The sequence below is a fragment of the Phaeocystidibacter luteus genome (assembly GCF_008933115.1).
Classification (GTDB): Bacteria; Bacteroidota; Bacteroidia; order Flavobacteriales; family Schleiferiaceae; genus Phaeocystidibacter; species Phaeocystidibacter luteus.
Genome location: NZ_WBVO01000011.1, coordinates 1 through 57671, shown reverse-complemented (window position 1 = coordinate 57671; position 57671 = coordinate 1). Strand labels below are relative to the sequence as shown.

Below are 57671 nucleotides of genomic sequence, written 5' to 3'. Positions count from 1 at the left end.
CATCTGTACATAGCGCTAGCGTGTATTCTTCTTGGGCCATGACGGCTTCTGCCGCTAGGCGTGTCCGCGTCTCCACCGACATATTCTTGCAATGCAAGTCCACAAACTGGTTCATTGCGACTAGCAATTCAGCTTGAGAAATGGTAAATACCGTATCAGGCGGATAGCACGGCTGCTCTAATCCGGCGAAGGTGGAATAGACTCGACCTCTTTCATCCGTATTCATTTGAAAGGTATCCAGCGCATCTAGGGCTAGTTGCTGTCCTGAAGAAAGCTCTTCTATGGGATCCGTGGGAATCGCCAGCAGGGAATCATTTTGGCTTGAAGCAGCCTCTACATTATTCGAACGGTCACTTCCAGATGAGCAACTCACTAGAAGAAAACCGAAGAATACGAGTAGCGCAGAGAATTTCATGAGAGCACGATTGAAGTTTCAATGAGACAGGAAGGTACGAATCGAATGGATTCTCAGAGGTATCCCAGATAGATTAACGTCATAATGATGGTATTGTACGCACCATGACAAACAATCGCGTACCACAGGTTTCGCTTGAAAAACAAAAACAAACCGAGATACCCCATGCCGATGACCAATGCATTGATCACTCCAAATGACCCCAGCTGAGCGTGGTACAATCCAAAAAGCAGCGAGGTAATCACAAAGCTAATCTGAGTGGCGTACTTCCCTCCTATCATTTTTTCCAAACGCGTAAAGATGAACCCGTGAAACACGATTTCTTCGTACACTCCACCAATGAGCCAGCCCATGGCAACCATCAACAAAAACTGGAGTTTCCCTCCACGAATGGTCTCGTTCAAACCCGAATCGTCGTATTCCAAATCCACAATAGAATCCAAAAGCGGATTAAAGGCCAACTGCATGAAAGCGACGATAGCTCCAGCGCAAAGCACACCTACCAAAAGGGCTTTAGGTTCAAAACGCACAAAACTGAAACCGATGTCTGAAAAGGTCTCATTTGACCGTTTTAAGACGAACCAGGTCAGAAGTAGAATTGGAATAGAATACCCAAAAAAGGGAATGAGTCCGGCATGTGGAAAAAGCACGATGACGGCGATGGTGAGGATGGAGAGGCTATATTTCATACTCCTCGTTTCTCAACACCTCCAATGTATCAATCTGTCCTTCCACATCAATCTCACCTACAAACTCCAACTCCGTAATGTAATCTGTGAACCCAGCTTCGGTGGTAACCTTCTTCATTCTGAACTTAGAGCTGGACTCAAACTCTGTGGTGGTTTCTGTTGACAAGTCGCACGAACTGTAGAACTCGGTTAGCGGAAAGTAATTAACCACCTTGCCTGTTGAATCAATCAACAGCAGAAACACACCATCGTAGCACACTCCATAGTTCAGCGAAACAACCACACACTTGAAATCATGAATGTCGTTTTGAATGGACATGAAGTAGTTCTCATTCGACGGATGATAGTCAAAATTGAAGCCTTCAATCTGAGTCAAGATCTTTTGATGAAAGGAGCGGTCTATTTTCTTTAATCCTGATTTGTCCAAACTCTCTGTCGAGAACAGAGAAAGCTCATGATATTTGAAGTTTGAGGAATCTAGGAACCAGTGTTCCCCCTGATGAACCACAGTTGAATCTTGAGTAGAGGTTGCAGCACCACTGACTGGTGTACGGTTGTTGCTGCATTGAGTTAGAGCGACGAGTGATATGAACAGGAGGTATCTTGTCATTAGTGGATTGGTATGACTCTTCGTTGGACTTTTATCAATTAGAGTGTTCATGGAGCATAACCAATTCCTCTCCATCATATACTCCAATTCCGTTATTGGAAGTCAAAAAGATAAGTCTATTATCCTCAGTGAATTCAATCCTTTTAACAGACATAGAAACTCCAATAGCTAGAGACTCTCTATCCCAAAGTAAGTCTGGTTTAAAAAGTAGTTCTATTTCCTTAATTCTTCCATCGTTAGGAATAGTAGAACGATAAAATCCATTTGTAGTGGCGAAATACATCTTGTTATCATTATGATTGTATGCACCAGGGCCTACAAAAATCCCTCTATCAGAATGAGTTGTTCTGGTGGTGTCTTTGAAATCATCACTATCAAATACCAAAGTAGCTACATTATCTCTTACGCTATAAATTTCACCCGTATTGAGGAAATGTTGTAGGCCAGATGTGATATAAATATTCTGATTGTCGTCTTCAAATACCGATAGAGGGAAAAGTCCAGTAAATCTCACACTGTCAAGATTTGCATCAAGTTCCGACCTTGTTCGAGTGTCGAAAATCTGTAATGTCCCACCGAATTCACCAAAACTCTTGGTCATCCATATTCTATCTTGACTGTCGATAAACGAATATTGTGGTAAAGTGAAGTACACATCTGTCTCCTTCCAAAAGAAAAACAAGAATCGTCTTTTAGTAATCCTTCCGCTCGGTGGATGCTTGAAATCATACCATGCTTCATCCTTTATTGGATCATAGATGGCATAAGGAATAATAAGAAAGAGTTCATTGGCGGAATTGAAGAAGATATCATAAACGTAATAGTCCTCCTCTAATTCAAGGTACTCGTCAAAGGAATAGTCATTCACATCTATTATGAATATCCGGCCATCATTTGTACCGATATAGATGTTGTTCGAATTGTCTTTGGCGATGGAACTGTATCTTATAGTTGTATCACTTGCGAAGGTTTTAGTTAGATTTTCTAAGTCCCAAATGAAAACTTGTCCGCTTGAATTCAACGCATAAATGTTCTTTTCACCAACGAGCATTTTGACTAACCTCGGACTATCGTTATCCGAGCTATTATGTTGTACGGCTCCTGCAAATAGAAAGCTGAACAGAAGTATGGCTGATAATATGTATCTCATGTAACTCTGAGCTGATGAAGGTTAAAATGACCACCGGGACAAACAGCAGCTCTCACTCCTCCACAAATGACCTCCAATTCTCCTTCCAATAGTCTCTAATGAAGTCCCACTTGTTATTAAACATGTCCTCTGGAAGATTCTCGCTTTCGAGCAATATTCGTTCATCCGATTTAGGAGCAGAATAAACCTCAAGTTTACGTTCCTTTTCAGATTGAGGGCAGCCAGTAAACTCAATTTCGGCAACACTAATCACCCGAAAATCCTCGATGTAAAAGAGTGTGCTTTTCCAATTAAAGTCAGCGCAACCTCTTGTCTGATAGTCATAATAATAACCTCGTTTTTCAGAGAAACGTTGGGCGTCCGAAACCTCTTCAAATCCAACTACTCTTCTGTAAGATTTACTGCCCTTATCGTATAGATACAAATCAGCGACGCGGTAATTCCCGAGATATGAGAAAGTAATATCGACATACCCATCTTCATCAAAATTGAAAATATCAATGCCACCAGCTGCGCCTGAAATAATTAGAGTATCTCCTTCGGAGCTGGCCAGATATGCGTAGCTCCCAGAATCTGACATGCCGCAAAACACTGTAAACTCAACATTGTCAACTACAAAAGTTGTATCCCAAAACGGTTGTGAAAAAGACGAAACGGAGGTAAGAGCAAAAGTGAGAGCGACGAATAATTTCATAGTTGAATATACTAAATCAACGCTAGTCCATTCGCACCTTTTCAAATCTGTAACTCAACCCTTTCCATCCTCTTACATCCAATAACCCTGATCGAATTTTATCAATCAATACAACCTTTTCACTCATTGGATTCGCTTCATTCTGATACTCGTTCACCTGGAACTCAAATGTGCGATTAGGTAGAATAATATGTATTCGGTCATAGTGATAATGAAGCAATTCAAAGGCCGGTCTCCTCAGCTTCCCATGTTCTAGACTATCGAGGTTTTCGGATATGAAACCAATGGGAGCCCTTTGTCTTGAAATCACATTAAAATTAGAGTAATTGTTAAACTTCGTCAGATACCATTCTTCAGAATACCAATAGATATAATATGTCTTCGTTGTCCCCCTGATACATCCCGAGCAGCCATCATAATATCCAATTATAGTGTCAACTCCCTCGGTTTGAAGACTATCCATAAACCGAGTAGCTTCCTCCCAGGGATTGACATGTTGGACAAATATGGTAGTGGTCTTGCAAGAAGAGAACATGAGGATGCACATAAGCGCGGAAAGAGAGAGAATGAGTTTCATTTCAGCTTGTAATTTTCCTATTCCAGTGATTTCCATTTCCCTTTCTCGAAAAATGCGTTGTGGAATTTTGGGTGATAGCTTCATATTGGTCCTATGAAGGTAAATGTAACGATATATTACCCCTGTACAGCTTTCACAGGTAATCGTTACCCTTGTTTAATCGGGAGGAACCAAGTTTTGGCTTTATGCCGTGTTTCTGACAGCACCGCTCATAGGCGTAGTCAAGAGCGAATTTATTTTATGTTTAATTCTTTAATCTCAGACAAGTCTACCTTGAAAGTCCGACTAACTCGATCAATTATTTCCTTTTTCAGTCGTTCGATTAAGTCCAGTATTTCGAGTCTCGGCATCGGTCTTGCTTCAATTTTCTCACGCCAAATTGAACGGAAATGAAAACCATCCTGGTCCTTTATTAGGGTCAAACAAGTTTTCATCGCTGTCCATACAATCATAGCGGAAAGAATTGGTCATTCCATCATTCTTCCATTTCATCAACTGGTCTAAGAATTCAACTAAATTCCACCCTTCGACACATAGCACAACTTGTCCATCGATTTCCAGCACAAAGTCACATTCAATGTTTGTGAGAACTTCGAGATGTACCTTCCCATGGTATTGAGTCTCATGATAAGAACGTCTTAAGTTATTTATCTGGAAGGTTGTCATTATAAGTTGGCAATAACAGTTTGGTCATGATTAATCTTGTCTTACAGCCCGCTAATGCTATTAAGTATTGTTGTGAGCATTAAAGTTCTTGTTTTCTAATACCGTTTCCAATGAGCTGAGATGTTTTGCGATTCGCAAATCGCGAATTGAGAATCTCAGCTCTGTTGCCGAACTCCATTCCCCAGATGATTAAACTCTCCCACCCCAAAAAACAAAAACCCCAACCTATCCGGTCGGGGCTCTTTATATTCCGTTGGTGGATTTCTAATTATCCTCCAAAGTCGTCAAATGCTACGTTCTCTGGTGGTACACCGAAGTCGTCACACATCTTAATTACCGCCGCGTTCATCAAAGGAGGTCCGCAGAAGTAGAATTCGATGTCTTCTGGAGCGTCGTGCTTCGACAAGTAGTTGTCGATCACCGCCTGGTGTACGAATCCAGTGAATCCGTCGCCTTCGTCTTCCATGTGCGACTTCGCCTTCCAGTTGTCTTCCGGCAAAGGCTCAGAAAGTACTACGTGGAACTTGAAGTTCGGGAATTCGCGCTCAATGCCGCGGAAGTCTTCCAAGTAGAAGAGCTCACGCTTCGAACGTCCACCGTACCAGAAGCTAACCTGACGGTCAGTCTTCATCGTGTGGAACAAGTGGAAGAGGTGTGAACGCATCGGCGCCATACCTGCACCACCACCAATGTAAAGCATCTCTGCATTGGTTTCTTTGATGAAGAATTCACCGTAAGGTCCCGAGATAGTTACCTTATCGCCCGGCTTGCTGCCAAATACGAATGAAGAGCAAATACCTGGGTTAACATCCATCCACTGATTCTTCTTGCGATCCCAAGGTGGAGTAGCAATACGAATGTTCAACATGATGATGTTACCTTCTGCTGGGTGGTTGGCCATGGAGTACGCGCGGAAAATCTCCTCGTCGTTCTTCATCTTCAGATCCCATAGACCAAACTTGTCCCATTCGCCCTTGAAGTCCATTGGGTCACGCCCAAGGTCAGGGTGCGATGTAATGTCAATATCCTTGAAGTCTACCTCGATCGGTGGAACGTCAACCTGGATGTAACCTCCCGCCTCGAAGTCGAGTGTTTCGCCTTCAGGAAGCTTCACCACAAACTCCTTAATAAATGAGGCCACGTTGTAGTTTGAAACCACTTCGCATTCCCACTTCTTAATACCAAAGATCTCTTCTGGAACCTTGATCGTCATGTCGTTCTTCACCTTCACCTGGCAACCGAGTCTCCAGTCTTCCTGTACCTGCTTACGGTTGAAGAAACCAGTTTCAGTAGGAAGAATTTCGCCTCCGCCTTCGGTAACCTGACACTTACACATACCGCAAGTACCACCGCCACCACATGCAGATGGAAGGAAGATTTTCTCGTTACTCAAGACTTGAAGGAGAGTGCTACCTGACTCTACTTCCTTCTCCTCGCCGTTGATGTTGAGCTTCACTGGTCCAGATGGAGCCAGCTTCGCTTTCGCCGTAAGAAGCACGAAAACGAGTAGGATGATAACAATTGCAAAGGCGATGAGGCTCGCTGCAATTATTGTTGTTGAACTTGCTAGAAACATACTAATTCCTTTATCCTAATCTATTACAACTTGATACCCATGAAGCTCATGAAAGCGATCCCCATAAGACCAGTAATCACGAAGGTGATACCCAATCCACGTAGAGGCGCAGGAACTGCAGAGTAACGAATCTTTTCACGAATGGCGGCAATGGCAACGATGGCCAAGAACCAACCCACTCCACTACCTAGTCCAAACACGGTAGCCTCACCAATGTTTGAATAACCACGCTCTTGCATGAAGAGTGCACCACCCAAAATCGAGCAGTTTACGGCGATAAGTGGAAGGAAAATACCCAACGCAGAGTATAGCGCTGGTGCAAATCGCTCAACAATCATTTCTACCAACTGTACGATAGAGGCAATTACGGCGATGAACATAATGAAGCTCAAGAAGCTAAGGTCTACTTCGGCGAAGCTTGGGTCAACCCAAGAAAGTGCGCCTTTTTGAAGCACGTAGTTTTCGAGCAAATAGTTTACAGGAACGGTGATACCTAGTACGAAGATTACAGCGGCACCGAGACCTACACCTGTTTTAACGGTCTTAGAAACGGCCAAATAAGAGCACATTCCCAAGAAGTATGCGAAGATCATGTTGTCAACGAAGATGCTCTTCACAAAGATGTTTACTAATTCTTGCATGACTTATCTCTTAGTGTCGTTATTCTTCGATGAGTTCCTTGTTACGGCTACGCTGAACCCAGATAATCAACGCTACAACGATGAGGGCCATTGGCGGCAACAACATCATACCGTTGTTTACGTATCCGAGTGCATAAACACCTGTACCTTCTGTGGCATTCCCTAGGAGGTCGATTCCGAAAAGCTGTCCGCTACCCAAAAGTTCGCGGAAGAAAGCTACCGTAATCAAGATCCACCCATAACCCGCTGCGTTACCCACAGCATCGAGGAATGATTTCCATGGAGTGTTACCCAAGGCAAAGGCCTCGAAACGTCCCATGATGATACAGTTCGTAATGATCAGACCAACGAATACCGAAAGCTGCTTCGATACGTCGTAAAGGAAGGCCTTCAAGGTCTGGTCAACCAAAATCACCAATGAAGCAACTACTACGAGCTGAACGATGATTCGAATACGATTAGGGATGAGGTTACGCATCAATGAGATGATGACGTTACCTGCAGCGAGTACGAAGAATACTGAAATCGACATTACAATAGCCGGTTCCAATTTCACAGTAATCGCGAGTGCCGAACAGATACCCAAAACCTGAACAGTAATCGGGTTGTCGTCGTTGAGCGGTGTGCTCATCAAGCGACGGTTCTTCTTAGAGAACAGTGGCTCGTTTGATTTTACAACTTCTTGCGTTTCTGTGCTCATTTTACTGTTCGTTGAGCGCGGTTGCGCGATTTTTACTTTCGAAATATCCCACGTAAGGCTTGAGGCAGTCGGCCAACATGTCTTGTACACCCACCGAAGTAATTGTACCTCCAGAGATACCGTCTACTTCGTGCGCACCCGACGCTGTTCCCTTCTTCACTTCAATGGAAACAAACTCTCCACCGTCCATGATTTCCTTACCACCAAACTGGTTGGTGAAGAAGTCCTTAGAAATCTCCGCTCCCAATCCCGGTGTTTCACCTTTGTGGTCGAATGTAGTACCAAAGATGGTGCTGCCGTCCTCCTTGAGAGAAACGTAACCCCAAATCGGACCCCATAGTCCTTTTCCTCTAAGTGGTACTACGTAATATGATTCACCTTCAATGCTCGCGATGTAAAGTGGAACCTGACGATCTTCTGGAGATTCGTCAACCGCTTCCTCCATCTTGATTTCGAAGGCTGGAGTTTCAGATTGTACAACCTGACCGTTCTGAATCACGAGCTGCTCAACGATGTAGTTGTCGAACTGCGCTGCAGACTCCTCACGTGTCAACTCAATTCCGATAGACTTGAGGATATTCTGTTGCTTCTCCTGACGAACGTTCGCCTCTTGCATGTCTTTAAGTGCGATAGAAGCACCTGAAAGCAAGGCCGCTACAACTACGACCATCACGAGGGCGAAAATGTAAGTATACTGATTACTATTTCTATCCATGACCTTAGGCTTTAGCAGTAGCTAGTTCAGCGCGTTTGTTGCGCTTCTTAACGTTCGACTGAATAACGTAGTGGTCAATCAATGGAGCCATCACGTTCATGAACAAAATCGCAAGCATCACCCCTTCCGGATAGGCCGGGTTGAAGACGCGAATCATGATACAGAAGATACCCACCAAGAAACCGTAAATCCATTTACCTCGTTCCGTCTGCGCCGCAGAAACTGGATCCGTTGACATGAATACAATACCGAAAGCGAAACCACCATAAACCAAATGGTAGTACCAAGGCATGCTCATGAATGAAATTTGCTCAGGGCTAATCGCGTACTCAGCAAATGCGTTGAAGGTCAATCCCATTACAATCGCACCAAGCACACCACTCAACATGATTTTCCAGCTACCGATACCTGTGTAAATCAAGTAAAGAGCGCCAATCAAGATGGCAAGTGCACTCGTTTCACCCATAGATCCTGGAATCAATCCGAGGAATGCATTGTTGAAATCAAGTGCGTGAGATCCAATCATTGGAGCGTCAACACCCGCTGCGTACTGTCCAAGTGCAGTAGCACCCGAGAAACCGTCAACCACTCCTTCGCCGCTGGTCAAACCACCGATCCAAACTTTGTCACCCGACATGAAGGTTGGATACGCGAAGAAGGCAAATGCACGTGCAGTAAGTGCAGGGTTCAAGATGTTCATCCCTGTACCACCGAATACTTCCTTACCGATGAGTACGGCGAATACTGTAGAAACAGCAACCATCCACAATGGAATGTCGGCCGGCATAATCAGAGGAATAAGCATACCCGAAACAAGGAAACCTTCGTTTACAGGGTGCTTGCGGACGTAAGAGAAGAAAATCTCAACACCAAGACCAAATACGTAGGTCACAATGATCATCGGAAGAAGCTTAGTCGCTCCGTAAAGAACGTTGTCAATCAACGTTGCAGATTCGTTTCCGATGGCAATATTGTGCCAGTATCCTGTATTCCACATACCGAATAGTACGGCAGGAAGAAGTGCGATAATCACCGTGAACATCGTACGCTTAAGGTCGATGGAGTCACGCACGTGAGAACCGCTGTGTGTAGTATGCGCCGGCACAAACATCAATGTCTCAATGGCATTGTGCAATGGGTACAATGGCTTCAATTTGCCAGTAGTAACCGCTGGGCGCGCTTTATCGAGTAGATTTTGAATGAATTTCATAGTCTGCCCTCTTAGTTCATTTCTTTATACATGAAGTCCAAACCTTCGCGCATCGTTTCTTGAAGCGGAAGTTTCGACGTACAGATAACCTCGCAAAGAGCGAAGTCCTCTTCTGTTACTTCGTAGATACCAAGGCTCTCCATCAATTCGATATCCTTAATCATAACCGCTTTGATAAGCTGCTGTGGATAGATATTGAAAGGGAACACACGCTCGTACTGACCAGTAACCACGAAGGCTCTCTCTTCACCGTGCATGTTGGTATTCAATTCGTACTTCTTGTTCGGTGTCAACCAACTGAAGAAGGTTCTCGACAATGAGAATTTGCCGAATCCAGGAAGAACCCAACCGAGGAACTCAGTCTCGTCACCTTCTGGAATTACAGTCAATTGCTCATCGTTGTAACCCAAGTAGCCTTCTTTTCCGGCGTTGCGACCGGTAAGAACGTTACCTGAAATGTATCGGTTGTTATCACCCTTGATACCCGCTTCGAAAACTCCTTTCAAAGAGGCACCTGAAGTCAACTTGTAGTATTGTGGAGCTTCAACTTGTGAACCTGTCAATGCTACGATGCGCTCTGGACGATACTTTCCTTCGAGGAAGAGTCGTCCGAGTACAACCACATCTTGAGGATTCATGGTCCAAACCACTTCACCCTTATTAATTGGGTCGATGTGGTGGATTTGAGTTCCCACGTTACCTGCTGGGTGTGGCCCATCGAACTGATGTTTCACAACGCCTTGAGCACCTTCGAAGGCAGGACAAGACTTCACGCCTGCCTCTAGAGACAAGTGAATCTTTCCTTCGGTAAGTTTCGCTAGGGCGTCGAGGCCCGCTTGAAACTCCTTCTCTTGGCCGCTCATCACGAAGTTCATGTCCGGAGCAAGCGGATTGGAATTCATCCCAGAGATGAAAATCGCCTTAGGCGAATCATCTGGATTGGCCATGCGTCCGTATGGGCGCATCTGGAGTGAAGCCCAAACACCACTCTTTAGCATGCGCTCGATAACGTCCTCACGAGAGAGGTCGCCCGGTTTCGCCGTGCCAAAGTCACGGTATTGAACATCGCTATCAGGCAAAATGCGGATAGCTAAAATTTTACGCTTCTCACCTCGTACAACCTCAGCGATTTCTCCACTAACTGGCGCGCACACCTTGATACGGTCATCCTCCTTAGAGTAGAATACCGGATCACCTGCAAGAACTTTGTCGCCCTCGCGTGCTTCGAGTTTTGGAATAACACCGTTGAAATCGTCGGGAATAAGCGCGTAGTGGCTTACTGATGGGGTAGCTCCGAACTTCTGTTCTGCCGCTCCCGCAAGCTTAATGTCGTATCCTTTGCGGATTTTGATCACATTCGACATGTCACCGAGTCGATTATCGTTTAGAAAAACAGGGGCAAAAGTACATATTGTAACAATGTCAATTACCTCGTTAGGCTATTTAGACATCATCTAAACAAAATACCCCACCCTTAGTTTAATGGTCGCCAAATTTATGAATAAATAGGTACTTTGGCAGGTAAATTGAACGTTCTCTGAGCGCTATGCGACAATACCTTTACACCCTACTCCTTTTCAGCTGCTTCGCAACCCCTAGTTTTGGGGCAAATCCACCAGCCGAAAACGCGGTTTATCACGACAATCTAAAGACGGTTCAACTCAGACGAACCGGACAATTGGGCGCACATCGGTACATCCAACTTGGTCGACAAAATGCACTCACCCTGTCGTTCGATGATTTTCATGCCGACTTCAAAAATTACAACTACACCTTTTTGCATTGTAACGCAGATTGGACTCCCTCCGACCTCATCAAGAGTGAATATTTGAAGTCGTACCAGCAAGAACTCATTCGCAATTACAACTTCTCGTTCAACACCTTCGTGCCTTTCACACATTATGAACTGAGCTTCCCAAATCAATACATACAGTTTACCAAGAGCGGCAATTACCTTCTCATTGTTTATTTGGATGACCCCGCTGAGCCTGCGTTCACGCTTCGATTTACCATTTTCGAAGAGATGGTGAACATCTCCACCAACACGCATCGCGCGAACACCGCCGACATGATGAATGAGTACCAACAGGTGGATTTCAACATCTTCCATGGCAGTTACCCCATCCCCACTCCCTTCGAAGATTTGAAGGTGGTTATTCTCCAAAACCATCGTTGGGACAACGCCATTACGGGCCTAAAGCCTCGCTTTTTGAGCAACAACACGCTTAATTACGACTACGACCTAGAGAATAATTTCCTCGGATCGAACGAATTCCGGGAGTTCGACACCAAAGACATGCGCACCCTTTCCTTGCGCGTGAGGAAAATTGAAATCGACACTTCCTGGATCGCCTACATTCAACGAGAGGAAAGCCGGCGTTTCAACCAGTTTATCACTTGGGAAGACCTCAATGGCTCCTATTTGATTCGAAAGCTCGACAGTGAAGAACCCGGCACCGAAGCGGATTACGTGTTGATGGATTTCTACCTTAGCTATCCAGCACCAGAACCGGGCGGCGTATTCCTCTTCAGCGAAGGAACCAACTGGGTACTCGATCAAAATTACGCGCTCACGTATGATTTTGATGAAAAGGCATACCGCGGTAGATTCTACATCAAACAAGGGTTTCACAATTATATGTTCGCTACCATGAATGCAGATGGTTCTGCGAACACCACTCCATTTGAAGGGAACCATTGGCAAACCGAAAACGAATACACCATCATTGTGTACCACAGAGAAATGGGCATTCGGTACGACCGTTGTGTGGGAATCGCCACGTCAAACTACATAGGCGACTGATTTTCTTCCTGACATTTATCACGAAAAATCGTAACATTGGGTAAAGCCTAACCAGACTCAATGAGACGTAAGATTGAGAAAACCGACCATTGCTTAAATTGTGGAACCGAAACGGGTGACGCTAATTTTTGTCCGAATTGTGGTCAGTTGAACAATGCCCACAAACCCAACATTTGGGAACTCATCCGCGATGCGGTTGAAAATCTCTTTGCATTCGATTCCCGATTCTATCGGAGCTTAGGCCCCCTACTCTGGCGCCCAGGAAAGCTCACACGCCATTTCAACGAAGGCAAAAGAGCTACGTACGTCCTACCCATTCGCCTTTTCATCCTAATGACCATCTTTCTGATAGCGGCGTCAAGCTGCGACGACCGCATGGAAAAAGAACATTGGTATGAAGTGGAAAGGCCAGATAAGGCGGATGCGCCGGGTGATCTAACAACCTTCGGCGGTGATACGCTCAACATGTTTATTGAGGATACCACCGATTACCCCAAAAACGTCCTTGATTCTCTAAAGGCTACCAAGATGATTCGCTGGGATAGCGAACAGGAGAAGTACGTTTATCGTCAGGCTCCGGGAGACTTGGTCGATTTCGAATTGGGCGAAGGCATCTTCTCACGGTACATGGATTACGCCAAAGATCACCCCTATACTCCAGTTGATTCTGCCCTTATTGAAATGGGAGAGGAACACACCTTCTGGAACTTACTTGTGTATTCGAACATGCTCAAGATTTCCTTGATGACGGGTGATGAGTTCGTCAGTTATCTGGGAAGGAACATTCTCATCATCTTGCTCCTCTTTATTCCGTGTATCGCACTAACCTTAAAAGTGCTGTACATCTATAAGAGCATCTATTACGTAGATCATTTCGTTTTCGCCATTCACGTTCAAACCGCGCTCTTTGCCTATGCCGTGCTGGCGATAATGATTCACTGGATATTCCCGTACGACATCATTTCCACGATCTATTCCTTGGGAATGGCGCTGTACGTATTCCTTGCTATGCTCAGGTATTACAAGCAAGGTGTCGGACTCACAATCCTCAAGTTCATCTTGATGAATTCGGCCTTGTTTATCGTGTCGATAATTTTTATACTTTTAGTTGCAAGCGTCTCTGTACTAATCTACTAACCCTTGGTAACTCTCGTAACATCTGGCATTAAGATTTCTGTGGAAACAGGATTTGAAGGTCGCTTCTTCAGCAAGCACGGCCCGCTGTATGTGTTTACGTACGACGTACAGATTGAGAATATGGGGAACGACACGGTCCAGCTTCTCGGTCGACATTGGTTCATTTACGACACCGGCGAAGGTCCCAGCGAAGTGGAAGGAACCGGCGTAATCGGCAAGCAACCTGTAATCGCACCAGGAGAAGTGCACACCTATCGATCGGGCTGTCACCTAAGAGCAAGTATCGGCGCCATGCGCGGGGTTTACAAAATGATTCGGCTGTCAGACAACACCGAATTTGAAGTACAGATTCCAACTTTTCAGTTCTTCGCAAGCCCCCGACTCAACTAAGGCAATTACCTTTGCCGCCCATGAAGCGGAATACGATTATCGGTAAAGACATTAACAAAGCTGCCACCTTTTTAAGGGAGGGAGAACTTGTTGCCATTCCTACCGAAACAGTTTATGGCTTAGCCGGCAACGCCTTAAGCAGGAGTTCTGTCGTCAAGATTTTCGAGGCCAAGCAACGCCCACAGTTCGATCCGCTCATCGTTCACACCCACTCTGCCTCGGAGGTTGAGAAATACGCAGACGTGACTCCTCAAATTCTGAAGTGGATCGAAAAGCTGAGTCCGGGTCCCATAACCTATATACTTCCTAAAAAGGATGTCATTCCCGATTTGGTAACGAGTGGACATAAAACGGTAGGCATTAGAATCCCCCGGCACAAACAAACACTTAAGCTTCTCAGAGAACTCGAATTCCCTCTAGCCGCTCCAAGCGCCAATCCATTTGGGTATGTGAGTCCAACGCAAGCTTCACACGTGCTCGATCAGCTCAACGGAAAACTCCCGTATATCTTAGACGGTGGCAAGGCGAGCGTAGGTATTGAGTCTACCATTATTGATTTGTCGGCAGAAGAGCCCACTGTACTTCGATTGGGAGGATTTGAACTATCGGAGCTTGAGGAGGCCATGGGAATCAAACTCACAAACATTAAGCTTTCCAGTTCGCAGCCAAACGCTCCAGGCATGTTGCACAGTCATTATGCGCCCAAGGTGAAACTGGTGAAGGGATCGGTGAGTGAAGTACGCGAACAATACCCCAATGCAAAACTCGGAGCGCTGCGCTATACGGAGTACACACATTTGATTCCCACGGAAGATCAATTGTTACTGTCGGCCAATGGCGACCTGAATGAAGCTGCACAGAAATTGTTTCAGCGATTGCGCCAGCTAGACAGCACTGACTGGGAAGTCGTGGCCGTAGAATTCGTTCCTGATTATGGATTGGGAAAAGCGATTAACGATCGCCTAACTCGCGCAACTCATCAGCCGTAGGCTCTTGCTTCTTGGGCTTTCGAAGCTCAAAATTCTGACCTAGATACACGCGTCGAACCTGCTCATCCGAAGCCAATTCTTCAGCTGAACCGCTCTTCAAGATTCTTCCTTCGAACATCAAATACGTGCGGTCGGTAATGGCCAAAGTCTCCTGCACGTTGTGGTCGGTAATAAGAATGCCGATGTTGCGCTTCTTCAACTGGAAAACGATACTCTGAATATCTTCTACTGCGATGGGGTCTACTCCAGCGAAGGGTTCATCTAGCAAAATAAATTTTGGATCAGTCGCCAACGCGCGAGCAATTTCCGTTCTTCTTCGCTCACCACCTGAGAGCAGGTCACCGCGATTCTTGCGAATGTGCTGGAGACCAAATTCATCGAGCAGAGATTCGAGACGTTCCTTTCGTTCCTTCTTGGAATACTTCGTCATTTGCAAAACCGCCATGATGTTATCTTCCACGGTCATCTTGCGAAAAACGGAAGCCTCTTGAGCGAGATAACCCACACCCTTCTGAGCGCGCTTGTACATAGGGTCATGGGTGATATCTACACCGTCGATATTCACTTCACCCTCGTTCGGTTTCACGAGGCCAACAACCATGTAGAACGACGTTGTTTTGCCGGCACCGTTCGGACCTAAAAGTCCAACGATTTCTCCCTGCTCCACTTCAAAGGAAACTCCTTTGACGACGGTTCTGGAACGGTATCTCTTTACGATGTTATTCGCTGATAGTTTCATGCGGTCTTAGCATTTCTTCGGCGTAGCACCCGTGAAGATACAGAAATCGAAATCTGGTAAAGAATCATAATTGGGATAGCTACGAGCACCTGACTCATTGGGTCTGGCGGAGTAATAACGGCCGCGAAGACCAACACTACAACGATGGCATGACGTCGATATTTTCTCATCCAATCCGGAGTGAGGATTCCGAGCGAACTCAAGAAGTAAACGATAACGGGAAGCTCGAAGAGCAGCCCAGTTGCTAAGGTGATGGTGGTGACGAGGGAAACATACGAACCTAAACGGATCGTGTTCTCAACGTCTGAACTCACTGTATACGTGCCGAAAAACTGCACGCTCAATGGCGAAATCACGTAATATCCAAAGCCTACACCAAGCAAGAACAATAGCGCGGTAATCAAGATGGTTGAACCGCCATTCTTCTTCTCGTTGCTGTGTAGGCCTGGCTTGATGAACCGCCACATCTCCCAAATGATATAGGGAAAAGCGATAATGATTCCCGCCACAATACTTGCCCACATGTGCATGCTGAACTGCCCGGCCATGTCGGTATTGATGATCTCAAAAGGCATTTCGGTGAAGCAGAAAGTGTCACCCCCAAGTTGTGTTGACAACCAGCAAATGCCTTGATATGTGATGAAATCGGGTGATTTTGGACCAAAAAGAATGACGTCAAACAGGATGTCTGTCCAGATAAAAGCCACAACTGCGCCAACGAGAATGGCAATGGTAGCGCGCAACAGGTGCCAGCGCAGCTCCTCGAGGTGGTCGAGGAAACTCATTGCATTCGGATCCTTTTTGGTTTTTGCCATATGAGGAAGCAAAGCTACCCTTGCTATTTATTTCTTCAAAACCGCAAAGGTCTGTAAATTTGCATGACGAGAGACTTTCCTATCTAACTTTTTGGGTTTGTGAATCCTCCTTGCGAATTTCCGTATGGAATTTCGTACATTATTGATATTATACATCTAAGCACCGTAGTGAACTGAGAACTATGGCCGAAGCAGGAATTAATCCAAGTGCCGAACTGAAGAAATTCTTTGGGTTCAGCACCTTTAAGGGAGAGCAAGAGGAGATCATCAAACATCTGCTTGCAGGTGAAGATACTTTCGTAATCATGCCCACAGGTGGCGGAAAGTCACTTTGCTATCAACTACCCGCAATGATGACCGAAGGAACTGCGATTGTCGTCTCCCCGCTCATTGCACTCATGAAGAACCAGGTAGACGCCATGCGCGGATTCTCCCAGCGAGATGGCGTGGCCCATGTACTGAACTCTTCACTCACCAAAAAGGAAATTCTCCAGGTAAAGGAAGACCTCGCCAACGGGGTAACCCAATTGCTGTACGTGGCACCCGAATCCCTCAACAAAGAAGAAAATATTGAGCTCCTTCGAAACTTGAAGATTTCATTCTTCGCAATCGATGAAGCCCACTGTATTTCAGAATGGGGTCACGATTTCCGACCCGAATACCGCAACCTCCGTTCTGCAATCGAAAATATTGGTCGAAAGCCAATCATCGCCCTTACCGCTACCGCTACCCCAAAAGTGCAGAGCGATATTATGAAGACACTGGGCATCGAAAACGCTCGCGTGTTCAAATCTTCGTTTAACCGGGATAACCTCTACTACGAGATTCGTCCAAAAAGCGATGTGGAAAAGCAAATCATCAAGCTACTACTCGAAAACAAGGGAAAGAGCTCGATCATTTACTGCTTATCTCGACAAAAGGTAGAAGACCTTGCCCAGCAGCTTCAAGTAAATGGCATCAAGGCGTTGCCCTACCACGCTGGCTTGGATGCTGGTACTCGCGTAAAGCATCAGGATGCATTTCTATCGGAGGATACAGATGTTATTGTTGCGACCATCGCCTTCGGGATGGGGATTGACAAGCCCGACGTGCGATTTGTGATCCATCACGACATGCCAAAATCTCTCGAATCTTACTACCAAGAAACTGGACGAGCAGGACGAGACGGAGGTGAAGGAAACCTGGTGACCTTCTATCATTACAAAGACATTGAAAAGCTTGAGAAGTTCCTTGCCAAAAAGCCGGTAGCCGAGCAAGAAATCGGCAAACAGCTCTTGCAAGAAGCCATGAGCTATGCGGAGACCAGCATGTGTCGACGTCGATATCTACTCTACTACTTCGGTGAGGTCTACGAGCCCGACAACTGTGGGATGTGTGATAATTGTCGACATCCACAAACATTGCACGATGCGAGTAAGGAGCTAAAACTTGCTTTGGAGGCCGTTAAGAGTGCGAACCAAAAATTCAAGGCGCAGCAAATCGTCAACATCTTAATAGGAAACTTGACCGCACTATTGAAGAACCACAATGCGGAAACGCTTCCTCAGTGGAAGCAAGGTTTGAACCACGACGAACGCTTCTGGCACAACTTGATTCGACAAGCTGTGGTACAGGGCTACATGGATCGTGAAATCGAACTTTACGGTGTGTTGCGTTTGAGCGTGAAGGGATTATCCTTTATTGAGAATCCTGGAGAGTTCATGATGCCAGAGGAGCGAGAGTACGAAGATCCATCGGGAGGTGGCGGCGCTCAGACTGTTGCGTTAGACGACAAGCTCTTTGGTATGTTGAAAGACCTTACCCGAAAGGTTGCCAAACAGAAAGGTGTACCTCCGTATGCCGTATTCATGGAGCCATCCTTGAACGAAATGGCCACACACTACCCTACGAGCATCGAGGAGATGAAGAACATCAGCGGTGTTGGTGAAGGGAAGGCTATCAAGTTTGGAAAACCCTTTATTGAATTGATTCAGAACTACGTGGAGGAAAACGACATCAATCGACCGATGGACATGGTGGTGAAATCCTTGGCGAATAAGAGTCAGTTGAAGGTATACCTTATTCAGAGCACCGATAGAAAATTGCCGTTAGACGACATCGCGAGTGCGAAGGGTTTGTCGATGGACGATCTTCTGAAGGAAATGGAAATGATTGTATTCTCGGGTACGAAGCTCAACATCGACTACTACTTGGAGGACATCTTAGATGAAGATTCGATTGAGGAAATCTACGAGTACTTCATGGATGAATCGGAGGAAGGAAAGATTACCGAAGCGTATGAAGAATTCGATGGGGACTACAGTGAGGAGGAGCTGAGGTTGATAAGGCTGAAGTTTTTGAGTGAGGTGGCGAATTAGGGGCGGATGAGCGTGGTGTGGTTCACGCGCGGGTGTTCGGTCAGGCTGCAAAAACGCGAGTTTGATGAGTGTTGGGGATATACGTGATGTGGTTCACGCAAAATCGCAAAAAGCAAAATCGCAATTCAAAATCAGCTAGAGGTGAATGGTGTCGCGTGGTTCTCGCAAAAGCGCAAAAAGCAAAACCGCAAAAATTATTAAGGGTTGGCGCTACTATAAACGCGAAGCTCAAAGGCTAAGCATCCTGACGGATCGCGAAAATGCACGTATAAATCTTGGCTATCTTAGTCGGGTAGATTGTTCACAATGCGTTTTACTCCTCGACCGATGTTTCGCTCATTGAAGTTGATCAACAATCCTAGTCTATATCCCGTCAACTTAAGATATGTCAACAACTGTTTGTGATAAATAGCCTCTAGTTTATCACATGATTTAAGCTCCAAGATTAGCTTGTTCTCCACGATTAAGTCGGCACGAAAAGCATGATCGATACTAATTCCTTTCCACTCCACAGGGATTTCAACCTGACGTGCGACTGACAAGCCCCTTAATTCCAACTCACAACTTAATATCCTTTCGTAAACCGACTCATACAATCCAGGACCAAGCTCGGAATGGATTTCATATGCCGTCTGCACAACCGACTTTGCAAGAACGTTTTCTCTGTTTTCACTCATTTAGCGAACCTAAAGACTTTAAATCTTTATCTCCCGAATCTCATCACTCTTTCTTCTGTCCATTAATTGATTTTATATTCTCACCAAGCAAGAACTGAACTTCTGTATTCTCTACGATCCTTCTTCTCGAGCTTACTCAAATCTGATTTTTGCGGTTTTGCTTTTTGCGCTTTTGCGAGAACCACATCACCTGTTTCCGCCACGCACCTCCTCCATCTTTTGTTTCCACTCCTATTCATTTCAACCTTGCGTTTTTGCTTTTTGCGATTTTGCGAGAAACCTATCACGCCTCCAGCCTCTCACCTCCACCCCACAAAAAAGCCCCCACATCCTTTCAGACATGAGGGCTGGTTTTTGATTTCGGAACCGGCTTAGTTCAAGTGAATGAACATGTCGCGGTTATTCAATTTGTCGGTGTGTAAGCTTTTGGAGTACTGAAGAAGAAAGTCAATGCAATGTTGCGGTGCATTCTTCATTTTTCCGTTTGCTTTACGTTCGCTAGGTGTAATATCATGCATAGGCAAGAAGTTGATTAACACCCTAAGAACGCGACACCTATACGCGTATTGTATAGATGTGAAAAATTTTAGTCTATCGTCAAACTAACACCGTTCTTCTCGATCAATTTGCGGAGGTTCATAAGCGCATAACGCATTCTTCCAAGCGCAGTGTTTATGCTCACATCCGTTTGATCTGCAATTTCTTTGAAGCTCAACTTAGAATAGATTCTGAGTCGAAGTACTTCCTTTTGTTCCTCTGGCAAATGCTCTACCAGTTTCAGCAAATCTGATTCAATTTGTTCCTGAATCATATTCACCTCCTGAGTCGGAGACCCATCCTTAATGATGTCGAAAATATCGAAGTCATCCTTCGGTGAGATGGTCGGCATTCGCTTCGCCTTCCTGAAGTGATCTATCACCAAGTTGTGCGCAATTCGCATCACCCATGGCAAAAACTTTCCCTCCTCGTTGTATCTCCCCGCTCGAAGCGTATTGATAACCTTCACAAAGGTGTCTTGAAATACGTCATTAGCTAAATCCTCGTCGCGAATCTTGCTGATGATGTATGAATAAACTCTTGATTGGTGGCGATTGATAAGAATCTCTAAACACGACTCACGCCCTTTCATGTACTCCTTCACTAGGTCGGAGTCCTTCCATTGCAACATATCCATATCCGTCTGAATTGGTTCCTAAATCCTGAATTAAACGGGTAGACGTGTTGCTATAGAATTCGTGTATTTATAGGTTTAGTGTCGACTTATTCGAGCACTGTGATATTCCAAATGTAACTGATTTATTTCTAACAATGCAAATGTGAAGTTTCCTACAAGGCCAATTTTCTTCAAAATGAGATGAACAAGATAGGCTCCTCAAGCATTAAATAGTACCTTTGCCAGTCATGGAAAAAACGATGCCAAACGTTGCCACTAAGCCTATTGAAACCGACGAAAATATCGTCATTCTCGGCGCTAGAGTTCACAACCTGAAGAACATAGACCTCACCATTCCCCGCAATAAGCTTGTGGTGATTACCGGTGTGTCTGGTAGTGGGAAATCCTCATTGGCATTCGACACGCTTTACGCCGAAGGCCAACGCCGATACGTAGAAAGTTTATCTTCTTATGCTCGACAATTTCTTGGTCGACTCAATAAACCAGAGGTAGATGACATCAAAGGGCTTGCTCCAGCCATCGCCATCGAGCAGAAAGTAATTTCCAGAAACCCGCGCTCAACCGTAGGTACAACTACCGAGATTTACGATTATCTCAAAGTCCTCTTTGCGCGAATCGGTAGAACCGTTTCGCCCGTTTCAGGCGAAGAAGTAAAACGACACAGCGTGGCCGATGTGCTCAAACATCTCCACGCCGGCGAAGCTGGCGAACGCCTCATGATCACCTCTCCAGTTCGTCCGAATGGTCGAACCGCCGTAGAAGCACTCAATGTATTCGTACAACAAGGCTTCTCCAGAATCTGGTGGGATAAGGAAGCACGTGAAATACCAGACCTTATCGAAGAACACGTGAAGGACTGGCCACTCGACGCAGAGCTGATTATCGACCGTGCCGTTGTGCGCCATGACGATGAAGACAATGATTCTCGGCTTGCCGACTCGATTCAAACGGCCTTCTTCGAAGGTCACGGCGTTTGCCACATCCATTGGGTCCAAAAAGACGTGGTCGAAGAGTTTAGCAACAAGTTTGAAGCGGACGGCATTCAATTCGAAGAGCCTTCACTTCACCTGTTCAGCTTTAATAATCCCTACGGGGCTTGCCCCAAGTGCGAAGGCTTCGGCAATGTAATCGGAATCGATGAAGATCTGGTCATCCCGAATCACGCGCTGAGCATATATGAAGACGCTGTTGCCGCTTGGAAAGGCGATTCAATGCAAGAATGGAAAGACGAACTCGTGCGAAATGCCAGCAAATTCGACTTCCCTATTCATCGAGCATACGGCGATCTAACCGATGAACAACGCGAGGAACTCTGGAACGGAAACAAGTACTTCCGTGGCATCAATAAGTTTTTCAAACACCTCGAAAGCAAGTCGTACAAGATTCAATACCGCGTGATGCTTTCTCGCTATCGCGGAAAAACGAAGTGTCCTGAATGTAACGGACGTCGACTTCGAAAGGACGCCGGCTACGTTCATGTAGACGGTAAGAACATCATGGAGCTCGTCGACCTGTCGATGGATAAACTTCATGCATGGTTCGAGAATGTGAACCTGACCGAGTTCGAACAAAAGGTGGCAAAGCGACTCCTCATCGAAATCACCAATCGCCTGCATTATTTGCGCGAAGTTGGGTTGGGGTACCTCACGCTAAACCGTCTCTCTTCTACCCTATCCGGTGGAGAATCTCAGCGCATCAACCTTGCCACAAGCATGGGAAGCAGCCTTGTGGGTTCCATGTATATATTAGATGAACCAAGTATCGGTCTGCATCCTCGCGATACCGACCGACTCGTAAAGGTGGTTCAAGACCTACGCGATTTAGGCAACACTGTTATCGTTGTTGAACACGACGAAGCATTCATGAAGGCCGCAGACTTTATCGTGGACATTGGTCCGGGTGCAGGAAGCTACGGAGGCGAGATTCAGTTTAATGGGTCGCTAGAAGAGCTGCTCAAATCCGATACACTTACGGCCAAATATCTCAACGGCACCAAGGAAATTGAGCTTCCAAAGGTTCGGAGAGAATCCAAATACAAAGTGGTCGTCGAAGGTGCTCGCGAGAACAACCTAAAGAATATTGATATCGAGTTCCCACTGCACACCTTTACGGTAGTGACAGGCGTTAGTGGCTCCGGTAAATCAACGCTCATCAGAAGAATTCTCTACCCTATGCTTCAAAAGCAGTTGGGAGGGTATGGCGAGAAAGCTGGAAAACACAAGAATGTTGAAGGCGATATCAGCCGAATCTCCGGGGTTGAATTCGTGGATCAAAATCCGATCGGAAAATCGAGCCGAAGCAATCCTGTAACCTACCTGAAGGCGTACGATGAGATTCGAAATCTCTACGCTTCACAGAAGCTTTCGCAATTGAGCAACTTGAAGGCGAAGCATTTCTCCTTTAATACCGACGGTGGCAGATGTGATGTCTGCAAAGGCGAAGGTGAAGTGACCATCGAAATGCAGTTCATGGCCGATGTTCACCTGAAGTGTGAGCAATGCGACGGAAAGCGTTTCAAGGATGAAGTTCTAGAGGTTCAGTTCGAAGGAAAGAACATCTTTGATATTCTAGAACTTACTGTAGATGATGCGATCGCCTTCTTCGAAGAACACGGTCAGAAAAAAATCGTGAATCGACTGAAGCCATTGCAAGAAGTTGGGTTGGGATACGTGCACCTCGGACAATCATCCAGCACATTATCTGGCGGTGAGGCGCAACGTGTTAAACTAGCTAGCTTCCTAGTAATAGGACAAAGCGAGGGTAAGAAGCTCTTTATTTTTGACGAGCCAACTACTGGATTGCACTTTGAAGACATTCACAAGCTTCTGAATTCGTTCTATGCCCTTATTGAAAAAGGACATAGCATCTTGGTCATCGAACACAATCCAGATGTGATAAAGTGTGCAGATTGGTTGATTGACCTCGGGCCGGAAGGCGGTGAAAATGGAGGAAACCTCCTCTATTGTGGAAAGCCGGAAGGCATCTTAGAGTTGAAAGACAATTCAACGGCAGATGCCATTCGCGACAAAATGTAATTCGATTTACTGCTGAAGTTCTGCGAACTTAGCCATGAGCATTTCCAATTGCTCCTCGGTTAGGTCAGCCTCGCTGTGAAGCGCAACGTAACCCGCCATTGGCATTTCGCCTTCTACAATTTCTTCTACACACTCTTCGAGCTTGTGATTTGCACGTTCAGCCGAATAAGTACCCCAAACTGAGAAGTTCAAGTGCTCTCTTCCCTCTTCTACATGGTGGGCAACCACATAAGAGAAAGGCGCTACTGAGGAATACCAAGGCCAAGTTGTATTGTTAGAATGGCAGTCGTAACAAGCCGTTTTAAGAAGATGCCCTATTTCGCCGTCAATCGAGTTCATGGTGATAAAATCCTGGCTGGGATCAGACTCTGGATTCGTTTTATCAGGTTGGATGAACTGCATTATAACAAGGGCGATGAGCAGGCCTAGGAGGGTACCGCGTACTATTTTCTTCATGTTCTGTTTCATTTAAGAAGCTCAAATGTAAGATTCTTATTGCTTGCCCGTCGGCTGAAAATCCTACCTTTTCACCAATTATAACACAAATCAATTCTAACGTGAGCCCTTCAGAAAGAGCATCGCATTGGGTGGATGAGTACGGAGATTTACTCTTCCGGTTTGCATATCAGCGAACGAGCAGCCGGGAAACTGCGGAGGATCTCGTACAAGAAACCCTCTTGAGCGCATTTAAGTCGTTGGACACCTTTAAGGAGGAAGCGTCTGACAAGACATGGCTGATGCGCATTCTCAGAAATAAGATTATTGATTTCTACCGGAAGACCCGAACAAGGCAAAGTGAAGATGAAGCTTCTCAAAGAAAAGAAGTGAGTTTAGATGCCTTCTTCGATGAAACGGGTGGATGGATTCCCGACAAAAGACCCGAGCCTTGGTCAGAACGACCCGACGAAGTCGTGGAACGTGGTCAGCTTGGTGATGCACTCAATGGGTGCATTGACAACCTAAAGGGAAAAGGAGCTTCGGCTTTCAGGATGAAATATCTGGAAGATGAAGAATCTGAAGAAATCTGTAAGGTGCTGGATATCACCCCGTCGAACTACTGGGTTTTGATACACCGAGCAAAGCTACAGTTGAGAGACTGCCTCGATCAGTCTTATTTCAATGAGTTAAAAATGTTTGATGCCAAATAGAAGGTAAAATGTTCCACAAGATGTTCTATACATGCAAGGAAGCATCTGAGCTGTCGATTAAAAAGGAAGAAGGAAGAGCGAGTCTCGGTCAACGCCTACGTCTCTGGGTGCACATTCAAATGTGCGCTTTCTGCAAAACTTTCGCTTTACAAAACCAAAAGCTCACTAGCTACGTAGATGAGTTGAAGGGCAAGCGAGAAGTGAATGCTTCGAAAGAAGCCAAAAATCGCTGGAGGTCAGAATTGTCCTCTACCCAGAAAGATTAGGATGAACTAGAATCGTAATAACAATTAATCATTTTTAACACGCAGCTATGAAAAATCGCAACAAAACATCAAAGCTTATCGCAGGTGGAACTCTTCTCGCAGGAGGACTTCTTCTCAGCGGTACTATCAATGCCGAAAATGTATTCCAAGCCGAAGACCTCGGATCTGGATCTGAAATTCGTGCACAACTTCTTCACTCTGAACGTGCAGTTATCAACGGTCTAGAATTGACTTGTGGTGAGGCTGGAGAGCGTTCATCTGAAGAGGCTAAGTGCGGCGAAGGTTCATGCGGTGAAGCTTCTGAAGCTTCAACTGAAGAGAGAACTACAGAGCACAAGTGCGGTGAAGGATCGTGCGGCGAAGCTTCTGAATCATCAGAAGAGCGCACAACAGAGCACAAGTGTGGCGAAGGTTCTTGCGGACTGTAAGAATCAACACTCACTCATAAAGTAAAGGTCGAGTTCGTCTCGACCTTCGCTTTCTTTCCCCTATCATTATGAATATCACCGAAGGAGCCATAGGAGTTGGATACCGTCGAGCTATGACCGACGCGTTACTGGATGGAACAGAAATCCGTCCCGACTTTGTTGAACTCGCTCCCGAAAATTGGATTGACGTTGGTGGAACCTGGAAAAAACGTCTGAACCAAGTTGCCGACAAATACCCCATCCTTTGTCACGGTTTATCCCTGAGCATCGGTAGTCCAGATGAATTGGACTACGATTTCATTGCCAAGCTTAAGGCGTTCTTAGATGAATACGACGTACCGCTCTATTCCGAACACCTCAGCTATAGCAAGTGCGACAACGCACATTTATACGACTTGCTTCCCATCCCGTTTCGGCAGGATGCGGTAGACCATATCGTGAACAGAATCCGAATCGTTCAAGACATGCTCGCACGACCTCTGGTTCTCGAAAATGTTTCCTATTACACACCCGTTGCCGCCGAAATGAGCGAAGTAGATTTCGTTTCGGCTATCGTAAAGGAGTCGGGATGCAAGCTTTTGCTTGATGTGAATAATGTGTATGTGAACGCTTTCAATCACAATTACGACCCAAAGGCATATATCGACGGACTTCCACTCGATTCTGTTGCCTACATGCACATGGCCGGTCATCATAAAGTGCAACCAGATCTGATCATCGATACACATGGAGCGCCGATTATAGATCCGGTTTACGAGCTTTTTGAATACGCGACCGAGCGTACTAAACCCGTTCCCGTATTACTCGAGCGTGATTTCAACCTTCCCGAGATGGCCGAATTGAATGGCGAGCTCAACCGATTGAGAGACATTGCTGCCTCACAATGGGTTAATTCTTCAAGCTCATCTCATGCTTCGTAAGTCAACCATAGAAGCACAAAGCGCACTCTCTACCTATTGCAGAAATGGGATTGAAACGGAATTGGAAGGTGCCAAACTTGACAGACTTCCGCATTATAGGAGACTCGTATACAACGTGGTTGTGAACGCTCTGAACACGGCTTACCCGATTACCCAGAAATACGTCACCGAAGGCTGGGAAGATCTTCAACACCGGTTCTTTTCTTCGCATTACTGTCAGCATCCGCAAATCTGGCGAATGCCGGAAGAGCTGATTGCCTATGTTGCCGAAAATGAAGCGGAGCTTATCGCGAAGTACCCAGCACTTATAGACCTGCTTCGTTTTGAATGGCAAGAGGTTTTCCTCTTCATGATGCCAGATTTGGAGCTTCCAAAGCATGGTGATGCAGCACCCAATCTAGGGGATAAAGTTGTGTTGGAACCAGAAATGCAACTGCTGATCCTCACTTATCCGGTACACAAAACGCATCCGTCTAAACTGATTGATGCCCAGCCAGGTCAATATGCTTCCCTAGCATGGCGAGAAAGAGAAACAGGCAAAGTTCAGTTTATGGACATATCCATATTCTACGCACTTTTCTTGGAAGTGATTTCCAGTGAGGAACTTTCCGTTCAACAGGCTGGCGCAAAAGCAGCGCTACATTTGGGTCTATCGAACGACGAAAGCTGGTCGAGCAACCTCCAACACTTCGTCAATAAGCTCCAAGAGAAGCGACTTATCTTCAAGTCGGAATAATAGGTGCTGATCTTCCACTTCGCCTTTACACTCTATGGGTTGTAAAATTTGGTCCAAGTGAGCTTGGATGGATATCTACGTGGTGTAAAGAACTTTAAGCTAAAGATTTACAGACACTTGAGAAAGTGCCCAGATTTACACGTTCAACCCAAAATAAACGCCGAAAACACGAAAGTGAAATAAATTTAACATTCGGAGAAAAAATTGATATTGACACAACATTGTGTAGGAATTCCATATATATTTGCCTCATCTAATGCCTGGGGTCCTACCCAGGTAGCTTAGGTTTATTGGTTTGGTGTGAGGCCCGGGGAATACCCGGGTCTTTCATTTTATACCCCTACCAAACTCGTAAACAGCTACGAGCGCTGGCGCTTCGCCTCAAAAAGCATGATGGCAGCAGCCACGCTCACATTGAGCGAATCGACTACTCCGCCCATTGGTATTAAGATGCGATCATCAGCATTCTCCAGCCAAATGTCGGTTACCCCTGTGTCCTCTGCCCCCATTACGATTGCCGCTGATCCCGACATATCCGTTTGATAATGTGGCGTTGAACCTTCTAGGGTAGTTACAACCTTGCGTATACCTTTCTCTGATAGATATTCCACGATTTCCTGAGAAGGTGCCGACACCATATCAACGTCAAAAAAACCGCCCAAGCTGTTGCGCACAACTTGAGGGTGAAAAGCATCTACGACAGTATCCGCTAGTAACACTGCATCCACTTCGGCTGCACTCGCACTTCGAAGAATAGCACCGAGATTGCCGGGCTTTTCAATGGCTTCGAGGACTAAGACCAAGGCGTTGTCTGGAAGCACTAAGTCAACCAGATCCTGAGTTTGCCGCTCGTAAATCCCTACGACGTTGGGTATACCTTTGCGAACGGCGATTTTGTCGAAAGCCTCATCTCCACAAGCGTGAACCAAAGCCTCTGTTCTTCCCATTTCCACCTTGAATTCCAGTTCGGTCATTCTCGATTCTGGAAAAAACAGCCATTGCGCCGAATATCCTGAATCTAGCGCTCGGGCATTCTCTCTAATTCCCTCAACCACAAATACATTGTCGCGCTTGCGGTCGCGAGCTTTTTCAATGTAATTCAACACCTGCTTGATGGTGGGATTCTTTGCGCTATCGATGTGCTTCATGGCCTGCAAGTTCGCTAATCTTCATTTACCTTCGCATTATGGCAAAGAGAAGTAAGAAGAATTCATCTGACGACGGTTTTGTGTATAGCACAAACCCCAATGCGACTTTTGGCGATTTGTTCGCTGGTTTAAAGGGTGATATGGACGACACCTCAAACTCGGACATCACACTTGAGGTTCACATTTCGAAGAAAGGTAGAGCTGGAAAAGTAGCTACCCTTGTGGTTGGACATCCTGGTTCCGACAATGAATTGAAGGACCTCGCCAAAGAACTCAGAAGTCATTGTGGAGTTGGTGGAAGTGTGAAAGACGGTGAAATTCTTCTACAAGGAGAAGTGCGCAACAAAGTGATGGATTACCTCCAGGAAAAAGGATTCAACACGAAACGCGTCGGCGGTTAAATCGGATTCTTGATTCCCTCTAGCGCACGCTCATATGCGCCTTCGTAAAGCGGTAGAATTCTATCCATGCTAAACTCTTGAGCTCTTGCGAATGCGTTCTTCTTGAATTCCGCATGCAGCTTTTCATCGCTCAATAGTTTCACGGACATCTTGGCCATCTTCTTTACATCGCCCACATTCACCGTGTAACCTGTTTTGCCATTGATGTTCACTTCTGGCAATCCCCCAGCATTTGAGCTGATCACGGGAACTTTAGCAGCCATTGCCTCAAGTGCAGCCAAACCGAAACTCTCCGTTTCCGATGGAAGCAAGAACAAATCACTCATGCAGAGGATGCGTTCGACTTCATTCGTCTTCCCGAGAAATACCACATCCTCGGCAACGCCTCTTTCTTTAGCAAGCTCCTCGGCACGTTCGCGCTCTGGACCATCCCCAATCATGATGAGGCGCGAATTCACCTCCTGACGCACAAGTGCGAAGGCCTCAACGATATCCATGATGCGCTTCACTTTCCTAAAGTTGGAAACGTGTGTTATCATTTTCTGCCCGGGATGCAGCAAACCAGCCGGACTACAGTTCTTCTCGCCTTCGTATAGACTGAGGTCGATAAAGTTTGGAATAACTTCAATATCCTTTCGAACTACAAAGAACTTCACGGTCTCGCGTTTCAAATCTTCCGAAACCGATGTGACGATGTCGCTGTGGTTAATGGAAAAAGTTACCGCTGGCTTATACGATGGGTTTCGTCCAACGAGCGTAATATCCGTTCCGTGCAACGTGGTTACCACAGGAATATGAAGACCTTTATCTGCCAAAATCTGCTTTGCCATGTAGGCCGCATAGGCGTGCGGAATAGCGTAGTGTACGTGTAGGAGTTCAATCCCTTCGTTGAGCACGGTGTCTACCATTTTAGAAGACAGCGCAAGCTCATATGGTTGATACTGAAACAGCGGATAGTCGTGAACGTTTACCTCGTGGTAGTAGATGTTTTCCTCGAGAATATCGAGACGAACGGGCTGGTTGTATGTGATGAAGTGAACCTTGTGCCCTTTTCTGGCTAGGTAGGTTCCCAATTCCGTTGCTACTACCCCAGATCCACCAAACGTGGGATAACAAACGATTCCTATGGTCATTCTTCTTTGTCTTTGTATTGGTGAGTTCGGATTTCGTCTCCGTTCTCATCGTAGTATCTCCACAAGCCTACTTGGTCTCCGTGTTCATACTCACCAACCGCTTTCTGGTTTCCGTTTTCGTGCCATTCGTAATGATAGCCGTGACGTTCTCCATCCACGTATTCTGTATGAATCTTACGCTTTCCACTCAAGTAGTAATACTCAGTCGTACCCACTACCACACCTTGACGATACGGGAACATAACACTTACAACGCCTTCGGGATAATACCACATCGAAGGTCCGTCTTTAATTCCGTTACTCCATGTGGTTTTGGACTTTAACCGCTCACCATTGGTGTAGTACTCCTTTTCTTCGCCGTCTTTAACCCCATCGATGTAATAAAGTTCTCGCTCAAGCGTGCCCGAATTGGAATAGTACCGCTGGTAACCGTGGAGCTCACCTCCGGAATAATGCTCTTGAAATCGAATGGCGCCTTTACGCGAATATTGAATATGTATCCCGTGCTGAAGGTCATTCACATATTGGGTAATGGATTTCACAGCACCGTCATCAAAATAAGATATCCACGTACCCTGCTTAAGTCCGGCGTCATCAAACACCTCAACATCCTGCGGAAGGAGGGTTGAATCTATTTGGGCCGATGCCAAAGTTGAAAGCAATACGAGTAAAGTGGCGAAGTATCTCATTGTTCTAAACTGTCATAGATGATTTCTTGAATATTCGTGCGAATATCCATGCTGATGAGCTTGCGGTTTTCAGCACTTGGGTAGACTCGATTACTAAGGAAGATATACACGAGCTCTTCGTCAGGGTCAACCCAAGCTATGGTACCTGTAAACCCGGTGTGTCCAAAACTGTTCGGACTAGCACAATCGCAAGCGGGACCTGCACCTTCGAGTTGTGGTTTATCAAATCCGATACCCCTTCTATTCTCATTGATGCAATACGGGCAACGTGTGAATTGTCGGATGGTCTCTTCCCTAAAAAATCGAACGCCTCCATATTCGCCGCGATTCAGATACATCTGCATGAGTTTCGCCAGGTCGTTCGCATTCGAAAACACACCTGCATGCCCCCCTACTCCTCCAAGCATTGCTGCTCCTTGGTCGTGCACGTCTCCCTCTACGAGTTGGTAGCGGAAGTACTGATCTCTTTCGGTCGGGATAATCATATCTATGTCAAAATGATTCCTTGGCAGATATCCCATGCTCCATGCTCCCAATTTCGAGTAGAGGTATTCGTCAACTAGTTCTTCAAGTGGCGCCTTATAGGTTTGTTCAACAATGCGCTTCATAAAATAGTACCCAAGGTCTGAGTACTTGTAATCTCCGGCTTTCGTCAATGGAGATTCTAGGATGGCTGCATACATCGTGTCTTCGTACGAATCCATGATATAAAGATCCTCTGCCACTCTCCTTGTAAAGCCCTCCTCCGGACTCTTTCGGTAGTACTTTTCATTGGGCTTTCCTACGTCAAGCGTTTTCACGTAAAACGGAATCCATGGCTGCAATCCAGCTTGATGGGTAAGAATGTCGATTATCTTCAAATGTTCTTTATCAGTGCCCACCGTTTCAGGGAGAAAGTCACCCAATTCATCGTCGAGGTCGAGTCGCCCTTCATCATACATACGCATGACCATGGGTAAAGAGGCCGAAATTTTTGTGATTGATGCAATGTCGTAAAGCTCATTGTTCTGAACCATGGTTCTTGCCTCATAGGTTGGTCTGCCATATGATTTGTGCATGACCACCACACCTCTTCGGGCCACAAGCACCTGTGCTCCTGGAGTCGCTTTGGCCTCTATGGCACGTTGTACCTCGGCATCAATTCGAGCCATGAAGGCCGGGTCCATGTCCACCTCTTCGGGATGTCCGTATCTGAGTCGGTGTAAATCAATCGTTGGAATACCATGTCCACCTGGAAGTAAGGACCCAATGGTCACGGGCAGTGTTCCCCTTGCTTCTTGTGCTCCAAAAATGATTTGGGCCGCAGCCTGTGCCGCCTCTGGTGTATTCTGATATGCTTGAAGTACAGCTTCGATTTTGTCTATGTCGCCAGCCGACCTGAGTCCATAAGGATTTGCGAAGTGAACGAAAATCACTTTGTTCTGAAGCAAAAGTCTTTGCAAAAACTGGACTTCTGCATCGTTCATTTTGAATCTTCGCCAAGGGTTGGTGTCGTCCGTAAAATAACCGAGAATCACCAAATCGCTCTTGGCTGCGCTTCTCAAGATGTCTGTGGCGTTGTTACCCGTAAAATCAAGCGACACTACATCCGTGTAAAGTTCTACTGCGGTTTCGAGGTTGTCGTTCAGTCGGCTTCCCATATTGATCACCGTGTAGGTTTCCCCTTCGGCAACTGTAAGCGGAAGGAGTCGGTCCTGATTCGTCACTACAGTAACCGCGTTGTCGAAAATTTGAGTTCTCAGCACGTCAGTGCTACGATCGTTCAAATCGGCAACAAGACCAGCGATTTCAATCGGCTTGTACTCGCTCAAACCAGCTCCGTGCTTGGCCATCAATATTCGCCTCACATGAACGTCAATCTCCGCTTCAGTAAGCTCACCGAGGGCGATGGCTTCAACAATTTTCACCACAGCGGCTGGAACATCTTCCGCGAAGAGCAGTACGTCGTTTCCAGCTTTCAGTGCGCGCAGATCAACTTCTCCAGGAGGATACAGGCTACTGACACCACGCATGTTTAGGGCATCGGTAAACGACAAGCCCTCAAAATTCAACTCCTTTCTAAGTAAACTATCAATCACAATGCTTGAAAGCGAAGTTGGCGTACCCGATTTATCAAGTGAGGGAACATTGAGGTGAGCGACCATCACACTCGCAAGGCCGTGCTCCATCGTTCTTCGGTAAGGCTCCCACTCTACCTCACTCATTCGCACGTAGCTCTGATTGACGGTTGGTAGTGTATGATGTGAATCCTGATCGGTATCACCATGTCCAGGGAAGTGTTTGCCACAAGCTAAAACACCTTGATCTTGCATGCCCATCATGTATCCGATACCCATTTTGGTAACGCGCTCCACATCTTCCCCAAATGCACGCACCCCGACAATCGGATTATCTGGATTAGTGTTGATATCGAGTACCGGCCCAAAGTTGAAGTGAACCCCCAAACGCTTGCAATGTCTGCCAATGGTACTTCCGTAACGGTATGCCAACGCCGAATCATTCGTGGCTCCAAGTGTCATAGGCCATGGAAGTTTAGCTACACTATCCAGACGCATAGCTAGGTCCCACTCTGCATCCATCCCAATCATCAGGGGTGTTTTCGCCGCAGCTTGAAGTCGGTTGGTCATTCGAGCTTGACGAACGGGTCCGCCCTGAAAAAAAATCAAGCCACCAATGTGATAATCTTCAATGAGTGACTTTAATTCGCGCTCATGTTGGCGACCTTTATTCGAATAGGCTGCAACCATGAAAAGTTGACCAATCTTTTCATTGAGCGTCATGTTTGTCAGGGTACTGTCAGCCCACTCTGCCGCTTCGTCATTTTGATAGAACGGTTGCGAATGGAGGAACGCTGGTAGCAGTAAAGCACTCATTAAGAGCGCAAATGATGTCTTCAACGGGGGAAATTGCATGTCTGTTACGTGTATCTAATCTCAATAATACGACATGAACGTAGTAGCAACAAGATTCATACCGTTGGATGGCGTAGTTTTTGACCAGTATTTGGTAAATTGAGTTCATGGGATTCTTAATCAGAAATCAACGTCAACCTAAGAAGTTTGGTCTTGAGCATCGCATTTATGACGAGCGCAAGCATGCTATCAAGGTTAAGATGACGGCAGAAAGTGATATCGAATTGTTGCAAACGGACAAGGATGCTTACCGTGCAAAGATGCGCGAGCGAATCGGTCGCTACTCGAACAGCAGCAAGTCGAGCATGAACAAAAATTTCCGAATTATTCGTCTATTCACCGTCCTAACCGTTGGCCTTGCCATCGTTGCGGCTTTCTACTACCTGTTGGGCATTTTGCCTGCAATGTTGGAGAATTAAGAAACACTAGATGCCCGATATAATTTCACTTCTGCCCGACCACGTAGCCAACCAAATCGCTGCGGGAGAAGTTGTACAACGCCCCTCATCAGTTGTAAAAGAATTACTAGAAAATGCGGTAGACGCCGGTAGTACCGACATTCACCTTATCGTTCAAGATGCGGGTAAAACGCTTATCCAAGTGGTGGATAACGGAAAGGGAATGACCTACGGCGATGCCCGACTCGCTTTTGAGCGCCACGCCACGAGTAAGATTAAACTGGCCGACGATCTTTTCAACCTTCACACTATGGGGTTTCGCGGTGAAGCCCTCGCTTCTATCGCAGCCGTTGCACAGGTTGAAATGAAAACTCGTCCGCATACAGATGAAGTCGGAACCATACTCCGCATAGAAGGTAGCAAAGTGGTTGAGCAAAAAGCTTGTCAAACCGCCGCCGGAACAAGCATTAGCGTCAAGAACCTCTTCTTCAACATTCCTGCACGTAGGCAGTTTTTGAAGAGCGACAATGTGGAAAACCGTCACATTATCGACGCATTTGAACACGTTGCGTTGGCCTATCCAAACGTCGCCTTCCGCTTTACTCAAAACGACACCGAAATCTTCCATTTACCGAGTGGTAACTTCCGACAACGAATTACCTCCGTGTTTGGAAAAAAATACAACGAACGCCTCGTTCCCGTTGAAGAAACAACCGACGTAGTAAAACTCGAAGGCTTTGTTTTGAAGCCCGAGTTCGCCAGGAAAACACGCGGTGAACAGTTCTTCTTCGTGAATGATCGATTCATCAAAAACGGATATTTACATCATGCTGTAAGTCACGCTTTCGAGCATCTCATCAAGGGAGAAGAGTATCCTTCGTACTTCCTGTACATGCAGATTGATCCGAAGCGCATAGATGTGAACATTCACCCTACGAAGACCGAAATCAAATTCGATGATGAAAAGGCCATCTACGCCATCATTCGCTCAGCTGTAAAGCACTCGCTAGGGCAATTTAATGTGGCGCCGAGTCTAGATTTTGATTCGAATGTATCGGACATGCCGATTCCGGACAAGTCACGCCCAATCGTACCTCCAGCCATTCAGGTGGATCCAAACTTCAATCCATTTACTTCTGATTCAGACGGAGGCTCTAAAGCATCACCATCTCACGCACGGAGGTCGTTTGAAAAATCAAGAGTGCCTGAGAACTGGAAGGACCTCTACACTTCGGAGGAAAGTCAACCTGCTGGCGACATGCAGATTGATGCGAATTGGGATGAACATGCGAGCACACAACAGGTTTGCTTCCAGCTCGACAACCGGTTTGTAATCACCAAGATCAAGAGTGCACTTGTGGCGATTCATCAGCAAAGAGCACATCGCCGTATTAAATACGAGCGCTTTGCAAAACTGTTGAAAGCGCATTCGGCACCCTCACAACAATTGCTATTCCCCATAAACGTTTACATGCCAGGTGGCGATTTAGCGCAGTTGAAGTCTGTGCACGACACACTTCATCGATTGGGTTTTGAAATTGAATACACGGGGCAACAAGCTGTCATTCAAGGAATTCCCATGGACATGGGCGAGGGCGATGTACAGCGTGTCTTAGAGCAGTTGGTTGAAGATGTTAAGAATGATGCGGATGTATTCAGAAACGACATCACACATGCACTAGCCAAGAGTTTGAGTTCGCATACGGGAATCAAACAAGGGCAATCGCTCTCTCCTGAAGAGATGCTTCACTTAATTAACGAACTTTTTGCCTGCGAGATGCCTTATACCGACATCTTCGGCAAACCCATCGTTGTGCAAATTGGCACGGACGATTTAGATAAAAGATTTAACGGATGAATTACAGACCGAGTGGTTTCAACTTCCTGCCTCCGGTAATCAAGAACTTGATTATCATCAACGTGCTATTTTTCGTAGCCACGTTTGCCCTAGGCAATTCCATGAATTACAACCTCGTGGAAATCCTTGGTTTACACTACTTCGAGAACCCGAGCTTTGGAGTGTGGCAGATCATCACGCATATGTTTATGCACAGCCCGGTTGGCTTTGGACATATTTTCCTAAACATGCTTGTTTTGTGGATGTTTGGGACGCGTCTAGAAAACCAATGGGGCTCCAAACGATTCTTGAATTTTTACTTGCTATGCGGCCTGGGTGCGGCAGCTCTCCACATGGGTGTCTTGTGGTATGAATTTAATTATGGTGCTACTGAAATGGTCAGAGCGGTTGCGTATCATACCAACGCTGTTGGAGCGTCAGGTGCCATTTACGGGATACTACTTGCTTACGGTATGACTTACCCAAATGAGCCCATTTATCTCTACTTCCTCTTCCCGATTCGCGCAAAGTACTTCGTTTCTATCATCGCGATAATCGAACTCTTTAACGGTGTAACAAACCCGGGAAGTACAGTTGCACACTTCGCGCACTTAGGCGGAATGCTCTTTGGATATTTCATTATTCGCTATTGGAGAAGACAACAATTCCGATACTAAAATGGCCTCGATTGTAGACAGCATAAAAACGGAGTTTGGAAGAGCTAACTGGCTAAACCGACTACTTTACATCAACGTTGGGGTATTCATACTAATCATGATAGCCCGGCTCGTTGTAGGGCTCATCATAGCGCCTCAAGATCCACTTTTAGCTATCAGGCCTTTCATTGCACTTCCAAGTGATCTGAGGGAATTTGCCATACATCCGTGGACCTTGTTCACGTACATGTTTGTGCATTTCGACTTCTTTCACATCCTCATGAACATGCTCATGCTCTACTTCCTAGGGCGCATCTTCATTGAGTTCTTGGGAGATAAGCGAATCCTACCCGTTTACATTTATGGCGGAATTGCAGGTGGACTTCTATTTGTATTGCTCTATAACATATCACCTGCATTTACGGTGAAAAACCCACTGATTGGAGCTTCGGCTGGTGTCATGGCCGTTGTGGTAGCCATTGCTACCAAGGTTCCTCAATTACCAGTGCGACTCCTCTTCTTCGAAGTGAAACTTTGGATGGTTGCCGGTATCTTGGTTTTAATAGATCTGGCCAATTTTTGGGATGGTAATACGGGCGGCCACATTGCTCACCTAGGGGGTGTAGCCGTTGGATACTTCTACGTCAGGGCACTGGAAAACGGACGAGATTGGTCAAATGGATTCTGGAATTTAATCCGACGTGTTTCCGGAATTTTCGAAAGGAAGCCAAAGCTGAGAACCGTTCACAAAAAGTCATACGACAAGAGAGAATCGAGAAGATCAACCGCGAGCAGAGCAGCTCAATCTGGCGGAAACGACCAAAAACGAATGGATGAAATCCTTGACAAAATCAAGGATCATGGATACGACAAGCTCTCCAAAGAAGAAAAGGACTTCCTATTCCAATTCTCCAAAAAGTGACCAAGAAGAAGCGAAAGTGGAGCCGCCGACTCCTCATTTTTGTGCAACTGCCTTTGCTTGTTTCGTATATCGTTTCAGCATTGGCTTGTCATTTTAATCCAGCGTCTGCGCCACTGATGGGACTTGCTGGATTGGCCTTCCCCATACTTCTCATTGGTCAGTTGCTGTTCACAGGGTTCTGGTTCCTTAGAGGCCGCAGGTTCGCCTGGGTAAGTCTTGTCATTACCCTTATTGGCTGGCCTCACTTTGCCAATATCTATCAATGGAATGGGACTCCAGCAACTCAGGCAACGGGTGTCCGTGTAATGACCTACAACATTCATTATTGGTCACCTATGGATGCTGAAATAGACCTCGATTCGGCGCGCCAAGAGTTGTCTACTTTGATTCGAGATGTGAACCCGGACATCCTGTTTCTTCAAGAGAATAAGGACATACCACGATCTCGAAACCTCCCTTTCATGCACAAATTGCATGTGCCCGTCTACGAGAATTCAACCTATGGATATGCGATCTACAGCAAGTATCCTGTATTGCGTCATACGTTTCACACTTTTGAATCCCGTAGGGCTGGGTACCGCGGTTTGCTATCTGCAGACCTCCTGATTGGAACGGATACCATTCGTGCCATCAACGTTCATTTGGTGAATACCTCTTTGATTCCTGAAGACTATCAAACACTAGCGGCAAATGAATCACCGCTGAGTAGTGAGCAGATTGAAGAGGAAGGCAAGGACATCTTGAGAAAGCTTGGACGCTCATACCGCATTCGAGGGAATCAAGCTGAAGAATTGGCCCTCTACGTGGAACAATCTCCCTACCCTGTGATTCTTTGCGGAGACTTCAACGACACTCCAACATCGTTTGCCTATAAAAGAATCTCAGACTTGTTGAATGACGCTTTCGTAGCAATGGGCACCGGGTCTGGTGACACCTACAACAAGGTAAATGTCATTCCACTGCGGATCGACTACATCTTTACGAGTACCGAATTTAGTTGTGATGCCTTCTCTACTGTACCAGCCTTATGGAGTGACCATAAGCCGATCTATGCAGACTTTACACTGAACTAGTCTTTTCTCACCCTTTTAACTTCGAGCAAGTTCAATGCATTGGGTTCCAATCCGTGCACATTCTTGGGAATGAATCGAACAACCTCATCGTAAAACAGCGGAACAACAGGAGCTTCGCGAACAAGGATGCTATCCATTTTTGCAAAGGCCGCATCTCTATCATCCGGATTCGTTAAATACCTGGCCTCGTCATACAAGGCGTCGAAATCACTATTCGAAAAGAAGGTATAATTGGGTCCATTTGGGGTGAAATTGGGTCCGTAGAACAGCGACATATAATTCTCCGCATCGGGATAATCTGCTATCCAAGAAGCTCGAAAAAATTCAAGTGTACCCTTCGCTTTGCCCTCACGCATAGTTGGCGGAGGTAGAACCTCAACCTGCACAGGAATCCCAAGCTTGTTCCAACTTGCTTGTAGAAACTCGCAGATATCGAGATAATTCGAAGTCGTTGTCAAGTTAATCGAAGGCATTCCTCTTCCGTCTGGATATCCAGCGTTCAACAGGAGTTGTTTCGCACTATCCAGGTTTAACGTGTAGCCACCTGTAATATCCGGGTTATAGGCCGGGATCCCTCTTGGAATCATACCTCCGTCTGCAGGTCGACCTATCCCATTGCGCAAATAGCGCATCATTTTTGAGCGGTCAATTGATAAGTTGAGCGCAAGTCTAACCTCAGGTTGATGGAGTGGAGAGCTCTCTGATTGAGCGTGGATTGCCAGGTACTCTGTGTTGAGATAGGGTATGATTTGCAAGTTGAGCCGGTCGGCGTATTCCTCCTTCAATTGACCATCGCGTGTGAGCAGTTCATCCTTGTAACTCGCATCCAAACCAGACAGCATGTCCGTTTCTTCCTTGAGAAATTCCATGAAGGCCGCTTGTCGGTCAGTGATAAAATCAATGGCTATCGCTTCTAGGTGAGGTAGACGTTCCTCTCCTTCGAACTCAAAATAGTCGGGATTTCTGCGAAGCACAAGCTTCTCATCCGTGCTCCACATTTGAAACTTAAACGGACCTGTACCTATAGGACTCCGACCAAAGTTGCTACCTAAGACTTCAACAACTTCACGAGGAACAATGGAACAATACTTCATGCTCAGAATCCCCAGGAAAGGCGCGAACGGCTCATTTAGCACGATGATTAAGGAGTCGTCCGACAGTGCGTACAGCGTATCAACAACGCCCATGGTCCAGGCTCCCGGGGAGGCCGTTTTGGAATCTGACAGTCGATTGAGGCTGTAAACCACGTCGTTGGCCGTCACCTTACGGGTGTTCTCGGTAAGTGACTCATGTGGATGAAACAATACGTCATTTCTAAGCTTGAAGATGTAGGTCAAACCAGAATCTTGAATAGTCCATGATTCGGCAATACACGGCTCAATATTGAGCTCTGAATCCATCTGGGTTAGGCCATTGAAAACCTGATGAACAGCCCAAATGTTGGATTGCTCTCTGGCAAAGGCAGGGTCTAGTGAAGTAATACCATTCGGTTCATTGTACCTAAATACGGTATTGGAAGGTACTTCAGGTGCATTCGAGCAAGAGGCGAAAATCACGCTGAGGGTGATCAGAATTCCGAGTGGCTTCAACATCATTTCGCTAAAGTACACATCGGAAGAGGTATCTGGTAGGTTGGTTAGGTGGAAATCAATGTTGTACCTTTGCACCCGCAATGGAAATGAACGGTAAATCAGTCGCTTTTCACACGCTAGGTTGTAAACTCAACTTTGCGGAAACCAGCACAATAGCTCGTGACTTTACAGATAAAGGATACGAGAAAGTGGAGTTTGGAGAATCTGCGGACGTATATGTGATCAACACGTGTTCGGTAACTCAAAATGCCGACAAAGAATGCCGTTCCATTGTGAACAAAGCCATGCGCTCCAATCCGGATGCTTTCGTAGTAATCGTAGGTTGCTATGCGCAACTTCAACCAGAAGAAATCGCTGCAATCCCAGGGGTAGATTTAGTGTTGGGTGCCACTGAGAAATTCAAGGTAACCGACTACCTAAACGATTTGACGAAATCTGACATGGGTGAGGTTCATTCATGTGAGATAGATGAGGCAGACACCTTTGTAGGGAGCTATTCCATAGGTGAACGTACACGTGCCTTCTTGAAAGTTCAGGACGGATGTGATTACAAGTGCACCTATTGCACCATACCTAGAGCGAGAGGCATTTCTCGAAGTGACACTCTGGAAAATGTGGTTCGCCAGGCGGAGGAAATCTCACAGCAAGACATCAAAGAGATTGTACTCACTGGTGTAAACATCGGAGATTACGGTAAAGGTGAGCATGGAAACAAGCGCCACGAACACACGTTCCTTGAGCTTGTGAAGGAACTCGACAAAGTGGAAGGAATCGATCGTTTGAGAATTTCATCTATCGAGCCAAACCTCCTGAAGGACGAGACCATTGCATTTGTTTCCCAAAGCGATCGATTCGTACCTCACTTCCACGTACCTCTTCAGAGCGGGAGCAACGACATGCTCAAACGCATGAAGCGTAGATATTTGAGAGAACTTTACGTCGACAGAGTCGATTCCATAAAAACCGCCATGCCACACGCATGCATAGGCGTTGATGTGATTGTGGGATTCCCTGGAGAAACGGAAGAGCACTTCATGGAGACGTATAATTTCCTGAAAGAACTTCCTATCTCCTACTTGCATGTGTTCACGTACAGTGAGCGTCCAAATACGGAAGCTTGGGATATGGATGGCGTGGTTCCGATGAGTGAGAGAAAGCGCAGAAATAAAATGCTTCGTGTTCTTTCGGCTAAAAAGCGTCGGGCGTTCTACGAATCTCAGCTGGGTAGCGAACGTCGAGTACTGTTTGAAGGTGAAAACAAAGCAGGCTGGATCCACGGCTTTACGGAAAACTACGTGAAGGTTAAGACGCACTGGAACCCGGAGCTTGTGAACACGGTACAGCATATCAAGCTTACGGAGATAGACGATGATGGTGCTGTTCGCTTCGAGCCACTAGAGATTCCTGTGTCGTAACAACTACCGTTTTTTTTCCAAAGTCCGTGTCGTACCTTAGTGGGTACCGATGAAGGATACCAATATTCCTATTTTTGAGTTGACTGAATATCGCCTTAAACCGATGTTCAGAGATGACTTCCGAGTAACGTGGCGCAATCTTTACGGCCAATTGAAGCGAGATCAGCTCATTGGTAAGGCCGAGCTATACTCCGTTGAACCGAGTCGATTCATGTCGCTCGTAGAATGGAAAGGCTCCAACCACATACTCGAAGAACAACCCTATCTTGCGCTTGCAAATGAAATGATGGAGGTTCTCGACCGAGTGAAGGTTGTTTCGCCTCTTCAGCAATTGGAAAGCACAAAGTAATCCTATGGAACTTTCGAAAGTTTGTACTCAGACCATTCATTTGGTCCGAGAGGTTGGCATGTTCATTCGTAAAGAACAAAAGAAAGTCGCGGCGAGTGACGTAGAGCTCAAAAGTCTCAACAGCCTAGTTTCTTATGTTGATAAAGAGGCGGAGAAACGCCTCGTAAAAGGATTGCGCGACATCGTCCCTTCGGCCGGCTTCATTGCGGAAGAAGGCACGGGTGAACGAAATGACAACGGTTTTAACTGGATTGTCGACCCGCTAGACGGAACTACAAACTTCCTTCACAACCTTCCTGTGTACTCGGTCTCTGTTGCATTGCATGACGGTAAAAATCCGGTTGTTGCCGTGATCTTGGAGGTGGGACAAAATGAACTCTACAGTGCCTACAAGGGAGGCGGAGCATACTGCAATGGAGAGTCGATTCGCGTATCGTCGAATGACTCGCTGAGCAACGCACTTGTCGCCACTGGATTTCCTTACTACGACTTTGAGAAAATAGACGAGTACTTGCAGTTGTTGAAGGACTGTTTCCAAAAAACGCGCGGGGTCCGACGCTGGGGATCTGCGGCGGTAGACTTGGCCTATGTGGCTTGCGGCAGGTTTGATGGATTCTTTGAGTATGGATTGAACCCTTGGGACGTTGCGGCTGGAGTGCTCTTGGTTGAAGAAGCAGGAGGCCGAGTATCGGCATTCTCTAAAACGAACGATCCTATTTTCGGGAGAGAGATTCTCGCATCTTCCTCAAATATCAAGGAGGAGCTTACGGACCTCGTTTCCAAACATCTTTAAAAACAAAAGTCCCCACCTTTCGGCGGGGACTTTCAGTTGAAGTCTGTTGTTCTAAACTTACTTCAGAACTACGCGACGGATAGCCACCGCGTTTTCTTCGTTATAACGAATCATGTAAACTCCTTTTGGCAAGTTCGAGAGATCCATTTGGATATCTCTTGTACCAGATTGGAGGTCAACCTGAATCGTTTCAAGAATCTGACCTTGGAGATTCATCAAGTTGATCGTTGCTTCATTTCCAGTAGCTCCTTCGAATGATACGGTAACGTCGCCGTAGCTAGGGTTAGGATATACAGAGAAATTCGCAGCACCAGCTTCCGTGAGGGAGATGGTAGAGATTACAACCTGAATGGTATCATCGTCAGATCCACAGTCTGTGTAAGCTGTTACAACTACGTCATACGTCCCGTTCTGGGTGTATGTGTGCTGTGGAGTCGAACCCCACTCGATGGCAGAACCATCGTCATAATCCCAAGAAATACTGTCGGCAGTTGAACCTGTTCCATCGAAATCTACAATCGCATCTGTGAGTGTAACATTGGTGATGGTAAATGTACCTACCGCCATTGCGTTATTCACGTTAGACGTAGAAATGGTGAATGGACCAGCCCATGCAGACGTATCGCTCGTACAGAATCCACGAACGTAGAAGTCGTAAGCCGTACCTGCAGTAAGACCGCTAACAGTTTCTGTGGTATCATTAGAAACTACAGCTGTACCAGAACCTGGGTTGAAGCCAGTTGCTCCGTACTCAAGCTCATAAGCGTAAGAAGAGCCACCGTTGTTCCAGATCAAATCCAACGACGTACAGTTTACGGCTGTAGTTGTGAAGTTTGAAGGAGCTGGACAAGGGTTTGTTTCCGTAATCGTGAGGACGAAGTTACTTACCGTAGTGAAGCTGCTAAACGCCTCAACAACAACATAGTAAGTTTGACCAGGAATCACTGCCTCGCCGAGAAGCTGCGATTGCAGACCACAGTCATCATCACTTGAGTTAAGTGTTGTTTGGTTAGCATCTAGCAAGTACAAATATGTATCATAACCTGAACCACAAGTCTCAAAGTCAGCTAACGTTGTTCCTGGAGAAGGAGTGTATTCGAAGATGACTTCTACACCGGTGCGTAGGGCTAGGGTATTGCTGTAGCAAGTTGCGTTTCCAACCCATTGTCCAGAACCCGTTACTTGGATAGCATCTTGAATACTGTCTCCTTGAATTGTTCCACAAAGTGTAGTGAAGCAGTTTGGACCTGACCAAGCAGAAGTATCGCCTGGAGTACAAATTTCAGCTACGTAGAAGCAATAGTCTGTAGCATTTGCCAAGTTGCTCAGCGTAACGCTATCCGCAGTTGAAGTAATCATTGTTCCAGTACCCAGAGCAAAACCTGGAGTTCCGTATTCTATGAGGTACGTACCTGGAACGTTATTGCCGTCCCATACCAACGTAGCATTTGTGGAATCTACGTTGTTTGTGCCCAAGTTCATTGGAGCAATACACGTTGGATCCGTGCAGAATACAAATGGACCTACCCAAATGCTGTTTCCATTCGCACATGAATCTTGCACATAGAAGTCGTAGCAGGTATTTGGTGTAAGACCTGAAAGGGCGATAGTATCATTCATTGCGTTGATAACGGTACCCTGACCTGTTCCTTGAACGAAACCGCTTGGCCCCCATTCAACATTAGAGATCATCGCTGTGGAAGTGAAGAAGATATCCGCTGTGGTCGTGCCGATATTGGTTGCACCAAGTGCAGAAGGAACCGAGCATACAAGCTCGTCAACCATAACATCATCTACACCAAAACCTTCGCGCGTTACGCTACCGTCGGATGAGAATACGTGACGAATTTGAACGAAGCTCTGACCGGCAGAACCCGGGATTACGTTCGAACGAGTAACCCATTGGCCACCGTCAGTATCTTCCCACCATTGGTTATTGAGGTCGTTGTACCAGCCTGAAGCCGATCCATTATCAACCAATTTAGTCCATGTAGTACCGTCAAATGAGTACTCTACCCATCCTTCGTCGAAGTTATTCTCCGTTTCAAAGTTCATGCTAAAGGTGTACTCGAGGTCATTTACAGTTGAGCTCGCATCGAAGATGACAGTCTGTAGATACGACAATTCACTATTGTTGTATGAACCTGAAAGGTTTGTAACCCATGCGTTCGTTCCTTGACCTGCTGCTGAAATTACAGTTGCAGAAGGAGCGCCCCACTGCCATGAGCTGTTGGATCCATAAGCTATCCAGTTACCAGCATCTGCTTCGAAGTCCTCAGTGTAAGGGAATGTATTCACGATTGGCTGTAATGTAGTTACAGAGAACGGACCTACCCAAAGGCCAACATTTCCTGGGCTACAAGAATCTTGAAGATAGATGTCATATGTAGTTCCTGGCAAGAGACCTCCGATCGTATCAGTTCCTGTTGCTCCCTGAATCATTGTACCAGAACCTTGTGTAAACCCAGCAAGACCATACTCAATATTCGAGAAGCCTGATGAAGAGGTCCAGCTAATTCCGAGTGAATCAGTGCTGATAAACGGACTAGCAAATGCAGAAGGAACTCCGCATGTTAGAGCTTGTAGACCGAAGTCATCAATACCAACACCTTCACGACTAACACTACCGTCAGACGAGAATGCAAAACGGAACTGAACGATGCTCTGTCCAGCAATATTTGCCAAGATGATACTTGAACCATTCCATCCGTTGTTGGTGTTTTCCCACCATTGGTTGCCCAAGTCGTTGTACCAGTTAACGGCAGTGCCATTGTCTACCAACTTGGTCCAAGTGAGACCGTCTGTAGACATCTCTACCCAAACTTCATCGAAGTTATTCTCTGTTTCGTAGAATAGGTCAAAAGTCAAAATGAAACTTCCTGTCTCTGCTGAAAGATCGAACACGGCTGAAGTCAGGAAAGAGTTTTCACTATTGTTGTAGTCACCCGATAGATTTGTAACCCAAGCGTTGCTCGGAGAGCTACTACCCGTAATTACTGATCCGGCTGGTACGCCCCACTCCCACGATGAATTCGTACCACTAGGCAAGAAGAAGCCATTGTTAGATTCGAAGTTTGTGAAGAAAGGGAAAGTGCTAATTACAGGCTGAAGGCTTCTGAAAGAATATGGGCCAGTCATGTTCGCAATACCGTTTCCTGAACCAGAGCAGTCGGTAGTAATGTATACATCAACGCACTCAGAGGCCATTAGACCAGTAATTGTGTAATTATTGGTAGTTGCCGAAACTACAGTTCCTGTACCTTGACCAAACCCGCAAGGTCCCCATTCAATTGTGTAGGACGACGCATTTGCAACAGCCGGCCATGAAACAGACACACTTGAGCTAGTGGCCGAATCAAGCGTCATTGAATTCACTGACACACAAGTAGGGCAAAAAGCCGTAGTATCCACATTCAAACCAGCAGATGGACCAGAACCAGAAGCGAAAATGCTCGCCTGATTCGCGTCAAAAAGCTCGAATGAAACTTCACTCTGGTAAAGACCAGTAGCGTTATACGTAATTTGAATGGTATCTCCAGTGTTAACTGTAAGAACAACTGTTGTGTCGAATCCATTACTCAAGGTGTAGTTTGTTGTTACTGCACCTACACGGACATCAACGGTGTTCCCGTTCCATCCGTCGCCAAAGGAATCATCCAAACTCAGTTCATAAGAACACTGAGCTAGAGCCTCTGAGTTAAACAATGGTGAAAGCAAGAGAGCGAAAATGCCCAGCCACTTCCACGGAGTAGCGTTTTTCATAGTAAAGCGAAATTTTTGGATTGTGTAAAGCGTTTCCCAACACAAAGTTCACAAATAAACACCGTTTGTTACAATATTTACACTTTAGAGGGCTTTGTGTTTAAAAACACCCTAATGTAGGCATCTCCTATTAGAATCATAACATATCTATATTCATTGTTAAGAATATTTCTACTATTCTTCAATAACCACTTCGAAATCAACCCACTGTGCCGTGAACAATTTGGGCGTACCTTTGCGGCATGAACTACAAGGAAGTCAGACTAGCCAAGGGAAAGGAGCGCGCCCTCCAAAGAAAACATCCCTGGATTTTTAGTGGAGCAATAGCGTCAGAGAAGCACTGCGAAGAAGGCGACATCGTTCGTATCGTCGATTCTAAAGGTGAATTCCTCGCCGTTGGCCATTACATGTCACCAAAGGCTTCCATTCGAGTTAAGGTCTTAACATACCTAGATGAACTCATCGACCTCTCCTGGTGGAAGGATAGAATTCGAAACGCATTCGAACTTAGACAAGAGATTGGTCTGACCGATAGCATAGAAACCAATGCGTATCGACTGTTTTTCGGGGAGGGCGACTTTGTACCTGGAATTGTAATGGATTGGTACGATGGACATGTCGTGCTGCAAGCACACACTCTGGGAGTCCACAACCAACGCGACGTAATTCTTGCCGCACTCAAAGATATCTTGGGCGAATCGCTCAAAACCGTCTATGACAAGAGTGGTGAATCCCTCCATCACGAGCACATTCAAAGCGAATTCCTGTTCGGCAACACACCATCTACAACCATTCGCGAAAATGGAAACTCATTCGTAGTGAACTGGGTTGAAGGGCAAAAGACCGGGTTCTTCCTAGATCAACGCGACAACCGCCAATTGGTAGGCCACTTCTCAAAGGGAAAGAAAGTATTAAACGCTTTCGCCTATACAGGAGGGTTCTCCGTCTATGCACTGAACGCCGGAGCTAAAGAAGTCCACTCTGTAGACCTTTCCGAGTTGGCTTGTCGTCTCGCCGATGAGAATGCCAAGCTAAACCGTGCATCCGATCGACATACGTCTGAAGCGAGCGATGTACAAGTGTTCCTCAAATCAATGGACCGTGATTACGACATTGTGATTCTCGACCCTCCTGCCTTTGCCAAGAGACGAAAGGCTGTCCACAACGCCATTCAAGCGTATAAAAGGCTGAATGCATCTGCTATCAAAAACATGAGACCGGGTAGCATTCTTTTCACCTTTTCATGTAGCCAAAATGTAACTCCTCAAGTATTTGCCGACACGCTTCGTGCGGCTGCAATAGAAGTAGGCAGACCGATACAAATCCTCAAGGAATTGCGTCAGCCTGCCTGTCACCCCGAGAATTTGTATTTCCCGGAAGGTCATTATTTGAAAGGATTAATGCTACGCGTGCTTTAGTTATTGCACAATGAGTCGCTTTTGAACCGTCCCATCGCCGTATTTAAGCTGTAGAAAGTACACCCCATTTGCCAAATTAGTAAGGTCGAGTTCCACAGTACTTGCATCTACAACATTGGATTGTAATTGTCTGCCACTCCGATCTAAGATTACTACTTCGGTGACTTTCAAATCTGAACTCCATTCAATCCTACACGAAGTTCTCGCCGGATTGGGATACATCATCACCGAACTAGCCAGTTGCTCATCCACACTCCATGGCACGACATTAACTGTGAACAGAACGGTATCGACCGAACAACCGAAAATCGCCACCATGGTTGCATTATAGACACCGGCAACGGAATACGAGTGAGTTGGTGTCCACCCCACTTCCCATGCGGAACCGTCACCGAAGTTCCAAATTAGACTGTCAGCAGTTGAGCCTGTACCGTCAAATTGATATCGAGCTTTACCGTTCACAATTCCCAAGAAGGATGAGCTGTAACTAGCCACTGCAGACTGCCCGGATGATTTCGATGTCGAAACCGTTAGAGGTCCAGCCGCCGCCGAAGTATCAAAAGAACAAAGTGTGCTTACATATACATCATACGTGGCGCTCGCACTGAGGTTCGTGAGTAAATGAAAGGTGTCCGTAACCGTAACCATAGTTCCATTCCCCTGGGTGAACCCTGAAACTCCGTATTCTACCATGTAAGATGCTCCGTTCGCAGAGTCCATCCAGGTTAAGGCTATGGCATCACACCCCGCCACCGTACTGTCCAAATTATACGGCGTTGAACAGACAGGCGGCGTGAAACTGACCTTTTCTTCAATGTTGAAATAAATCCCAGATCCACAAGAATCATTCTGCTCAACTTCTACCACGATATAGTATCGCATGTTCGGGTTGACTTGTAACCTGTCAATTTTCTCACTTTTATGGATGGTGTTCCACGGCGAAGGCGGTCCCACTCCACACGTGGTGTTTGTAGTGGATAATAACTGCTGGTTCGAGTCGAGCACAAACAGCCTTGTAGTGTCTAGCGAAGAACATGTACTTATACTTACTTCTGTTGCTCCCGGACTTGGAACGTACTCCCAAACCACGTCAACATCAGCCGTGAAACTGTGAGCGTTCGTGTAACAGTTGTCGATTCCATTCTTGCTGAATTCATAAAAATTCAATCCTGGACCGATGGAATCAAGGGTAGCCATGATGGCGTTGTTTGCGCTATCGCCTCTATAAGGACAAGGAGTACAATACTGTATGGCTGGGTTGCAAGTAAAGTTATATGCAGGTGCATTCGAAAAATAGAAATCGTAGCACTGACCACTATCCACGCCTGTTAGCGTGATTGTATCATTCGTTGCATAGTACATCCAACCTGTTCCCATTATAAAGCAAGTTGGCCCCCATTCAATTGTTACCACAGTATCCTTAGGATCTGTAAATGCAATGTCTACCGTAGTTGCAGTTTGATTGTAAAAAACAACATTGGAAACGGCATTCGCACAATTCCCCTGAGCGAATGATAGTGTTGAGACAAACGCGAATGTGAGTGTGGTGAGCAGAGCACTTGTGCGTGCTCTAAGAGTAAAGTGTTTCATGAGAGAGAGCATTAAAGAGTTTTAAAGATACACATAGTTTCACATCCATCCACGCACATCCTTTTAACCTACAGGATTTCGTACCTTCGCGCTTTCAATTCAAAGACGAAATTCATGAATCCCGAATTGTTCGCGATTTCCCCTGTAGACGGCCGTTATGCTCGTCATTCCAAGCCACTTTCTGCCTTCTTTTCAGAATACGCCCTCATCCAATATCGTGTCCGCGTTGAGATTGAGTACTTCATCGCACTCTGTGAAATGCCACTTCCTCAACTCGCCGATTTCCCTAAGGACAAATTCAATGACCTCAGAGACATCTATCTCGATTTCGATGAGGCTTCTGCCTTGCGCGTGAAGGAAATCGAAAAGACGACTAACCACGATGTTAAAGCGGTTGAGTATCTCATCAAAGAGAAGATGGAGGCACTCGGGGTAAGCAAGTGGAGCGAATTCGTGCACTTTGGATTGACATCGCAAGACATCAACAACACCGCGGTTCCACTCTCTATCGCCGAAGCTTTGGAAGAGGTGTACATCCCACTTTTAGGTGAAGTTGTAGTGACGCTTCAGCAACTTGTGAACGAGTGGGAAGACATTCCAATGCTCGCCAGAACTCACGGGCAACCCGCGTCTCCTACCCGACTTGGAAAAGAGTTCGAGGTATTCGTTGAAAGAATAGATCAACAACTTCGTCAGATTCGCCACATCCCAATGTCGGCCAAATTTGGAGGAGCCACAGGAAACTTCAACGCTCATACGGTGGCCTATCCGGATACCGATTGGCATGCCTTCGGAAATTACTTTGTGAATGAGGTGCTCGGCTTACAGCGCTCTCAGCCTACAACACAAATTGAGCATTACGACAACATGGCCGCCCTTTTTGACGCGATGAAGCGAATCAACACCATTCTCGTGGATCTCGACCGCGATGTATGGACGTACATCTCCATGGATTACTTCAAGCAGAAGATTAAGGAAGGTGAAGTTGGCTCTTCAGCTATGCCTCATAAGGTGAACCCAATCGATTTCGAAAACAGCGAAGGCAACCTCGGTATCGCAAATGCGCTTTACGAGCACCTTGCTGCGAAACTTCCAATTTCTCGTATGCAACGAGACCTCACGGATAGTACGGTTTTGAGAAACGTTGGTGTTCCACTAGCACATACGATCATCGGTTTCAACAATACCCTCAAGGGTCTTGGAAAACTGATTGTGAATAGAGATGCTTTTGAAGCAGATTTAGAGAAGAATTGGGCAGTAGTTGCGGAAGCGATTCAGACCATTCTGCGTCGCGAAGGATATCCGAAACCTTACGAAGCTTTGAAAGACCTTACGCGTACCAATAGCGTGATTAACGGTGAAGCGATATCCGTATTTATCAATGGTTTGAATGTGAGTGATGACGTGAAGGCAGAGCTCCGTCAAATTACTCCATCTAACTACACAGGTCAATAATACATGGCAACTCCGTTGGTGATTGATGGCGTAAAGGTCCCTCCAGGAAAGGAGACGATTATAGAGATTGAGGTAGCACGACTTCCGTCTGGCACGCTCATTCACATGCCTATCCATGTTTTCCGTTCAGAGAACCCCGGGCCTACCGTTCTACTCTCTGGAGGTCTGCATGGGGATGAAATCAATGGAATTGAAACGGTACGGAGACTTGCGGACAGCAAATTGCTGTCTCAGATTAATAAGGGGACCGTTATCGCGTTACCTATTATCAACGTGTACGGTTTCATTCACTTCTCACGCGAAGTGCCCGACGGCAAGGATGTAAACCGAAGCTTTCCGGGTAGTCCAGATGGTTCTCTGGCTGCTATTGTGGCCAATCACCTCACAGAAAAGATTCTTCCCGTCATTGATTTCGGCATCGATTTCCACACGGGGGGAGCTAGCCGAACGAATTATCCACAGATTCGATATAGTGCAGAAGACAAACTGGGACGTGAAATTGCCGATGCTTTTAAAGCGCCTTTCACACTAACGAGCAATGTTATTCCTGGCTCATTGCGTGGGACAGCCACCGAGCTCGGGAAGTCCATTGTAGTATTTGAAGGAGGTGAATCGCTTCGCTTTGATGAAAAGGCGATAAAGTCAGCCGTTCGCGGGACCAAGCGCGTACTTCATCATTTTGGGATGATTGATAAGAGCCCGCAAGCGAAAAAGGTGGTCCACTTCGACTCCACTTCTTGGCTGCGTGCCGATGCATCTGGTTTGTTCATCCCAACAAAGGCTTCAGGTCAGCGTGTAAAGGAAGGCGAAACCATTGGTCGAATCAACAACCCTTACAACAGCTACTCCATCAAGGTGAAATCACCGAGCAAAGGCTACATCATTGGGCATAACAACATCCCAATGGTACACAAGGGCGATGCACTCTTTCACATAGGCAATGTGGAGCGCATCGAACGTGTGACCGAATAAGTTTCTACCAAGCTGGTGACTCAATACGCTTTGGTTTCTTGAGCGTAAACACCCTTGAGATATTGAATCCAAAGAAGATATCGCCTTCGAACCAGTTTCCAGGAGTTTGAGTCATCCAATACGGATCACTTATGCTCTGTGAGTTCGTGAGGTGAAGCTGGAAAACGTGTCCTCCCGTTTCGATATCCACACCGATGGAAAACGAGTTGTTGTAGGCCGTTTCTACACCGTCAACCAATCTGGTATTTCTCGGCGCTTGAAGCATGTAATCTGCCGTAATCGCCACGCGGTTCGTCAGTTTGATTCTGCCTCCTACACCCAGACCGAAAATGGTATTGGGTTGTTCACGCGTCTGGCGAGTATTGAAGTGCACAACTGTTGGAACAAGCTCCATACTGAAACTTTCACTGAACTTGCGACCCACGATAATCTGGTTCACATAGCTAAGGCGTTCGCCAAATTTGTGCTCGAGGCCGTCATCTGGAAAACGCGTTGTATTCACGTTGAGGGAACCGTAGTAAAGAATGGACACTGGCATGTTCACAGCTCCGCTGGATTGACGGTATAATCGAGCTTTCACCCATCCGTCGTAAACCTTGGTACCGCTTGAACGACCAACACCAACGTTCAAATAATCTTTGATGGAATAATCGAAGGAGAGGCGCACTGAAGCCACATCTAATCCAAACAGATCGTACAGTGGGTCTTCCGTCAATGAACCGAATCTGTGGAGAATGATGAACTGACCGACACCTTCAGCTGGCAGTTCGGTGCTCTGAAGGTTGATTATTCGGCTCCCTTTGAACGTGGCAGAGGTGTAAACCGTTTGCTCTTCCCCTTCATCAAGCTCAGCAAGTAAGTCGTCTTGAGCATAAGTCATCGAGCCAACTACTCCGAAAATGAACAGGAGTAGAAGGTGTTTGTAGGTAGTTGTTTTCATGGGTCTTATCTATTGAGTGGCGCATACTTGGCCTTCACGGTCACCTCAAGTTCACGTGCAATGTTATCGCGCACAACCGAAGGTATTTCGATATCATGATCTGCCGGCTTTACCTTAAAGACGGTTTCGAGCAGAACATTCTCTCCTTCTACTTTTATGGTTGCAGAAACGGTTCTCTCCTGAGCCACTCCATGTACGGTAAGTGTACCCTTAATAGTTACGTTGTACGTCCCTTCTGTTTCAAAATCCACTTTGCTCAAGTCTTCAATCTGACCCGCAAAAGTGGCTTTCGGATACGTTTCTGATTCAACATAATTCTCGTTGAAGTGCTCCTGCATGAGCGCCTTTTCGAACGAGAAGCTAGTCATTAATACTTGAAATGCAATCTTACCAGTGTTCTTTTCCAGAACCGAAGAAGCTTGGTTTGATGCTGCTTCAATATCCTCAACCGCTGTAGATGAGAAGAATTTGATGTAGCCCTCGCGGGTCATCATACGTTGAGCAGATACTTGAGTAGAGGCAAATCCAATAAGTAGAAGTGCGAGTAAAAATTTAAATGGTTTCATGGTATGTGTGGTTTTTAATTTTCTGGTTTTCCAGCGGCAATCCACTTCTCAAACCCTTGAATAGTACAACGAGGAAGCTTTGGCTGTCCCAGCGGCATCATCTTCGGGTCATTCGGCTCTCGCTTGATTCGGTCGAGAACAACGTTAGCATTGTCGAACACATCTTGATAGGTGGACAAATCTAGTCCACCGCTTGAAGCACCTGAATTGTGACAATCCACGCACTCAGCGTCAATCCACGGTCTGATGCCGGCGGTATAGGTGGTGAGTACAGAATCACATTCCGGATCACGTGGACCATAGAGGTCTTCGTAATTCTCAGAATAACAACTCGTAATTATAAATGCCCCAATGAGGGTGAGAAATGAAACTCGGATTACTGCTTTGGTCATGACTTGTTCATGTTCGTGTACTATATCTACGGAACAAAAAGAGTTCCAGTTGTCTAACCTAAGAAACTTTCCGCTCGTATGGGTTACCAAAACATGAATGTCTATCTTCAAAACTCCAAATCTCCTGAACCATGACTAAAAAGATTCTCCTTATTCTCCTTGTTCTTGCCATTGGTGGCGCTGTTGTTGGATACTACATGTGGAATAAACCACACCGAGACATCCAATCGGAAGAACCGACGTACACGGGCACGGCGAGTGACCTCATTGCTATTTTGAATGAAGGTGCAACGCAGTTCGACAGCTTGTACAAAGAAGAGGTAGCGGTTATTTCTGGGAATATCACGCAAGTAGGTGAAACCAATATCACCTTAGACAACATTGTCATCTGCGCAGCGGATAGCACGGTTGACGTTTCAATGTTCCAGCGTGGGACAGATCTAACAATCAAAGGCAGAATAGTAGGCACTGAGGAGGACCTGATAGAGGGTTACATCATCAGGGTTGACAAATTCAAGCCATTAGATCAGTAAACGTACTTACTCTTTGGAATTGCAAAGAGGAAAATCAGACTGATTAGGAAGAACGCCGTTAGCGCCAGAGCTGAATTTCTGAGGTCTCCCGTGAATGCGACAAGGATTCCGACGGAGAACGTTCCAAGTGTCGTAGCCAGTTTCTCAGCCACATCATAGAAGCTGAAAAAGGTCGTATGGTCTTTTGTTTCAGGAAGCATTTTGGAATAGGTACTTCTTGCTAGAGCCTGTACCCCACCCATGACAAGTCCAACCACCCCACCGATGATCATGAACTGGGTGGTAGTTTGAACGAAATATGCTGCGATACACACGGCCACCCAAATGAATACAGCAACGGCGATGGCCTTAATATTTCCAATTTTAGAGGAGAGCTGTGCAAAGCTCCATGCGCCGAGTATTCCAACGAATTGGATGATGAGAACGGTCCCGATCAAGATTTCATCGTCGACATCTAGTACCTCTTTGCCAAACATAGTGGCGAGTAAAATCGTGGTTTGAACTCCGCAACTGAAGAAGAAGAAGGAAATCACAAAACGGCCGAGGCGTTTTGTTTTTCTGAAGACCCCAAAAACTTGAGCTAGCTCCTTGTACGCATTCTTCGCCCATCCCTTCTCAGGCTTTCTGCCATAGATATTATGAGGAAGAACGCGAAGTGGGTACATGCTCCACCCGAGCCACCAGAGGCCCACCGTCACAAACGCTATTTGCGTAGCCTGTCCTTTGCCCGCCAATCCCAAAGCTTCAGGATAGGATATTAAAGCCAAAAGAGCAATGAGCAAGAGGGAGCTACCAATGTACCCCAGGCTAAATCCGCGTGCACTAAGCTTATCTTGATCTTCTGGCGGAGCAATCTGAGGAAGGTAGGCGTTGTAAAAAACGAGGCTTCCTGAAAAACCCAGACTGGCAAAAAACGCGGCGGCTAATCCCAGAACGATTGTATTCTCGGTAAAGAAATACATCGACATACATGAGATGGAACCTAAAATGACAAAGTTTCTCATGTAATCGCGCTTCCTTCCACTCAAATCGGCAAGGGCGCTTAAGTAAGGAGAAATGATTGCTACGGTAAGAAAAGAGAGGGCTATGACCCAAGCATAGATTGCTGTACTCTCCACTTCCCAACCTAACACATTGAGTATGTTGCCATTGTCGTTGCTCGTGACAGAGCCATAGTAGATAGGAAAAATGGCCGTTGAGATAACGAGTGAATAAGCCGAATTGGCCCAATCATAAAACGCCCATGCGCGGTAGGTAGACTTGTCAGTTGGTTTCATCGATTGTTCGAAGCTAAGCAATGAATAGAACAATTGAAATTGTATTTTAGAAGAATCAACCTCACCCTATGAAATTCCTTACCAGCCTCCTCTTCCTCCTGTTGAGTTTGGTCGGGTACGCACAATCGCAAGACACACTTGTGATGTGGGCGGATACCTGTTCAAGCGCCGAAGAGCTCAACTCTTTAGTCTCGAAGGTAGTCAGGCGAAATGCCTGGAGTAATCTCGACCGTGCTCATGCAATGATAGCCATTGCCAAACCGGGAGTCTTTGCATCCGAAGACTCCACCGAGATTGGAACCTTTCTTCGCGAGCATGGCATATTACACGCTATTCGACAAGATCACGACTCAGCTAAGCATTGGTTTGAACAGGCTTTGTTGTGGCAACCTAAATCAGATTCAGGGGACATAGGATACTTGTATCGAAACTTGTGCGTAGCCCATCGACAGCTTGAAAATTACAGTAGCTCTTTGAACAGTGGCTATCTAGCCTTGCGCTATTTAGATGTAAAGGACAGTGTGATGCGACCACTCACGTACTTGGAGATGGCCAAGACGTTGTATAAACTTCAAGATTACGAGTTGAGTTATGAGTACGCTCAAAAGTCGCTAGACTACTTTGAGTCTACCGGCGACCTTTACAATCAGAGCTCTGCGAATAATTCCATCGGATTGGCGCTGATGGAGCTCGACACCATGACGAATGCGAGCATACAAGCCTTCCGAAAATCGAATAGCGTCAAGGCGTTGATGAGCGATACGATGAGTATTGTGGTGAGCCTTGCCAACATCGGAATTTCGCATTATCAGCTTGGCAATAACGACTCGGCCTTGTATTACCTGAAGTTGGTTGAATCGAAGCAGTGGTTGGATCAGACTCCGTATCCATTCATGTTGCCAATGCTTCAGGTGAATCTGTCGTCCACATACATGAGTCTCGACAATTGGCAAGAAGCTGAACGTTACGCAAAATTGGCCTACGAAGGCAGTAAAGATGCGAGCACATTTGTTTTTCAAAGGGCGTGTCACAACTTATACAAAGTCTACAACCGCCGCGGAGATGTTGAAAAAGCGCTTTCCTACTATGTTCAATTTCACAAAGCATATGAGAAGAACATCAAGGTATCGAATGATGCCCGCTTGATCACAAATGAACAGGACGTTCGCGAACAAATGCGGGTGCTCCAACTCGAAATGCTTCAGAAAGAACACTTGCTTGAAAAAGCCGAAAATGAAAAGCAGTTAAAGTGGCTCTACATTGGCCTAGGGGTGTTGGTATTTCTTGTATTGACCCTACTCCAGATGTATGCATTGATGCTCAAAAAACGAAGAGTATCTCAGGAAGCATTACTTCGTTTAAATCAGCTTGATGATGCGAAGAACAGGCTCTTTTCGATTATTGGTCATGACTTGCGCGGCCCCATTGGCAATTCACTTTTCTTATTGAAAGAGATTCCTCAACGTGGCGACAAACTATCGGCAGACTCAGCTGACATCATGGAAAATGTTCGTCAAGGTTTGGCTGAGGTAAACGGTCTTTTGGAGAACCTCTTGATTTGGGCAAAGGATCAGGCAACGGAATTAAAACTGACTAAGACGGAGGTCAATATTAACTCGGTTGTCCATCAGTGTGAGCAAATCATGACTCCTTTGCTTCCGAACCGCAGGATGAAGATGTCGTGTGCAATAGACGAGGGGTTGACATGGAACATCGATCCTAATGCATATTCCACGATAATCCGAAACTTGGTGTCCAACGCCTTAAAATATGCCCCAACTGATTCGGAGGTTGTGGTGTCCATTCACGTAGAAGAAGGCGTATTAATTACGCGGGTAAAGGATAGTGGTCCGGGCATCCCAAGGGAGGTACTAGATCAGCTCAAAAACTTAAAAGAATATCGTCCCGACACTTCCAAGGGCATGGGGCTATACTTAGTTTACATGTTGACGAAAGAACATGGGGGTGACATTGAGGTAGCAGCGTGTGAGGAGGGAAGTTATGTGGAGGTGAGGATACCGTAGGCGGCAAGGCCGCAAGACAGCAAAGCTGTAAGATGCTTCGCATAAGGCATCATAGATGCAAGACCAAAGTTTGATTGAACGGATGTGTCATCCCTGGGTTACAATGGCCTTTCTATGCTCCAGTTTTTATGACGTGATAACGATGAGGATTACTCAATCGTATACTC

54 protein-coding genes (1 of these 54 running past the window's edge) are annotated in these 57671 nt (G+C 46.1%); 24 read left to right on the top strand and 30 right to left on the bottom strand.

Annotated elements, in window-relative coordinates; genetic code table 11:
- The 13 genes from F8C67_RS12260 to F8C67_RS12205 all read right to left on the bottom strand — a co-directional run.
- Nucleotides 1-415: the 5' portion of a hypothetical protein gene (locus tag F8C67_RS12260; protein ID WP_151668149.1), read on the bottom strand. The gene continues 98 nt to the left of window position 1, outside the view; 415 of the gene's 513 nt are visible here — the first part of the coding sequence; it begins with the start codon at nucleotides 413-415; the stop codon falls past the left edge of the window.
- Nucleotides 416-468: 53 nt separating this feature from the next.
- Entirely contained in the window at nucleotides 469-1104 is a 636-nt protein-coding gene (locus F8C67_RS12255; RefSeq protein ID WP_151668148.1) for a CPBP family intramembrane glutamic endopeptidase, read from the bottom strand.
- Nucleotides 1094-1714: a hypothetical protein gene (locus F8C67_RS12250; RefSeq protein ID WP_151668147.1), complete on the bottom strand. Its 621-nt coding sequence runs from the start codon at nucleotides 1712-1714 to the stop codon at nucleotides 1094-1096. Before F8C67_RS12250 ends, F8C67_RS12255 begins: the two co-directional genes overlap by 11 nt.
- Nucleotides 1715-1748: 34 nt before the next feature.
- Nucleotides 1749-2864 carry a hypothetical protein gene (locus F8C67_RS12245; RefSeq protein ID WP_151668146.1) on the bottom strand — a complete coding sequence of 372 codons (1116 nt, stop codon included), beginning with the start codon at nucleotides 2862-2864 and terminating at the stop codon, nucleotides 1749-1751.
- A gap of 52 nt (nucleotides 2865-2916) precedes the next feature.
- On the bottom strand, nucleotides 2917-3558 hold the full coding sequence (locus F8C67_RS12240; RefSeq protein ID WP_151668145.1) for a hypothetical protein: 642 nt from the start codon (nucleotides 3556-3558) through the stop codon (nucleotides 2917-2919).
- 22 nt (nucleotides 3559-3580) lie between these two features.
- The gene (locus tag F8C67_RS12235; protein ID WP_151668144.1) at nucleotides 3581-4135 is read right to left on the bottom strand and encodes a hypothetical protein; all 555 of its coding nucleotides are present in this window, start codon (nucleotides 4133-4135) and stop codon (nucleotides 3581-3583) included.
- Between the two features lie 369 nt (nucleotides 4136-4504).
- On the bottom strand, nucleotides 4505-4801 hold the full coding sequence (locus tag F8C67_RS14495; protein WP_456107159.1) for a DUF7878 domain-containing protein: 297 nt from the start codon (nucleotides 4799-4801) through the stop codon (nucleotides 4505-4507).
- Nucleotides 4802-5069: 268 nt separating this feature from the next.
- Complete coding sequence (gene nqrF / locus F8C67_RS12230) at nucleotides 5070-6377, bottom strand: NADH:ubiquinone reductase (Na(+)-transporting) subunit F (protein WP_151668143.1); 1308 nt, start codon at nucleotides 6375-6377, stop codon at nucleotides 5070-5072.
- Nucleotides 6378-6400: 23 nt separating this feature from the next.
- Nucleotides 6401-7018 (bottom strand): NADH:ubiquinone reductase (Na(+)-transporting) subunit E, encoded by a 618-nt coding sequence (gene nqrE / locus F8C67_RS12225; protein WP_151668142.1) that lies wholly within the window; start codon nucleotides 7016-7018, stop codon nucleotides 6401-6403.
- A gap of 19 nt (nucleotides 7019-7037) precedes the next feature.
- On the bottom strand, nucleotides 7038-7718 hold the full coding sequence (locus F8C67_RS12220) for an NADH:ubiquinone reductase (Na(+)-transporting) subunit D (protein ID WP_151668141.1): 681 nt from the start codon (nucleotides 7716-7718) through the stop codon (nucleotides 7038-7040).
- 1 nt (nucleotide 7719) lies between these two features.
- Nucleotides 7720-8433: an NADH:ubiquinone reductase (Na(+)-transporting) subunit C gene (gene nqrC / locus F8C67_RS12215; RefSeq protein WP_151668140.1), complete on the bottom strand. Its 714-nt coding sequence runs from the start codon at nucleotides 8431-8433 to the stop codon at nucleotides 7720-7722.
- Between the two features lie 4 nt (nucleotides 8434-8437).
- Nucleotides 8438-9643 (bottom strand): NADH:ubiquinone reductase (Na(+)-transporting) subunit B, encoded by a 1206-nt coding sequence (locus F8C67_RS12210; RefSeq protein WP_151668139.1) that lies wholly within the window; start codon nucleotides 9641-9643, stop codon nucleotides 8438-8440.
- An 11-nt stretch (nucleotides 9644-9654) separates the two neighbouring features.
- On the bottom strand, nucleotides 9655-11007 hold the full coding sequence (locus F8C67_RS12205) for a Na(+)-translocating NADH-quinone reductase subunit A (protein ID WP_151668138.1): 1353 nt from the start codon (nucleotides 11005-11007) through the stop codon (nucleotides 9655-9657).
- A gap of 182 nt (nucleotides 11008-11189) precedes the next feature.
- Between F8C67_RS12205 and F8C67_RS12200 the strand changes: the two genes are divergently transcribed.
- Genes F8C67_RS12200 through F8C67_RS12185 form a run of 4 tightly spaced genes read left to right on the top strand, consistent with a single transcriptional unit; the run spans nucleotide 11190 to nucleotide 14962 of the window.
- Nucleotides 11190-12446: a type IX secretion system plug protein gene (locus tag F8C67_RS12200; protein WP_151668137.1), complete on the top strand. Its 1257-nt coding sequence runs from the start codon at nucleotides 11190-11192 to the stop codon at nucleotides 12444-12446.
- Between the two features lie 60 nt (nucleotides 12447-12506).
- Entirely contained in the window at nucleotides 12507-13583 is a 1077-nt protein-coding gene (locus F8C67_RS12195) for a DUF3667 domain-containing protein (RefSeq protein ID WP_151668136.1), read from the top strand.
- Nucleotides 13584-13586: 3 nt separating this feature from the next.
- Nucleotides 13587-13973 (top strand): Co2+/Mg2+ efflux protein ApaG, encoded by a 387-nt coding sequence (apaG, locus tag F8C67_RS12190; protein WP_151668135.1) that lies wholly within the window; start codon nucleotides 13587-13589, stop codon nucleotides 13971-13973.
- Nucleotides 13974-13993: 20 nt separating this feature from the next.
- Nucleotides 13994-14962 carry an L-threonylcarbamoyladenylate synthase gene (locus tag F8C67_RS12185; RefSeq protein WP_151668134.1) on the top strand — a complete coding sequence of 323 codons (969 nt, stop codon included), beginning with the start codon at nucleotides 13994-13996 and terminating at the stop codon, nucleotides 14960-14962.
- Here F8C67_RS12185 and lptB read toward each other — a convergent pair.
- Together lptB and tatC are read right to left on the bottom strand one after the other, a co-directional pair.
- Entirely contained in the window at nucleotides 14925-15701 is a 777-nt protein-coding gene (gene lptB / locus F8C67_RS12180; protein ID WP_151668133.1) for an LPS export ABC transporter ATP-binding protein, read from the bottom strand. The two genes, F8C67_RS12185 and lptB, sit on opposite strands and share 38 nt — an antisense overlap.
- Nucleotides 15698-16516 carry a twin-arginine translocase subunit TatC gene (gene tatC, locus F8C67_RS12175; protein WP_151668132.1) on the bottom strand — a complete coding sequence of 273 codons (819 nt, stop codon included), beginning with the start codon at nucleotides 16514-16516 and terminating at the stop codon, nucleotides 15698-15700. Before tatC ends, lptB begins: the two co-directional genes overlap by 4 nt.
- Nucleotides 16517-16698: 182 nt before the next feature.
- Here tatC and recQ point away from each other — a divergent pair, with 182 nt between their 5' ends.
- Nucleotides 16699-18873: a DNA helicase RecQ gene (gene recQ / locus F8C67_RS12170; RefSeq protein ID WP_151668131.1), complete on the top strand. Its 2175-nt coding sequence runs from the start codon at nucleotides 16699-16701 to the stop codon at nucleotides 18871-18873.
- Between the two features lie 284 nt (nucleotides 18874-19157).
- On the opposite strand, the gene F8C67_RS12165 is transcribed toward recQ, so the two are convergent.
- The 3 genes from F8C67_RS12165 to F8C67_RS12160 all read right to left on the bottom strand — a co-directional run bounded on the left by F8C67_RS12165 (nucleotide 19158) and on the right by F8C67_RS12160 (nucleotide 20724).
- Nucleotides 19158-19550 (bottom strand): GxxExxY protein, encoded by a 393-nt coding sequence (locus tag F8C67_RS12165; RefSeq protein WP_151668130.1) that lies wholly within the window; start codon nucleotides 19548-19550, stop codon nucleotides 19158-19160.
- Nucleotides 19551-19921: 371 nt separating this feature from the next.
- Nucleotides 19922-20068, bottom strand: coding sequence for a hypothetical protein (locus F8C67_RS14340; protein WP_170266452.1), 147 nt, complete (start codon nucleotides 20066-20068; stop codon nucleotides 19922-19924).
- A 68-nt stretch (nucleotides 20069-20136) separates the two neighbouring features.
- On the bottom strand, nucleotides 20137-20724 hold the full coding sequence (locus F8C67_RS12160) for an RNA polymerase sigma factor (protein WP_151668129.1): 588 nt from the start codon (nucleotides 20722-20724) through the stop codon (nucleotides 20137-20139).
- A 227-nt stretch (nucleotides 20725-20951) separates the two neighbouring features.
- On the opposite strand from F8C67_RS12160, the gene uvrA reads away from it, so the two are divergent.
- Entirely contained in the window at nucleotides 20952-23759 is a 2808-nt protein-coding gene (uvrA, locus tag F8C67_RS12155; RefSeq protein ID WP_223277563.1) for an excinuclease ABC subunit UvrA, read from the top strand.
- 6 nt (nucleotides 23760-23765) lie between these two features.
- On the opposite strand, the gene F8C67_RS12150 is transcribed toward uvrA, so the two are convergent.
- The gene (locus F8C67_RS12150) at nucleotides 23766-24215 is read right to left on the bottom strand and encodes a heme-binding domain-containing protein (RefSeq protein ID WP_151668128.1); all 450 of its coding nucleotides are present in this window, start codon (nucleotides 24213-24215) and stop codon (nucleotides 23766-23768) included.
- 101 nt (nucleotides 24216-24316) lie between these two features.
- Between F8C67_RS12150 and F8C67_RS12145 the strand changes: the two genes are divergently transcribed.
- From F8C67_RS12145 to F8C67_RS12125, 4 genes are all read left to right on the top strand, one after another.
- A complete protein-coding gene (locus F8C67_RS12145) occupies nucleotides 24317-24907 on the top strand; it encodes a sigma-70 family RNA polymerase sigma factor (RefSeq protein WP_170266451.1) in 591 nt (196 codons plus the stop codon).
- Between the two features lie 313 nt (nucleotides 24908-25220).
- Nucleotides 25221-25601, top strand: a complete 381-nt coding sequence (locus F8C67_RS12135) for an HvfA family oxazolone/thioamide-modified RiPP metallophore (protein ID WP_151668125.1) — start codon at nucleotides 25221-25223, stop codon at nucleotides 25599-25601.
- Nucleotides 25602-25669: 68 nt separating this feature from the next.
- Nucleotides 25670-26521 carry an HvfB family MNIO-type RiPP peptide maturase gene (locus F8C67_RS12130; protein ID WP_151668124.1) on the top strand — a complete coding sequence of 284 codons (852 nt, stop codon included), beginning with the start codon at nucleotides 25670-25672 and terminating at the stop codon, nucleotides 26519-26521.
- Nucleotides 26511-27257, top strand: coding sequence for an HvfC/BufC N-terminal domain-containing protein (locus tag F8C67_RS12125; protein WP_151668123.1), 747 nt, complete (start codon nucleotides 26511-26513; stop codon nucleotides 27255-27257). Before F8C67_RS12130 ends, F8C67_RS12125 begins: the two co-directional genes overlap by 11 nt.
- A 359-nt stretch (nucleotides 27258-27616) precedes the next feature.
- Here F8C67_RS12125 and F8C67_RS12120 read toward each other — a convergent pair whose 3' ends face one another.
- Entirely contained in the window at nucleotides 27617-28405 is a 789-nt protein-coding gene (locus tag F8C67_RS12120; RefSeq protein WP_151668122.1) for a TrmH family RNA methyltransferase, read from the bottom strand.
- Nucleotides 28406-28443: 38 nt separating this feature from the next.
- Here F8C67_RS12120 and F8C67_RS12115 point away from each other — a divergent pair, with 38 nt between their 5' ends.
- Nucleotides 28444-28806 (top strand): translation initiation factor, encoded by a 363-nt coding sequence (locus F8C67_RS12115; protein ID WP_151668121.1) that lies wholly within the window; start codon nucleotides 28444-28446, stop codon nucleotides 28804-28806.
- Here F8C67_RS12115 and bshA read toward each other — a convergent pair.
- The 3 genes from bshA to F8C67_RS12100 are packed head-to-tail and all read right to left on the bottom strand — an operon-like array spanning nucleotide 28803 to nucleotide 33501.
- Nucleotides 28803-29939 (bottom strand): N-acetyl-alpha-D-glucosaminyl L-malate synthase BshA, encoded by a 1137-nt coding sequence (gene bshA, locus F8C67_RS12110; protein ID WP_151668120.1) that lies wholly within the window; start codon nucleotides 29937-29939, stop codon nucleotides 28803-28805. The two genes, F8C67_RS12115 and bshA, sit on opposite strands and share 4 nt — an antisense overlap.
- The gene (locus F8C67_RS12105; RefSeq protein WP_151668119.1) at nucleotides 29936-30628 is read right to left on the bottom strand and encodes a toxin-antitoxin system YwqK family antitoxin; all 693 of its coding nucleotides are present in this window, start codon (nucleotides 30626-30628) and stop codon (nucleotides 29936-29938) included. The genes bshA and F8C67_RS12105 overlap by 4 nt, the downstream gene beginning before the upstream one ends.
- Nucleotides 30625-33501, bottom strand: coding sequence for a glycoside hydrolase family 3 N-terminal domain-containing protein (locus tag F8C67_RS12100; protein ID WP_170266450.1), 2877 nt, complete (start codon nucleotides 33499-33501; stop codon nucleotides 30625-30627). Before F8C67_RS12100 ends, F8C67_RS12105 begins: the two co-directional genes overlap by 4 nt.
- Before the next feature lie 146 nt (nucleotides 33502-33647).
- Here F8C67_RS12100 and F8C67_RS12095 point away from each other — a divergent pair, with 146 nt between their 5' ends.
- Genes F8C67_RS12095 through F8C67_RS12075 form a run of 5 tightly spaced genes read left to right on the top strand, consistent with a single transcriptional unit; the run spans nucleotide 33648 to nucleotide 38426 of the window.
- Nucleotides 33648-33959: a hypothetical protein gene (locus tag F8C67_RS12095; RefSeq protein ID WP_151668117.1), complete on the top strand. Its 312-nt coding sequence runs from the start codon at nucleotides 33648-33650 to the stop codon at nucleotides 33957-33959.
- A gap of 10 nt (nucleotides 33960-33969) precedes the next feature.
- Nucleotides 33970-35796: a DNA mismatch repair endonuclease MutL gene (mutL, locus tag F8C67_RS12090; protein ID WP_151668116.1), complete on the top strand. Its 1827-nt coding sequence runs from the start codon at nucleotides 33970-33972 to the stop codon at nucleotides 35794-35796.
- On the top strand, nucleotides 35793-36452 hold the full coding sequence (locus F8C67_RS12085; protein WP_151668115.1) for a rhomboid family intramembrane serine protease: 660 nt from the start codon (nucleotides 35793-35795) through the stop codon (nucleotides 36450-36452). The genes mutL and F8C67_RS12085 overlap by 4 nt, the downstream gene beginning before the upstream one ends.
- Before the next feature lies 1 nt (nucleotide 36453).
- The gene (locus F8C67_RS12080; RefSeq protein ID WP_151668114.1) at nucleotides 36454-37353 is read left to right on the top strand and encodes a rhomboid family protein; all 900 of its coding nucleotides are present in this window, start codon (nucleotides 36454-36456) and stop codon (nucleotides 37351-37353) included.
- The gene (locus tag F8C67_RS12075; RefSeq protein WP_151668113.1) at nucleotides 37350-38426 is read left to right on the top strand and encodes an endonuclease/exonuclease/phosphatase family protein; all 1077 of its coding nucleotides are present in this window, start codon (nucleotides 37350-37352) and stop codon (nucleotides 38424-38426) included. Before F8C67_RS12080 ends, F8C67_RS12075 begins: the two co-directional genes overlap by 4 nt.
- On the opposite strand, the gene F8C67_RS12070 is transcribed toward F8C67_RS12075, so the two are convergent.
- Nucleotides 38423-40093 carry an ABC transporter substrate-binding protein gene (locus tag F8C67_RS12070; RefSeq protein WP_223277562.1) on the bottom strand — a complete coding sequence of 557 codons (1671 nt, stop codon included), beginning with the start codon at nucleotides 40091-40093 and terminating at the stop codon, nucleotides 38423-38425. The genes F8C67_RS12075 and F8C67_RS12070 overlap by 4 nt on opposite strands.
- Before the next feature lie 11 nt (nucleotides 40094-40104).
- Here F8C67_RS12070 and mtaB point away from each other — a divergent pair, with 11 nt between their 5' ends.
- From mtaB to F8C67_RS12055, 3 genes are read left to right on the top strand one after another with little or no spacing between them, the layout of a single operon-like run.
- Nucleotides 40105-41433: a tRNA (N(6)-L-threonylcarbamoyladenosine(37)-C(2))-methylthiotransferase MtaB gene (mtaB, locus tag F8C67_RS12065; RefSeq protein WP_407675839.1), complete on the top strand. Its 1329-nt coding sequence runs from the start codon at nucleotides 40105-40107 to the stop codon at nucleotides 41431-41433.
- 49 nt (nucleotides 41434-41482) lie between these two features.
- Nucleotides 41483-41782, top strand: a complete 300-nt coding sequence (locus F8C67_RS12060; RefSeq protein ID WP_151668110.1) for a hypothetical protein — start codon at nucleotides 41483-41485, stop codon at nucleotides 41780-41782.
- A gap of 4 nt (nucleotides 41783-41786) precedes the next feature.
- Complete coding sequence (locus F8C67_RS12055) at nucleotides 41787-42575, top strand: inositol monophosphatase family protein (RefSeq protein ID WP_151668109.1); 789 nt, start codon at nucleotides 41787-41789, stop codon at nucleotides 42573-42575.
- Between the two features lie 57 nt (nucleotides 42576-42632).
- Here the strand turns inward: F8C67_RS12055 and F8C67_RS12050 are convergent, their stop codons facing one another.
- Nucleotides 42633-46337 (bottom strand): T9SS type A sorting domain-containing protein, encoded by a 3705-nt coding sequence (locus tag F8C67_RS12050; RefSeq protein WP_151668108.1) that lies wholly within the window; start codon nucleotides 46335-46337, stop codon nucleotides 42633-42635.
- Between the two features lie 242 nt (nucleotides 46338-46579).
- On the opposite strand from F8C67_RS12050, the gene F8C67_RS12045 reads away from it, so the two are divergent.
- A complete protein-coding gene (locus tag F8C67_RS12045; RefSeq protein ID WP_151668107.1) occupies nucleotides 46580-47755 on the top strand; it encodes a class I SAM-dependent rRNA methyltransferase in 1176 nt (391 codons plus the stop codon).
- Here F8C67_RS12045 and F8C67_RS12040 read toward each other — a convergent pair whose 3' ends face one another.
- Nucleotides 47756-49345, bottom strand: a complete 1590-nt coding sequence (locus tag F8C67_RS12040) for a T9SS type A sorting domain-containing protein (protein WP_170266449.1) — start codon at nucleotides 49343-49345, stop codon at nucleotides 47756-47758.
- 114 nt (nucleotides 49346-49459) lie between these two features.
- Between F8C67_RS12040 and purB the strand changes: the two genes are divergently transcribed.
- Nucleotides 49460-50800 (top strand): adenylosuccinate lyase, encoded by a 1341-nt coding sequence (gene purB / locus F8C67_RS12035; RefSeq protein WP_151668105.1) that lies wholly within the window; start codon nucleotides 49460-49462, stop codon nucleotides 50798-50800.
- Between the two features lie 3 nt (nucleotides 50801-50803).
- Nucleotides 50804-51772, top strand: a complete 969-nt coding sequence (locus F8C67_RS12030) for a succinylglutamate desuccinylase/aspartoacylase family protein (protein WP_151668104.1) — start codon at nucleotides 50804-50806, stop codon at nucleotides 51770-51772.
- Nucleotides 51773-51776: 4 nt separating this feature from the next.
- Here the strand turns inward: F8C67_RS12030 and F8C67_RS12025 are convergent, their stop codons facing one another.
- Genes F8C67_RS12025 through F8C67_RS12015 form a run of 3 tightly spaced genes read right to left on the bottom strand, consistent with a single transcriptional unit; the run spans nucleotide 51777 to nucleotide 53670 of the window.
- Entirely contained in the window at nucleotides 51777-52712 is a 936-nt protein-coding gene (locus tag F8C67_RS12025; RefSeq protein WP_151668103.1) for a DUF5777 family beta-barrel protein, read from the bottom strand.
- 5 nt (nucleotides 52713-52717) lie between these two features.
- Nucleotides 52718-53278, bottom strand: a complete 561-nt coding sequence (locus F8C67_RS12020; protein ID WP_151668102.1) for a YceI family protein — start codon at nucleotides 53276-53278, stop codon at nucleotides 52718-52720.
- 14 nt (nucleotides 53279-53292) lie between these two features.
- Nucleotides 53293-53670 carry a hypothetical protein gene (locus tag F8C67_RS12015; protein ID WP_151668101.1) on the bottom strand — a complete coding sequence of 126 codons (378 nt, stop codon included), beginning with the start codon at nucleotides 53668-53670 and terminating at the stop codon, nucleotides 53293-53295.
- A 131-nt stretch (nucleotides 53671-53801) separates the two neighbouring features.
- On the opposite strand from F8C67_RS12015, the gene F8C67_RS14335 reads away from it, so the two are divergent.
- A complete protein-coding gene (locus F8C67_RS14335) occupies nucleotides 53802-54203 on the top strand; it encodes an OB-fold protein (RefSeq protein WP_170266448.1) in 402 nt (133 codons plus the stop codon).
- Here the strand turns inward: F8C67_RS14335 and F8C67_RS12005 are convergent.
- Entirely contained in the window at nucleotides 54197-55480 is a 1284-nt protein-coding gene (locus F8C67_RS12005; RefSeq protein WP_151668100.1) for an MFS transporter, read from the bottom strand. The two genes, F8C67_RS14335 and F8C67_RS12005, sit on opposite strands and share 7 nt — an antisense overlap.
- Before the next feature lie 68 nt (nucleotides 55481-55548).
- Here F8C67_RS12005 and F8C67_RS12000 point away from each other — a divergent pair, with 68 nt between their 5' ends.
- On the top strand, nucleotides 55549-57504 hold the full coding sequence (locus F8C67_RS12000) for a tetratricopeptide repeat-containing sensor histidine kinase (RefSeq protein ID WP_151668099.1): 1956 nt from the start codon (nucleotides 55549-55551) through the stop codon (nucleotides 57502-57504).
- Nucleotides 57505-57671 lie beyond the last annotated feature (167 nt).

Excerpts from the sequence above, each read along its gene's own strand:
- F8C67_RS12255 (WP_151668148.1), bottom strand. The coding sequence starts at position 1,104 with ATGAAATATAGCCTCTCCATCCTCACCATCGCCGTCATCGTGCTTTTT.
- F8C67_RS12250 (WP_151668147.1), bottom strand. The coding sequence starts at position 1,714 with ATGACAAGATACCTCCTGTTCATATCACTCGTCGCTCTAACTCAATGC.
- F8C67_RS12245 (WP_151668146.1), bottom strand. The coding sequence starts at position 2,864 with ATGAGATACATATTATCAGCCATACTTCTGTTCAGCTTTCTATTTGCA.
- F8C67_RS12240 (WP_151668145.1), bottom strand. The coding sequence starts at position 3,558 with ATGAAATTATTCGTCGCTCTCACTTTTGCTCTTACCTCCGTTTCGTCT.
- F8C67_RS12235 (WP_151668144.1), bottom strand. The coding sequence starts at position 4,135 with ATGAAACTCATTCTCTCTCTTTCCGCGCTTATGTGCATCCTCATGTTC.
- F8C67_RS14495 (WP_456107159.1), bottom strand. The coding sequence starts at position 4,801 with ATGACAACCTTCCAGATAAATAACTTAAGACGTTCTTATCATGAGACT.
- nqrF (WP_151668143.1), bottom strand. The coding sequence starts at position 6,377 with ATGTTTCTAGCAAGTTCAACAACAATAATTGCAGCGAGCCTCATCGCC.
- nqrE (WP_151668142.1), bottom strand. The coding sequence starts at position 7,018 with ATGCAAGAATTAGTAAACATCTTTGTGAAGAGCATCTTCGTTGACAAC.
- F8C67_RS12220 (WP_151668141.1), bottom strand. The coding sequence starts at position 7,718 with ATGAGCACAGAAACGCAAGAAGTTGTAAAATCAAACGAGCCACTGTTC.
- nqrC (WP_151668140.1), bottom strand. The coding sequence starts at position 8,433 with ATGGATAGAAATAGTAATCAGTATACTTACATTTTCGCCCTCGTGATG.
- F8C67_RS12210 (WP_151668139.1), bottom strand. The coding sequence starts at position 9,643 with ATGAAATTCATTCAAAATCTACTCGATAAAGCGCGCCCAGCGGTTACT.
- F8C67_RS12205 (WP_151668138.1), bottom strand. The coding sequence starts at position 11,007 with ATGTCGAATGTGATCAAAATCCGCAAAGGATACGACATTAAGCTTGCG.
- F8C67_RS12200 (WP_151668137.1), top strand. The coding sequence starts at position 11,190 with ATGCGACAATACCTTTACACCCTACTCCTTTTCAGCTGCTTCGCAACC.
- F8C67_RS12195 (WP_151668136.1), top strand. The coding sequence starts at position 12,507 with ATGAGACGTAAGATTGAGAAAACCGACCATTGCTTAAATTGTGGAACC.
- F8C67_RS12185 (WP_151668134.1), top strand. The coding sequence starts at position 13,994 with ATGAAGCGGAATACGATTATCGGTAAAGACATTAACAAAGCTGCCACC.
- lptB (WP_151668133.1), bottom strand. The coding sequence starts at position 15,701 with ATGAAACTATCAGCGAATAACATCGTAAAGAGATACCGTTCCAGAACC.
- tatC (WP_151668132.1), bottom strand. The coding sequence starts at position 16,516 with ATGGCAAAAACCAAAAAGGATCCGAATGCAATGAGTTTCCTCGACCAC.
- recQ (WP_151668131.1), top strand. The coding sequence starts at position 16,699 with ATGGCCGAAGCAGGAATTAATCCAAGTGCCGAACTGAAGAAATTCTTT.
- F8C67_RS12165 (WP_151668130.1), bottom strand. The coding sequence starts at position 19,550 with ATGAGTGAAAACAGAGAAAACGTTCTTGCAAAGTCGGTTGTGCAGACG.
- F8C67_RS14340 (WP_170266452.1), bottom strand. The coding sequence starts at position 20,068 with ATGCATGATATTACACCTAGCGAACGTAAAGCAAACGGAAAAATGAAG.
- F8C67_RS12160 (WP_151668129.1), bottom strand. The coding sequence starts at position 20,724 with ATGGATATGTTGCAATGGAAGGACTCCGACCTAGTGAAGGAGTACATG.
- uvrA (WP_223277563.1), top strand. The coding sequence starts at position 20,952 with ATGGAAAAAACGATGCCAAACGTTGCCACTAAGCCTATTGAAACCGAC.
- F8C67_RS12150 (WP_151668128.1), bottom strand. The coding sequence starts at position 24,215 with ATGAAGAAAATAGTACGCGGTACCCTCCTAGGCCTGCTCATCGCCCTT.
- F8C67_RS12135 (WP_151668125.1), top strand. The coding sequence starts at position 25,221 with ATGAAAAATCGCAACAAAACATCAAAGCTTATCGCAGGTGGAACTCTT.
- F8C67_RS12130 (WP_151668124.1), top strand. The coding sequence starts at position 25,670 with ATGAATATCACCGAAGGAGCCATAGGAGTTGGATACCGTCGAGCTATG.
- F8C67_RS12125 (WP_151668123.1), top strand. The coding sequence starts at position 26,511 with ATGCTTCGTAAGTCAACCATAGAAGCACAAAGCGCACTCTCTACCTAT.
- F8C67_RS12120 (WP_151668122.1), bottom strand. The coding sequence starts at position 28,405 with ATGAAGCACATCGATAGCGCAAAGAATCCCACCATCAAGCAGGTGTTG.
- F8C67_RS12115 (WP_151668121.1), top strand. The coding sequence starts at position 28,444 with ATGGCAAAGAGAAGTAAGAAGAATTCATCTGACGACGGTTTTGTGTAT.
- bshA (WP_151668120.1), bottom strand. The coding sequence starts at position 29,939 with ATGACCATAGGAATCGTTTGTTATCCCACGTTTGGTGGATCTGGGGTA.
- F8C67_RS12105 (WP_151668119.1), bottom strand. The coding sequence starts at position 30,628 with ATGAGATACTTCGCCACTTTACTCGTATTGCTTTCAACTTTGGCATCG.
- F8C67_RS12100 (WP_170266450.1), bottom strand. The coding sequence starts at position 33,501 with ATGAGTGCTTTACTGCTACCAGCGTTCCTCCATTCGCAACCGTTCTAT.
- F8C67_RS12095 (WP_151668117.1), top strand. The coding sequence starts at position 33,648 with ATGGGATTCTTAATCAGAAATCAACGTCAACCTAAGAAGTTTGGTCTT.
- mutL (WP_151668116.1), top strand. The coding sequence starts at position 33,970 with ATGCCCGATATAATTTCACTTCTGCCCGACCACGTAGCCAACCAAATC.
- F8C67_RS12085 (WP_151668115.1), top strand. The coding sequence starts at position 35,793 with ATGAATTACAGACCGAGTGGTTTCAACTTCCTGCCTCCGGTAATCAAG.
- F8C67_RS12080 (WP_151668114.1), top strand. The coding sequence starts at position 36,454 with ATGGCCTCGATTGTAGACAGCATAAAAACGGAGTTTGGAAGAGCTAAC.
- mtaB (WP_407675839.1), top strand. The coding sequence starts at position 40,105 with ATGAACGGTAAATCAGTCGCTTTTCACACGCTAGGTTGTAAACTCAAC.
- F8C67_RS12060 (WP_151668110.1), top strand. The coding sequence starts at position 41,483 with ATGAAGGATACCAATATTCCTATTTTTGAGTTGACTGAATATCGCCTT.
- F8C67_RS12055 (WP_151668109.1), top strand. The coding sequence starts at position 41,787 with ATGGAACTTTCGAAAGTTTGTACTCAGACCATTCATTTGGTCCGAGAG.
- F8C67_RS12050 (WP_151668108.1), bottom strand. The coding sequence starts at position 46,337 with ATGAAAAACGCTACTCCGTGGAAGTGGCTGGGCATTTTCGCTCTCTTG.
- F8C67_RS12045 (WP_151668107.1), top strand. The coding sequence starts at position 46,580 with ATGAACTACAAGGAAGTCAGACTAGCCAAGGGAAAGGAGCGCGCCCTC.
- F8C67_RS12040 (WP_170266449.1), bottom strand. The coding sequence starts at position 49,345 with ATGAAACACTTTACTCTTAGAGCACGCACAAGTGCTCTGCTCACCACA.
- purB (WP_151668105.1), top strand. The coding sequence starts at position 49,460 with ATGAATCCCGAATTGTTCGCGATTTCCCCTGTAGACGGCCGTTATGCT.
- F8C67_RS12030 (WP_151668104.1), top strand. The coding sequence starts at position 50,804 with ATGGCAACTCCGTTGGTGATTGATGGCGTAAAGGTCCCTCCAGGAAAG.
- F8C67_RS12025 (WP_151668103.1), bottom strand. The coding sequence starts at position 52,712 with ATGAAAACAACTACCTACAAACACCTTCTACTCCTGTTCATTTTCGGA.
- F8C67_RS12020 (WP_151668102.1), bottom strand. The coding sequence starts at position 53,278 with ATGAAACCATTTAAATTTTTACTCGCACTTCTACTTATTGGATTTGCC.
- F8C67_RS12015 (WP_151668101.1), bottom strand. The coding sequence starts at position 53,670 with ATGACCAAAGCAGTAATCCGAGTTTCATTTCTCACCCTCATTGGGGCA.
- F8C67_RS14335 (WP_170266448.1), top strand. The coding sequence starts at position 53,802 with ATGACTAAAAAGATTCTCCTTATTCTCCTTGTTCTTGCCATTGGTGGC.
- F8C67_RS12005 (WP_151668100.1), bottom strand. The coding sequence starts at position 55,480 with ATGAAACCAACTGACAAGTCTACCTACCGCGCATGGGCGTTTTATGAT.
- F8C67_RS12000 (WP_151668099.1), top strand. The coding sequence starts at position 55,549 with ATGAAATTCCTTACCAGCCTCCTCTTCCTCCTGTTGAGTTTGGTCGGG.